Source organism: Burkholderia sp. 572 (assembly GCF_040545135.1).
Classification (GTDB): domain Bacteria; phylum Pseudomonadota; class Gammaproteobacteria; order Burkholderiales; family Burkholderiaceae; genus Burkholderia; species Burkholderia cepacia.
On record NZ_JBEPLH010000005.1, the window covers coordinates 283,245 to 340,164 of the forward strand.

General features: G+C 63.1%; 54 protein-coding genes, 1 tRNA gene and 1 riboswitch (2 of these 56 only partly in view). Of the genes, 20 read left to right on the forward strand and 35 right to left on the reverse strand.

Features of this window, described 5'->3' with window-relative positions; all coding sequences use genetic code 11:
- Both ABIC51_RS12215 and ABIC51_RS12220 read right to left on the reverse strand, forming a co-directional pair.
- Positions 1-2, reverse strand: partial view of a GFA family protein gene (locus ABIC51_RS12215; protein WP_027788255.1) — a 2-nt sliver only. 409 nt of this gene lie to the left of the window's left edge; only 2 of the gene's 411 nt are visible here; its start codon straddles the left edge of the window (only 2 of its three bases are visible, at positions 1-2); its stop codon lies off the left edge, out of view.
- Between the two features lie 155 nt (positions 3-157).
- On the reverse strand, positions 158-949 hold the full coding sequence (locus ABIC51_RS12220) for an IclR family transcriptional regulator (protein WP_027788256.1): 792 nt from the start codon (positions 947-949) through the stop codon (positions 158-160).
- 164 nt (positions 950-1,113) lie between these two features.
- Here ABIC51_RS12220 and ABIC51_RS12225 point away from each other — a divergent pair, with 164 nt between their 5' ends.
- Positions 1,114-2,301, forward strand: coding sequence for an acyl-CoA dehydrogenase (locus tag ABIC51_RS12225; RefSeq protein WP_021157157.1), 1,188 nt, complete (start codon positions 1,114-1,116; stop codon positions 2,299-2,301).
- Between the two features lie 149 nt (positions 2,302-2,450).
- Here the strand turns inward: ABIC51_RS12225 and ABIC51_RS12230 are convergent, their stop codons facing one another.
- Positions 2,451-3,089 carry a peroxiredoxin gene (locus ABIC51_RS12230; protein ID WP_021157158.1) on the reverse strand — a complete coding sequence of 213 codons (639 nt, stop codon included), beginning with the start codon at positions 3,087-3,089 and terminating at the stop codon, positions 2,451-2,453.
- A 318-nt stretch (positions 3,090-3,407) separates the two neighbouring features.
- On the opposite strand from ABIC51_RS12230, the gene ABIC51_RS12235 reads away from it, so the two are divergent.
- The 3 genes from ABIC51_RS12235 (at position 3,408) to ABIC51_RS12245 (ending at position 4,710) form a co-directional block, all read left to right on the forward strand.
- Complete coding sequence (locus tag ABIC51_RS12235) at positions 3,408-3,710, forward strand: ElaB/YgaM/YqjD family protein (protein ID WP_006494044.1); 303 nt, start codon at positions 3,408-3,410, stop codon at positions 3,708-3,710.
- Positions 3,711-3,833: 123 nt separating this feature from the next.
- Entirely contained in the window at positions 3,834-4,223 is a 390-nt protein-coding gene (locus tag ABIC51_RS12240) for a phage holin family protein (protein ID WP_021157159.1), read from the forward strand.
- Positions 4,224-4,266: 43 nt separating this feature from the next.
- Positions 4,267-4,710 (forward strand): DUF3318 domain-containing protein, encoded by a 444-nt coding sequence (locus tag ABIC51_RS12245; RefSeq protein ID WP_027788257.1) that lies wholly within the window; start codon positions 4,267-4,269, stop codon positions 4,708-4,710.
- A gap of 54 nt (positions 4,711-4,764) precedes the next feature.
- On the opposite strand, the gene ABIC51_RS12250 is transcribed toward ABIC51_RS12245, so the two are convergent.
- The 7 genes from ABIC51_RS12250 to glyA form a co-directional block, all read right to left on the reverse strand.
- Positions 4,765-5,211, reverse strand: a complete 447-nt coding sequence (locus ABIC51_RS12250) for a type IV pilin protein (protein WP_175897891.1) — start codon at positions 5,209-5,211, stop codon at positions 4,765-4,767.
- Complete coding sequence (locus ABIC51_RS12255) at positions 5,208-5,732, reverse strand: hypothetical protein (protein WP_175756261.1); 525 nt, start codon at positions 5,730-5,732, stop codon at positions 5,208-5,210. The genes ABIC51_RS12250 and ABIC51_RS12255 overlap by 4 nt, the downstream gene beginning before the upstream one ends.
- Positions 5,733-5,872: 140 nt before the next feature.
- Entirely contained in the window at positions 5,873-6,706 is an 834-nt protein-coding gene (locus tag ABIC51_RS12260) for a PilW family protein (protein ID WP_175897892.1), read from the reverse strand.
- Complete coding sequence (locus ABIC51_RS12265) at positions 6,696-7,100, reverse strand: hypothetical protein (protein ID WP_226212724.1); 405 nt, start codon at positions 7,098-7,100, stop codon at positions 6,696-6,698. The genes ABIC51_RS12260 and ABIC51_RS12265 overlap by 11 nt, the downstream gene beginning before the upstream one ends.
- A gap of 5 nt (positions 7,101-7,105) precedes the next feature.
- Entirely contained in the window at positions 7,106-7,669 is a 564-nt protein-coding gene (locus ABIC51_RS12270) for a GspH/FimT family pseudopilin (RefSeq protein ID WP_060084034.1), read from the reverse strand.
- A gap of 153 nt (positions 7,670-7,822) precedes the next feature.
- Positions 7,823-8,302, reverse strand: a complete 480-nt coding sequence (gene nrdR, locus ABIC51_RS12275; protein WP_006476792.1) for a transcriptional regulator NrdR — start codon at positions 8,300-8,302, stop codon at positions 7,823-7,825.
- Between the two features lie 6 nt (positions 8,303-8,308).
- Entirely contained in the window at positions 8,309-9,556 is a 1,248-nt protein-coding gene (gene glyA / locus ABIC51_RS12280) for a serine hydroxymethyltransferase (protein ID WP_027788263.1), read from the reverse strand.
- A 137-nt stretch (positions 9,557-9,693) separates the two neighbouring features.
- Positions 9,694-9,794: riboswitch (ZMP/ZTP riboswitch) on the reverse strand.
- 180 nt (positions 9,795-9,974) lie between these two features.
- On the opposite strand from glyA, the gene ABIC51_RS12285 reads away from it, so the two are divergent.
- The 9 genes from ABIC51_RS12285 to ABIC51_RS12325 all read left to right on the forward strand — a co-directional run bounded on the left by ABIC51_RS12285 (position 9,975) and on the right by ABIC51_RS12325 (position 16,517).
- On the forward strand, positions 9,975-10,721 hold the full coding sequence (locus ABIC51_RS12285; protein WP_027788264.1) for an SDR family NAD(P)-dependent oxidoreductase: 747 nt from the start codon (positions 9,975-9,977) through the stop codon (positions 10,719-10,721).
- A gap of 101 nt (positions 10,722-10,822) precedes the next feature.
- Positions 10,823-11,308: a tol-pal system-associated acyl-CoA thioesterase gene (gene ybgC / locus ABIC51_RS12290; RefSeq protein ID WP_027788265.1), complete on the forward strand. Its 486-nt coding sequence runs from the start codon at positions 10,823-10,825 to the stop codon at positions 11,306-11,308.
- A 130-nt stretch (positions 11,309-11,438) separates the two neighbouring features.
- Complete coding sequence (gene tolQ, locus ABIC51_RS12295) at positions 11,439-12,116, forward strand: protein TolQ (protein WP_021157170.1); 678 nt, start codon at positions 11,439-11,441, stop codon at positions 12,114-12,116.
- A gap of 10 nt (positions 12,117-12,126) precedes the next feature.
- The gene (tolR, locus tag ABIC51_RS12300; RefSeq protein WP_011351075.1) at positions 12,127-12,576 is read left to right on the forward strand and encodes a protein TolR; all 450 of its coding nucleotides are present in this window, start codon (positions 12,127-12,129) and stop codon (positions 12,574-12,576) included.
- Positions 12,573-13,628: a cell envelope integrity protein TolA gene (tolA, locus tag ABIC51_RS12305; RefSeq protein ID WP_060313680.1), complete on the forward strand. Its 1,056-nt coding sequence runs from the start codon at positions 12,573-12,575 to the stop codon at positions 13,626-13,628. The genes tolR and tolA overlap by 4 nt, the downstream gene beginning before the upstream one ends.
- Before the next feature lie 109 nt (positions 13,629-13,737).
- Entirely contained in the window at positions 13,738-15,033 is a 1,296-nt protein-coding gene (gene tolB, locus ABIC51_RS12310; protein ID WP_027788267.1) for a Tol-Pal system beta propeller repeat protein TolB, read from the forward strand.
- A 17-nt stretch (positions 15,034-15,050) separates the two neighbouring features.
- Positions 15,051-15,563, forward strand: coding sequence for a peptidoglycan-associated lipoprotein Pal (gene pal, locus ABIC51_RS12315; RefSeq protein ID WP_021157174.1), 513 nt, complete (start codon positions 15,051-15,053; stop codon positions 15,561-15,563).
- A gap of 19 nt (positions 15,564-15,582) precedes the next feature.
- Complete coding sequence (gene ybgF, locus ABIC51_RS12320; protein ID WP_021157175.1) at positions 15,583-16,332, forward strand: tol-pal system protein YbgF; 750 nt, start codon at positions 15,583-15,585, stop codon at positions 16,330-16,332.
- Positions 16,333-16,440: 108 nt separating this feature from the next.
- Positions 16,441-16,517, forward strand: a tRNA-Lys gene (locus tag ABIC51_RS12325).
- 98 nt (positions 16,518-16,615) lie between these two features.
- Here the strand turns inward: ABIC51_RS12325 and ABIC51_RS12330 are convergent.
- The 9 genes from ABIC51_RS12330 to ABIC51_RS12370 all read right to left on the reverse strand — a co-directional run bounded on the left by ABIC51_RS12330 (position 16,616) and on the right by ABIC51_RS12370 (position 24,300).
- A complete protein-coding gene (locus ABIC51_RS12330; protein WP_146253390.1) occupies positions 16,616-17,026 on the reverse strand; it encodes a DUF3592 domain-containing protein in 411 nt (136 codons plus the stop codon).
- A gap of 44 nt (positions 17,027-17,070) precedes the next feature.
- On the reverse strand, positions 17,071-18,015 hold the full coding sequence (locus ABIC51_RS12335) for a fatty acid desaturase family protein (RefSeq protein WP_226129600.1): 945 nt from the start codon (positions 18,013-18,015) through the stop codon (positions 17,071-17,073).
- Positions 18,015-18,632 carry a phosphatase PAP2 family protein gene (locus tag ABIC51_RS12340; protein WP_060084073.1) on the reverse strand — a complete coding sequence of 206 codons (618 nt, stop codon included), beginning with the start codon at positions 18,630-18,632 and terminating at the stop codon, positions 18,015-18,017. Before ABIC51_RS12340 ends, ABIC51_RS12335 begins: the two co-directional genes overlap by 1 nt.
- Complete coding sequence (locus ABIC51_RS12345; RefSeq protein WP_301760610.1) at positions 18,629-19,786, reverse strand: glycosyltransferase family protein; 1,158 nt, start codon at positions 19,784-19,786, stop codon at positions 18,629-18,631. The genes ABIC51_RS12340 and ABIC51_RS12345 overlap by 4 nt, the downstream gene beginning before the upstream one ends.
- Complete coding sequence (locus ABIC51_RS12350) at positions 19,783-20,532, reverse strand: hypothetical protein (protein WP_049096812.1); 750 nt, start codon at positions 20,530-20,532, stop codon at positions 19,783-19,785. The genes ABIC51_RS12345 and ABIC51_RS12350 overlap by 4 nt, the downstream gene beginning before the upstream one ends.
- Positions 20,529-21,545 carry a hypothetical protein gene (locus ABIC51_RS12355; RefSeq protein ID WP_175853387.1) on the reverse strand — a complete coding sequence of 339 codons (1,017 nt, stop codon included), beginning with the start codon at positions 21,543-21,545 and terminating at the stop codon, positions 20,529-20,531. Before ABIC51_RS12355 ends, ABIC51_RS12350 begins: the two co-directional genes overlap by 4 nt.
- A 64-nt stretch (positions 21,546-21,609) precedes the next feature.
- Positions 21,610-22,674 carry a glycosyltransferase family 2 protein gene (locus ABIC51_RS12360; RefSeq protein WP_124545989.1) on the reverse strand — a complete coding sequence of 355 codons (1,065 nt, stop codon included), beginning with the start codon at positions 22,672-22,674 and terminating at the stop codon, positions 21,610-21,612.
- 138 nt (positions 22,675-22,812) lie between these two features.
- Positions 22,813-23,256, reverse strand: coding sequence for an inner membrane protein YiaA (yiaA, locus tag ABIC51_RS12365; protein ID WP_027788274.1), 444 nt, complete (start codon positions 23,254-23,256; stop codon positions 22,813-22,815).
- A gap of 102 nt (positions 23,257-23,358) precedes the next feature.
- Entirely contained in the window at positions 23,359-24,300 is a 942-nt protein-coding gene (locus ABIC51_RS12370; RefSeq protein WP_175897895.1) for a cupin domain-containing protein, read from the reverse strand.
- Positions 24,301-24,430: 130 nt separating this feature from the next.
- Here ABIC51_RS12370 and ABIC51_RS12375 point away from each other — a divergent pair, with 130 nt between their 5' ends.
- The 3 genes from ABIC51_RS12375 (at position 24,431) to cysC (ending at position 27,106) form a co-directional block, all read left to right on the forward strand.
- Positions 24,431-24,760, forward strand: a complete 330-nt coding sequence (locus ABIC51_RS12375; protein WP_027788276.1) for a carboxymuconolactone decarboxylase family protein — start codon at positions 24,431-24,433, stop codon at positions 24,758-24,760.
- Between the two features lie 204 nt (positions 24,761-24,964).
- Complete coding sequence (locus ABIC51_RS12380; RefSeq protein WP_027788277.1) at positions 24,965-25,798, forward strand: class II glutamine amidotransferase; 834 nt, start codon at positions 24,965-24,967, stop codon at positions 25,796-25,798.
- Positions 25,799-26,575: 777 nt separating this feature from the next.
- A complete protein-coding gene (gene cysC, locus ABIC51_RS12385) occupies positions 26,576-27,106 on the forward strand; it encodes an adenylyl-sulfate kinase (RefSeq protein ID WP_124534014.1) in 531 nt (176 codons plus the stop codon).
- Between the two features lie 111 nt (positions 27,107-27,217).
- Here the strand turns inward: cysC and ABIC51_RS12390 are convergent, their stop codons facing one another.
- The 7 genes from ABIC51_RS12390 to ABIC51_RS12420 all read right to left on the reverse strand — a co-directional run bounded on the left by ABIC51_RS12390 (position 27,218) and on the right by ABIC51_RS12420 (position 41,358).
- Positions 27,218-27,898: a GNAT family N-acetyltransferase gene (locus tag ABIC51_RS12390; RefSeq protein ID WP_175897896.1), complete on the reverse strand. Its 681-nt coding sequence runs from the start codon at positions 27,896-27,898 to the stop codon at positions 27,218-27,220.
- On the reverse strand, positions 27,895-29,223 hold the full coding sequence (locus ABIC51_RS12395) for an aminotransferase class I/II-fold pyridoxal phosphate-dependent enzyme (protein WP_027788280.1): 1,329 nt from the start codon (positions 29,221-29,223) through the stop codon (positions 27,895-27,897). The genes ABIC51_RS12390 and ABIC51_RS12395 overlap by 4 nt, the downstream gene beginning before the upstream one ends.
- A 64-nt stretch (positions 29,224-29,287) precedes the next feature.
- Complete coding sequence (locus ABIC51_RS12400) at positions 29,288-30,205, reverse strand: UDP-3-O-acyl N-acetylglycosamine deacetylase (RefSeq protein ID WP_226129604.1); 918 nt, start codon at positions 30,203-30,205, stop codon at positions 29,288-29,290.
- Positions 30,202-37,836: a type I polyketide synthase gene (locus tag ABIC51_RS12405; RefSeq protein ID WP_226129606.1), complete on the reverse strand. Its 7,635-nt coding sequence runs from the start codon at positions 37,834-37,836 to the stop codon at positions 30,202-30,204. The genes ABIC51_RS12400 and ABIC51_RS12405 overlap by 4 nt, the downstream gene beginning before the upstream one ends.
- A gap of 3 nt (positions 37,837-37,839) precedes the next feature.
- Positions 37,840-39,309, reverse strand: a complete 1,470-nt coding sequence (locus ABIC51_RS12410; protein WP_226129620.1) for an LTA synthase family protein — start codon at positions 39,307-39,309, stop codon at positions 37,840-37,842.
- 59 nt (positions 39,310-39,368) lie between these two features.
- Positions 39,369-40,160, reverse strand: a complete 792-nt coding sequence (locus tag ABIC51_RS12415; RefSeq protein ID WP_124919048.1) for an SDR family NAD(P)-dependent oxidoreductase — start codon at positions 40,158-40,160, stop codon at positions 39,369-39,371.
- Positions 40,153-41,358 (reverse strand): capsule polysaccharide biogenesis protein, encoded by a 1,206-nt coding sequence (locus ABIC51_RS12420; protein WP_124919047.1) that lies wholly within the window; start codon positions 41,356-41,358, stop codon positions 40,153-40,155. The genes ABIC51_RS12415 and ABIC51_RS12420 overlap by 8 nt, the downstream gene beginning before the upstream one ends.
- A gap of 455 nt (positions 41,359-41,813) precedes the next feature.
- On the opposite strand from ABIC51_RS12420, the gene ABIC51_RS12425 reads away from it, so the two are divergent.
- The 4 genes from ABIC51_RS12425 (at position 41,814) to ABIC51_RS12440 (ending at position 46,039) form a co-directional block, all read left to right on the forward strand.
- On the forward strand, positions 41,814-42,962 hold the full coding sequence (locus ABIC51_RS12425; RefSeq protein WP_124919046.1) for a KpsE/RkpR family capsule polysaccharide export protein: 1,149 nt from the start codon (positions 41,814-41,816) through the stop codon (positions 42,960-42,962).
- Positions 42,963-43,237: 275 nt separating this feature from the next.
- The gene (locus ABIC51_RS12430; protein ID WP_124818140.1) at positions 43,238-44,029 is read left to right on the forward strand and encodes an ABC transporter permease; all 792 of its coding nucleotides are present in this window, start codon (positions 43,238-43,240) and stop codon (positions 44,027-44,029) included.
- Positions 44,026-44,679, forward strand: a complete 654-nt coding sequence (locus tag ABIC51_RS12435) for an ABC transporter ATP-binding protein (RefSeq protein WP_124818142.1) — start codon at positions 44,026-44,028, stop codon at positions 44,677-44,679. Before ABIC51_RS12430 ends, ABIC51_RS12435 begins: the two co-directional genes overlap by 4 nt.
- A 37-nt stretch (positions 44,680-44,716) precedes the next feature.
- On the forward strand, positions 44,717-46,039 hold the full coding sequence (locus tag ABIC51_RS12440; RefSeq protein WP_354006495.1) for a glycosyltransferase family 4 protein: 1,323 nt from the start codon (positions 44,717-44,719) through the stop codon (positions 46,037-46,039).
- Here the strand turns inward: ABIC51_RS12440 and ABIC51_RS12445 are convergent.
- The 9 genes from ABIC51_RS12445 to ABIC51_RS12485 form a co-directional block, all read right to left on the reverse strand.
- Entirely contained in the window at positions 46,036-48,294 is a 2,259-nt protein-coding gene (locus tag ABIC51_RS12445; RefSeq protein WP_226129610.1) for a glycosyltransferase, read from the reverse strand. The two genes, ABIC51_RS12440 and ABIC51_RS12445, sit on opposite strands and share 4 nt — an antisense overlap.
- A 19-nt stretch (positions 48,295-48,313) precedes the next feature.
- Positions 48,314-48,862: a DUF4214 domain-containing protein gene (locus ABIC51_RS12450; protein WP_319001572.1), complete on the reverse strand. Its 549-nt coding sequence runs from the start codon at positions 48,860-48,862 to the stop codon at positions 48,314-48,316.
- A gap of 14 nt (positions 48,863-48,876) precedes the next feature.
- The gene (locus ABIC51_RS12455) at positions 48,877-49,614 is read right to left on the reverse strand and encodes a hypothetical protein (RefSeq protein WP_124919042.1); all 738 of its coding nucleotides are present in this window, start codon (positions 49,612-49,614) and stop codon (positions 48,877-48,879) included.
- Positions 49,615-49,676: 62 nt separating this feature from the next.
- Complete coding sequence (locus ABIC51_RS12460) at positions 49,677-51,941, reverse strand: glycosyltransferase (RefSeq protein ID WP_226129612.1); 2,265 nt, start codon at positions 51,939-51,941, stop codon at positions 49,677-49,679.
- A gap of 90 nt (positions 51,942-52,031) precedes the next feature.
- Positions 52,032-52,709, reverse strand: coding sequence for a DUF4214 domain-containing protein (locus tag ABIC51_RS12465; protein ID WP_354006496.1), 678 nt, complete (start codon positions 52,707-52,709; stop codon positions 52,032-52,034).
- A 145-nt stretch (positions 52,710-52,854) separates the two neighbouring features.
- A complete protein-coding gene (locus ABIC51_RS12470; protein WP_124919039.1) occupies positions 52,855-53,964 on the reverse strand; it encodes a glycosyltransferase family 4 protein in 1,110 nt (369 codons plus the stop codon).
- A 1-nt stretch (position 53,965) separates the two neighbouring features.
- On the reverse strand, positions 53,966-54,853 hold the full coding sequence (locus ABIC51_RS12475; RefSeq protein WP_176096516.1) for a GDP-mannose 4,6-dehydratase: 888 nt from the start codon (positions 54,851-54,853) through the stop codon (positions 53,966-53,968).
- Positions 54,850-55,890: a GDP-mannose 4,6-dehydratase gene (gene gmd, locus ABIC51_RS12480; protein ID WP_124919037.1), complete on the reverse strand. Its 1,041-nt coding sequence runs from the start codon at positions 55,888-55,890 to the stop codon at positions 54,850-54,852. The genes ABIC51_RS12475 and gmd overlap by 4 nt, the downstream gene beginning before the upstream one ends.
- A gap of 154 nt (positions 55,891-56,044) precedes the next feature.
- Positions 56,045-56,920, reverse strand: partial view of a polysaccharide biosynthesis/export family protein gene (locus tag ABIC51_RS12485; RefSeq protein WP_124919036.1) — the 3' portion only. 291 nt of this gene lie beyond the right edge of the window; 876 of the gene's 1,167 nt are visible here — the last part of the coding sequence; its start codon lies off the right edge, out of view — the gene reads right to left on this strand; it ends in the stop codon at positions 56,045-56,047.

The following is a 56,920-nucleotide window of genomic DNA, read 5'->3' on the forward strand; positions in this document are numbered from 1 at the left end:
ATCGCAGACCTCGTCGTCGGGAAGCTGGCGATCGATGATGAGCGCGGTTCGGGCGCGGCACAAGAGACAGCGGCAGCCGCCATCCGCCGTCACCATCCCCCTCACCTTCACCGGCGACCACGCGGTTGCGGTGCGAGGGCAACGCGCGCCGCGTTTCTCAGGCCGTCTGCCCGAGCCGCTGCGCGAGCGCCTTCAGCTTCGGCCCGACCTGCGTGCGAAACACCTCCTCGTCCATCGACGATGCGGGGCCGCTGCAGCTCAGGATCAGCCAGCGCCCCTCGCGCGGCTCGCGAAACGGCACGGCCGCCGCATTGACGTCCATGTGCCACGCCCGGAACGAATAACAGCAACCGCCCGCCGAGAACTCGGCCACCGCATGCTGCGCGGCGGCGACGAGCGCATCGGCGTCGGCCGCACCGCCGGCCGCGCGGTGCAGCTCCGCATAGAGCGCGCGGCGCACGTCCTCCGGTTGCACAGCCAGGTACGCGCGCCCCATCGAGCTCGTCAGCATCGACAGCCGCGAGCCGGGCGCGAGCCCGAGCGTCAGCGCGGTCTCGCTGCGGATCGTCTCCAGATAGATCATGTCGAGCCCGTCGCGGCAGCCGAGCGACACGGCCGCGCCGATGTCGCGCGCGAGCGCCTGCATGTGCGGCCGCGCGAGGTCGAGCGTCCCCGAGCCGGACAGCAGCGCGTAGCCGAGCGACAGCACGCCGGCGTCGAGCGCATACTTTCCGAGCGTCTCGTCGTAGCGCAGGTAGCCGAGCACGGTCAGCGTATAGGCGAGCCGGTTCACGGTCGCCTTCGGCAGCCCGGTGCGCTCCGCGAAGTCGCGGTTGCCGAGCATCGTCTCGCCGGGCCGGAATGCGCGCAGCAGGTCGAGCCCGCGCGCGAGCGCGACGACGAACTTGCGCTCGTCAATCGTGGTTTCGTCGATGGTTGAAAGTGTCATCTGGTGCTACACTGGGTTCGATTTGCAAAACATTGTTCCGCACAGCGGAACGCCAGTCAAGCGAACTTTTGGCATGGGGCCCGGCTGGAAGACCGGACCGACCGCTAAGCATGGGGCCAGAGTAAGCGCTGAAGCGCCAACTCTGCCCGACAGGAGATGAGACGATGAGTGCTGCAACTTTTCATTGGGACGATCCGCTGCTGCTCGACCAGCAACTGACCGAAGAAGAGCGGATGGTGCGCGACGCGGCGCAGGCGTATGCGCAGGACAAGCTCGCCCCGCGCGTCACCGAGGCGTTCCGCCACGAGCGCACCGACGCCGAAATCTTCCGCGAGATGGGCGAAGTCGGCCTACTCGGCCCGACGATTCCCGAGGAATACGGCGGCCCCGGCCTCAATTACGTGAGCTACGGACTGATCGCGCGCGAAGTCGAACGCGTCGATTCGGGCTACCGGTCGATGATGTCCGTCCAGTCGTCGCTCGTGATGGTGCCGATTTACGAATTCGGCTCCGACGCGCAGAAGCAGAAATACCTGCCGAAACTCGCGACCGGTGAATGGATCGGCTGCTTCGGGCTGACCGAGCCGAACCATGGCTCCGACCCGGGCAGCATGGTCACCCGCGCGAAGAAGGTGCCCGGCGGCTACTCGCTGTCCGGCGCGAAGATGTGGATCACGAACTCGCCGATCGCCGACGTGTTCGTCGTATGGGCGAAGCTCGAGGAGAACGGCAAGGACGCGATCCGCGGCTTCATCCTCGAGAAGGGCTGGAAGGGCCTGTCGGCGCCCGCGATCCACGGCAAGGTCGGGCTGCGCGCATCGATCACCGGCGAAATCGTCCTCGACGAGGTGTTCGTACCGGAAGAGAACCTGATGCCGAACGTGAGCGGCCTGCGCGGCCCGTTCACGTGCCTGAACTCGGCCCGCTACGGGATCGCGTGGGGCGCGCTGGGCGCCGCCGAATCGTGCTGGCACACCGCGCGCCAGTACGTGCTCGACCGCCAGCAGTTCGGCCGCCCGCTCGCCGCGAACCAGCTGATCCAGAAGAAGCTCGCGGACATGCAGACCGAAATCACGCTCGGCCTGCAAGGCGTGCTGCGCCTCGGCCGGATGAAGGACGAAGGCACGGCGGCCGTCGAGATCACGTCGATCATGAAGCGCAACTCGTGCGGCAAGGCGCTCGACATCGCCCGGCTCGCGCGCGACATGCTCGGCGGCAACGGCATCTCCGACGAATTCGGCGTCGCGCGCCACCTCGTGAACCTCGAAGTGGTCAACACGTACGAAGGCACGCACGACATCCACGCGCTGATCCTCGGCCGTGCGCAGACGGGCATCCAGGCGTTCTTCTGACCGGCCGGATGCGGCGCGCCCGGCAGCCATGCCGCGCCGCGCACGCATAAACGACACGGCCCGCCCGGCATCACTGCCGGGCGGGCCGTTTTTCATCGGAAACGCACTCCGGGCCGGCGGCCCGGTACGCGTTCACGTGCCGCAGATGCTTACTTGTTCGGCTGCGGCGTGAGGCGCAGATACGGACGCACTGCTTTGAAGCCCTTCGGGAAGCGCTTCTTCAGCTCTTCCGGATCCTGCAGCGACGGCACGATCACGACATCATCGCCATCCTTCCAGTTGCCGGGCGTCGCGACCTTGTAGTTGTCGGTCAGTTGCAGCGAATCGATCACGCGCAGCACTTCGTCGAAGTTGCGCCCCGTGCTGGCCGGATACGTGATGATGAGCCGCACCTTCTTGTTCGGGTCGATCACGAACAGCGAACGCACCGTCAGCGTTTCGTTCGCGTTCGGGTGGATCATGTCGTACAGCTGCGAAACCTTGCGGTCCGCATCGGCGATGATCGGGAAGCCGACGACCGTCGACTGCGTTTCGTTGATGTCGTTGATCCAGCCCTTGTGCGATTCGACGCCGTCGACCGACAGCGCGATCACCTTCACGTTGCGCTTCTCGAATTCGCCCTTCAGCTTCGAGGTCAGCCCGAGTTCGGTCGTGCATACCGGCGTGTAGTCGGCCGGATGGGAGAACAGGACACCCCAGCCGTCACCCAGCCACTCGTGAAACTTGATCGGACCCAGGCTCGATTCCTGCTCGAAATCCGGTGCGATGTCGCCAAGACGCAGACTCATGATGTTCCCTCCTCGAACGATGCTGGTTGAAACCGCGCCCGGGTCGGCGCGGGAAAGTGTGTCAGCTTACGGGAAGCAATGGGGCATGCGAACGATTATTCCGTTTGATATTCATACTTTTTTGTCATTTTTGCCCGGTGTCGGTGCAGCGCGGGCAGCCCTGCGGGAAACTTTTCACCCCGTTTGCCGCTCTGTTGATCATTACAAGTCGTTTACCATGCGGTCTTGCACTGCCGTCGTGTGTCTTCCCGGCTCGCCAGCAGGCAGGCGTTTCGCTACGATGTGAACCTGCAGCATGACAGCATGAAGGGAGTTGCAATGTCGGAAATCAACAAGGAGAAACTGATGTCGGATATCAAAACCGTTCTCTCGGACGCCGAAGACCTGCTCAAGCAAGCTGCGAGCAGCACGGGCGACCGTGCGGCCGAGCTGCGCGAGAAAGCCATGTCGCGCCTGAAGCAGGCCAAGGAAAAGGCAGCCGACGTCCAGGTCGTCGTGGTCGAGAAAGGCAAGAAGGCCGCACGCGCGACCGACGATTACGTGCACGAGCATCCGTGGACGTCGATCGGCGTCGCCGCCGGCGTTGGCGTGCTGATCGGCCTGCTGATCAACCGCAAGTAACGCGCCCTGCGTCGTTCCGTCCCGCGGGCCGCTTCACGCGGCCTGCGGGCGTCGAAGCCAGCCGGCGGTTTCCGCCGGCCGGCTTTGTCCTAGCTGCACACTGCACGCGCACGCACCTCACCCATGACGACAGACACCACCTCGCAGCCGTCCGGCCAAGGACCGCTGCGCCGCCTCGTCGGCTCCGCGATCGGGCTTTTGCAAACGCGCCTCGAACTGGTGGGCATCGAGCTTGCCGAGGAGAAGGAGCGCCTGATGGGCGTGCTGTTCCTCGGGCTCGCCGCGATGATGCTCGCGACGATGGCACTCATCAGCCTGACCGTACTCGTCGCGATCGCGTTCTGGGATACCTACCGCTGGCAGTCGCTCGCGGCGATCACCGCGCTCTATGCCGCAGGCGGGATCGCGTGCGCACTGAAAGCCCGTTCGGGCCTGCGCGACGCGCCGACCGTATTCGAGGCGACGCTCGCCGAACTCGAGAAAGACCGCGAACTGTTCCGCGGCAAGCCGTGAACGCAGTCGCGCTCACCCCTCCCACCTACTTCGCCGACGCGCCATGAGCCAGAACGTCACGGGCAATTCCCCCCGCTCCCATTCGTCGCGATCGAACTGGAGCGCGTCGCAGCATCGCGCGCTCCGCAAGGAACTGCTGATCCTGCGATCCGAAGTCGAGCGGCTCGAACTCGCGGAAGCCGCCGGCGAAATGCGCCAGGCCGTCACGCGCTTCAGCTGGCTCAAGGTGTTCATCCCCGGCCTGTCCAGCAACAAGTTCAGCCAGTCCGCCAAGAACCTGAACGCAAGCCTCGGCCAGCTCGTCAACCAGTATCCGATGCTGAGTTCGCTCGCATCGCTCGTGCTCGCCAAACCCGTTCGCTCGCTGCTGCGCGCGAGCGCGGGGCCCGCGCTGAAGTGGGGCACCCTCGGTTTCGCTGCATGGGAGGTCTACCGGATCTGGAAGGCGTCCCGCGACGAGCGCGGGCTCGACGCGCACGACGACTGATCGTCGCCATCCTGCGCGCACGGCCATCCGCCGTGGCGCGCCTTTCATTCGAACTCAACGCACACCCCAGCACGCGGCGACCGGTTCGTCGACGGCATCACTTCGGACATTGCCCTTCGTCCCGTCCGAGCGCAGCGTGAATGCGCCGCATGCATCGCCGTGCATCGGGCCGGTGTCGAGCGGAATGGCTTCCAGCTCATAGCTCACGGGCGAATCGTCGCCGTCCGGCCGCCGGAGCGCCAGACGATAGACCGCGCGCCCGTCCGGCGGCGCTTGCGCGAGTGCTGCGGGCAATGCCGAAGGCGGCACCCCCTCCAGTGTTTCGAGATATTGGGCCGCCCGGTACAGCGCGGCGACTGCCGATGCGCGATGAGCGCGCGCCACATGCTCGCGATACGACGGGATGCCCCATCCGGCCAGCACCGCGACGATCGCGAGCACGATCATCAGCTCGATCAGCGTGAATCCCGCCGAGCGTTGCATGGATGGGCGACCGCTCATCGAAGCACCGTCGCGACGTGACGCCAGCGCAAGGCGACGATGTGTCCGTCGCGGATCGCGACCTGATGCTGCAGCCAGACGGCGCTCGATGCATGCGCACCGACACCGCGCGCGGTGACCACGTACGCACGGGCATCGGCCGGCCCGGCCCCACGCCACGCTTCGATCAGGCATCGCGGCGGTTGCACGACCGTCGGCCATCCTGCGAACGGCGCGAACGCTTCGGCCGCCGCCAGCGCCGGCGTGCGCCGCCACGCGTCGGGCTCCGCGTGCGACTCGCCTTCGCTTACGTAGGGCGCCGAGCCCCGGCGCAATCGCGCGGTGCACGCGGCAAGCGCGGCATCGGCCGCGTGAAATGCGACCAGCCGATCGGACAACGCGCGCGTGCGGCGCGATTCCGTCAGTGCAGCTTCGAACCACGTGCCTGTCAGCGCCGCAACCGCCGCGCCAACCGCGATCACCGCAGGCAATGCAAGGCCCGCTTCGCGACGCCGATCGCAGATGGTTGACCGCAAGCGCATGTGCAACGCTCGCCGTCTCGACGCCAGGGCCTCCGCACCCGCAGCCCGCCGCAGGTCTTCGCCACTTGTCGCGACACGCTCATGCGGGTTGCCTGCCGCGACGCATGCCGACCGCTGCGGCACGTGCCGCCCCGCTCCGTTCATCGCAGCACCTCGCGGTCATCCGTTGCATCGCGCGGCGTATCGTCGAATGCGCCCGCGACATTCCTCAATGCGACGATGCGATCGAGCGTCATGCGCGCGCGGCCGTCTTGTGCAACGACGGTGCGGCCATCGCAGTCGACGTGCCGCACCGGCTCGCCCGACGGTTCACCGCGCGCCCGCACGCAGACATGCACGGCCACGACCTCGTGCCAGTCGTCGACGCGCATGGCATCGGCATCGACGAACTGCGTGCCGCCGCGACGAAGATAGCGCACCCGCAACTGATCGATTCCCGACACGACCGGCTGTGGCGTGCCCGGACGGCCGTTTCCTTCGCAATACAGTTCGGGCTCGCCCGTCGACGGACTAACGTGCACATCGAAGCGGTTCTCCACCGGCGCACGTTCGCCGGCCCCGCCAATACCCTGCCCGAGGCAATCCGGCACCTGGCCGCTAACGGTGGGCCACGTCGACACGGCGTCGCCGACATACCGGATCAGCAGCGCGTCCGATGCAGCGCGCACGGGCTCGCACCGTACTTCCGCGCCACTTCCCCTCACACGCGCCATCGAACAGCCGAACACCGGCGGCAACGACGACACGCCCCCTGCATCGAGCGGCCGGAATCCTGCCATCTGGATCTGCTGGCCGATCAGCATCAGTGCGGTGCCGGCCGCATCGCGCATCCGGAACCCGTCGTCCGCACGCCGCTGGGCGATGCGCTGCGCGTGGAGCAGCGCAACGGCCGCCGCGAGCACGAGCAGACCGACGGTCATCGCAATCAATACTTCAAGCAGCGTATGCGCACGCATGCGGCGATCAGCGTTCATCGGCGTCAGTCTCCCGATACGGAATCCGGACGCAAGACGGCGGCTGCGCCGGCCTGCCCGTCGCATCGCATCGCGGTCCGCTAGCCGAATGACCGCCGCGCCAGCCGACAACCGCGTAGCTGACGCCACCCGGCCCATCGCCACGCATCATCGCGCCGCCGGGCAGCGACGCTGCGGCCCGCGCCGCGAGGCCGTCGTCAGCCTGCGCGGCTACGTGCAAGCGCTCGATACGCGCATCAGCCAGCCACAGCGCGCGCTCACGCCAGATCGTCGCGCGCTGCGCACGCGCCATCGCAAGCTGGCTGCCCGCCACGGCCAGCATTACGGCCGCGAGGAGCGCGACGGCCAGCATCGCTTCGAGCAGCGACGTGCCGCGCATTGCGTTGCGCATCATGACACTCACGCCGCGTCGCAGCGGCCGGCGACAACCCGCGCCCGGCCGCCTGCCGCAATCCGCACGCAACGCGACGCACGTGTGGCGTCAGCCTCCGATATGTCGCGTCGTGGACTCAATTCGAACCGCCGGATACCACCGATTGCCTGACCGACCGGCGGCGCAAACGCGAGATCGTGCGCCGCACCCGCGACGGCCACTTCGGCATCGCGCGGATAGCGCCTCAGCACGCGTGACTGCCCGTCGACCTGCCCGCTGACGATCCAGTCGCACGACCATTCGGCCGGATCGCACCGTTCACCCGCACGCAAACAGGCGCCGCCGCTCCCGGCCCTGCACAGCGTGACGCGCACGCCGAGGCGCATCGCCTCGGTACGTGCAAACGACAGCGCGCCGAGCAGCGCGCGCGAGCGTGCATCCACACGTTCACGCATGCGCCACTGATCGAACGCGGGCGCCGCATGGAGCGCGAGCCCGGCCGCCAGCGAGAGGGCGACCATCAGCTCGACGAGCGTGAACCCGCCCGAGCGGCGCAACACATTTTTCAGGGGTAAAGCGTGCAGTCCCATCGCAGCCGTCCTTCGCCAAGGTGATGCGACGACTGTAGCGACGCGTGCGGACGCGCGCCATTTGCCGAACGGCCGACTGGCGGCATGCGATCGCGACCGACACAATCGGCGCGAACTGATCCAACGGAGAAGACGATGAACGGACGCAGCGCGTCAGCGCTTACGCGGAGTCTTGGCGGGAGAGGCGCGACGGAACTCTTCGATCACGTCGGCAAATTCGGAAACGTCCTCGAACCGGCGATACACCGATGCGAAGCGGACATAAGCGATCGTATCGAGGCCGCGCAACTCGTTCATCACGAGTTCGCCGAGCTTCTCGCTACGCACTTCGCGCTCGCCTGTCGCGAGCAGTTGATACTCGATGCGGGCGACCGCCGCGTCGATCGCGTCGGCAGCAACCGGCCGCTTGCGCAGCGCGAGTTGCATGCTGGCGACGATCTTGCGACGGTCGAATTCCGTGCGGCTGCCGTCCTTCTTCACGACGAACGGCAGGGACAGCTCGACCCGCTCGTACGTCGTGAAGCGCTTGTCGCAAGCCGAGCAGCGACGGCGCCGCCGGATCGCGGCGCCATCTTCGGACACGCGCGAGTCCACGACCTGCGTGTCGTCATGCCGGCAGAACGGGCAGCGCATCGTCGATCAGCGATAGACCGGGAAACGCTTGGTCAGCTCGGCGACCTGCGCGCGCACGCGCTCGATCGTCGCTGCATCTTCCGGGTTTTCCAGCACGTCAGCGATCAGGTTGCCCACCTGTTCCGCTTCCGCCGGACCGAACCCGCGCGTCGTCATCGCCGGCGAGCCCAGGCGCACGCCGCTCGTCACGAACGGCTTTTCCGGATCGTTCGGGATCGCGTTCTTGTTGACCGTGATGTGCGCGGCGCCGAGCGCGGCTTCCGCTGCCTTGCCCGTGATGTTCTTCGCGCGCAGGTCGACCAGCATCACGTGGCTTTCCGTGCGGCCCGACACGATGCGAAGGCCGCGCTTCACCAGCGTTTCAGCCAGCACGCGTGCGTTCTCGACCACCTTCTCCTGGTACGCCTTGAATTCCGGCGACAGGGCTTCCTTGAACGCCACCGCCTTGCCCGCGATCACGTGCATCAGCGGGCCGCCCTGGATCCCCGGGAAGATCGCCGAATTGATCGGCTTCTCGTACTCCGCCTTCATCAGGATCACGCCGCCGCGCGGGCCGCGCAGGCTCTTGTGCGTCGTCGTCGTCACGAAGTCCGCGTGCGGCACCGGGTTCGGGTACACGCCTGCCGCGATCAGGCCGGCGTAGTGCGCCATGTCGACCATCAGGTACGCACCGACCGACTTCGCGATCTTCGCCAGACGCTCGAAATCGATCTTCAGCGAGAATGCCGACGCGCCCGCGACGATCAGCTTCGGCTTGTGTTCCTGCGCAAGCTTCTCGGCCGCTTCGTAGTCGATGTCTTCGTTCTCGTTCAGGCCGTAGCTCACCACGTTGAACCACTTGCCCGACATGTTCACCGGCGAACCGTGCGTCAGGTGGCCGCCGTGCGCGAGGCTCATGCCCATGATCGTGTCGCCCGGCTTGAGCATCGCGAAGAACACGCCCTGGTTCGCCTGCGAACCCGAGTTCGGCTGCACGTTCGCCGCTTCCGCGCCGAACAGCTGCTTCACGCGATCGATCGCCAGCTGCTCGACCACGTCCACGTATTCGCAGCCGCCGTAGTAGCGCTTGCCCGGATAGCCTTCCGCGTACTTGTTCGTGAGCTGCGAACCCTGCGCGGCCATCACCGCCGGGCTCGTGTAGTTTTCCGACGCGATCAGCTCGATGTGATCTTCCTGGCGGCGGTTTTCCTGCTCGATCGCAGCAAAGATTTCGGGATCGACGTTCGCGATGGTGCTTTGGGCTCTGTCAAACATACGGTTTCCGTTAAGTGTGTACAGGTTGACCGAAGTGGCCGAGTACGGTGCGCTGCTGGCGGGACCAGCTCGACGTGGCGGAGGAATCCGTATGACGCGAGGCAGGACAGCCACCGGCGATGCACGCGACGGCGCACAACGGCTGCCCAGGCGAACGGCAAAAACGGCGCCCCGCGCTTCACGGTGGGATGCTCCACCTTGAACCCGAAGGGTTCTATCGCCAGTCACGCAGGGGTGATGAGCGCGTTAGTGTATTGGATGCGTCATGAATAGGCAACCGCACGGCGGTGCGCCCGAGGCAATTGGGGCCAGACTCTACGCGCCCGTGCCGGAACGCTTTGCCGCCTTGCCGCGGTGCGGCATTCTCAGTAGGCTTGCGGGATATCACCCGCTATTTTGTCTTCGACCAGGAGCAGCAATGATCGTGTTCGTCACAGGCGCGTCCGCCGGCTTCGGCGCCGCCATCGCCCGTGCCTTTGTCAACGGAGGCCACCGCGTCGTCGCGACCGCGCGTCGCAAGGATCGTCTCGATGCGCTCGCCGCCGAACTCGGCGACTCCCTTCTGCCGCTCGAGCTCGACGTACGCGATCGCGCGGCCGTCGAGGCCGTACCGGCCGCCCTTCCCGCCGAATTCGCGGCGATCGACGTGCTCGTCAACAACGCCGGCCTCGCGCTCGGCGTCGAGCCGGCCCAAAAGGCCAGCCTCGACGAATGGCACACGATGATCGACACGAACTGCACGGGCCTCGTCACGGTCACGCACGCGCTGCTGCCCGGCATGATCGAGCGCGGCCGCGGCCATATCTTCAATCTTGGCTCGGTCGCGGGTTCGTACCCTTATGCTGGCGGAAACGTCTACGGGGCGACCAAGGCTTTCGTCAGACAATTCAGCCTGAACCTGCGCGCCGACCTGCTCGGCACGCCGTTGCGCGTCACCGACGTCGAGCCCGGCCTGTGCGGCGGCACCGAATTCTCGAACGTTCGTTATCGCGGCGACAACGAAAAAGCGGCGAACGTCTACAACAACGTCCAGCCGCTCATGCCCGAGGACATCGCCGACACGATCTACTGGATCGCGACGCGCCCGGCGCATGTCAACGTCAACACGATCGAGCTGATGCCGATCGCGCAAGCACCCGGCGGCCCGACCGTCCACCGCGGCTGAAGCCCCGCTGGCCGGCCCCTTCGGGCCGGCCAGCAGTGTGCTACCGCATACTACATTCCGTTACGAATCGGTTACGAATCAGGCTCCTGCCTTCCGGTAGAATGCGCGCCATGACCCAGCCTACCCGCTCCCCGGAAGCGCCCTCCGGCTTCATCTGGCCGGTGCGCGTGTACTACGAGGATACCGACGCAGGCGGCATCGTCTTCTATGCCAACTACCTGAAGTTCTTCGAACGCGCTCGCACCGAGTGGCTGCGCGCATGCGGCATCGACCAGCGTCGGCTCGCCGACGAGACCGGTGCGATCTTCGTCGTCCGCAGCACGTCGCTCGACTACCGCGCACCGGCGCGACTCGACGACACCCTCGCGATCACGAGCCGGCCCGGACGCATCGGCCGCGCATCGGTGGAGTTCACGCAGGAAGCCTGGTGTGGAGACACGCTGCTCGTGGCCGGGCACATCCGCCTCGGTTGCGTCGACCGTACCGGCATCCGGCCCGCGGCGATCCCGCCGGCCGTGCTCGACGCGCTGGAACGCGGGCCCGTCATCGACGACGGACAGACTGCACTGTCAACGAAGCTCGCATGAGCGCCGTTTAGACACAGCCTATGAACTTGCCTTTCTGATTCGATACTAAGCAAGGTTCGGCGCCAGGCATGGCCGGCGCGCCGCGCCGCACGCATACCGGGCGCCCCGAAGGGACGTTACTCAAACCTCTATGAACACTTCTCAAGACCTGTCGATCATTTCCCTCGTCCTCAACGCGAGCGTGCTGGCCCAGGCCGTGATGGGGCTGCTGCTGCTGCTGTCGCTGATGTCGTGGACCTTCATCTTCCGCAAGTGGTTCGCGATCCGCCGCGCACGCGCGCAGACCGAACGCTTCGAGAAGGACTTCTGGTCGGGCGGCGACCTGCAGGCGCTGTACCAGAGCGCAGCCAACAACCGCCACACGATCGGCGCGCTCGAGCGGATCTTCGAATCGGGCATGCGCGAGTTCCTGAAGGCGAAGGAAAAGCGCATCAGCGATCCGGGCCTCGTGCTCGACGGCGCACGCCGCGCGATGCGCGCGTCGTTCCAGCGTGAAATGGACGTGCTCGAAGCGAACCTCGCGTTCCTCGCGTCGGTCGGCTCGGTCAGCCCGTACATCGGCCTGTTCGGCACGGTCTGGGGGATCATGAATTCGTTCCGCGGCCTCGCGAACGTGCAGCAGGCCACGCTCGCGAACGTCGCGCCAGGCATCGCCGAGGCGCTCGTCGCCACCGCGATCGGCCTGTTCGCCGCGATTCCGGCAGTGGTCGCGTACAACCGCTACGCGCACGATATCGACCGCCTCGCGATCCGCTTCGAGACCTTCATCGAAGAGTTCTCGAACATCCTGCAGCGTCAGGCCCAGTAAGGAGCGCGCCATGGCAGGAAGCCCCATCCGATCCAGCATGCGCGGCGGCCGCTCGCGCCGTGCAATGGCCGACATCAACGTCGTGCCGTACATCGACGTGATGCTGGTGCTGCTCGTGATCTTCATGGTCACCGCACCACTCGTCGCCCCATCGATCATCAACCTGCCGACCGTCGGCAACGCCGCGCCGCAGGAGCAGACACCGCCCGTCGTCGTCAACATCAAGGCCGATCGCACGATGAGCGTCAAGTACAAGGGCGACTCGGGCGCGACCCAGGAAGACACGATGACGAAGGCCGAGCTCGACAGCTTCATCGTGGCCCGGCAGGCCGATCATCCCGACCAGCCGGTCGTGATCGCGGCCGACAAGACCGTGCAGTACGATGCAGTCATGACCGTGATGTCCGATCTGAAGGCGCGCGGCGTCAAGCGCGTCGGCCTCCTCGTCAAATCGCAATGAACCGGCAGCAATCCACGCGCAGCTCCGCCTACCCGCCTCAGCCTCCCCGCGAGCGCGGTACCTGGCGCGCATTCGCGCTCGCCGCGCTGATGCACGTGCTGCTCGCGCTGTTCCTCTATCACGGCGTGCAGTGGCAGAACAGCACGCCGGCCGGTGCCGAAGCCGAGCTATGGACCGAGGTGCCCGACGTGCCCGCGCCGCGGCCCGTCGTCACGCCCGCGCCGCCCGTGAAGGTCGCGCCGCCCGCTCCCCCCGTGCGCGACGAGCAGGCCGACATCGCGCTGCAACAGAAGAAGCGGCAGCAGGAAGCGGCCGCGCGTGAAGCGCTGCTCGAGCAGCAGCGCCGCGCACAGCAGTTGAAGGCGCAACAGGAAGAGGAAGCCCGGCGCGCGCAGCTTGCCGCGCAGCAGGCGGCCGCACTCGCCGCGCAAAAGGCCGCGGAACGCGACCGGCAGAAACAGGCCGACAAGCTCAAGCAACAGCAGCTTGCCGAGCAGCAGAAGCTCGAACAGCAGAAACTCCAGCAGCAGAAGCAGGCGCAGCTCGAAGCGCAGCAGGCGGCGAAGGCGAAGGCCGACGCGGCCGCGAAGGCAAAGGCGGAAGCCCAGGCCAAGGCGAAGGCCGAAGCCACGGCACGCGCGAAGGCCAATGCGGCGGCGAACGCGAAGCTCGACCGCGAGCGCAGCGCGCGCCTCGCGCAGATGCAGGGCCTGTCCGGCGCCGGTGAAGGCGGCGGCGAAGGCCTCGCGAAAAGCGGCACCGGCACGGGCTCCGGCGGCAATGCCGCGACGCCCGGCTATGCCGACAAGGTGCGCCGCCGCGTCAAGCCGAACATCGTTTGGGGCGGCGAGCGGGCAGGCCTGACCACCGTCGTCAAGATTCGGTGCACGCCGTCCGGTGACGTATTGAGCGCATCGGTCTCCCGCTCCAGCGGGAATTCGGGGTGGGATCAAGCCGTGGTCAATGCGATCCACGCATCGGTCCCGTTGCCGCCCGATTCTAACGGTCGTACCCCGTCGGACATTACGATTACCTTCAAGGCGGCGGAGTGAAACGAAATGCGCTTACACTCCGGGCGTCGCTGTCGGACGGGAACGAATCGGGTATTTTTACTGTCTCTGCCGTTGCGCAGCGATCCAAGCCATACGGGAAGCAAGAAGCATGAGTTTGATGACAAAGCTAGGTTTCAGGGCACTCGTGGCCTCGTGTCTGATTACGGCGGGCAGCGCCGCTAACGCCCAGGTCAACGTGCTGATCACCGGTGTCGGGTCGACCCAGTTCCCCATCGCCACCGCGAATTTCGCGAACGAGGCGAACCTGCCGCAGCAGGTCACGTCGATCGTCCGCGCCGACCTCGCCCGCAGCGGCAAATTCACCAACATCGACGCAGGCAGCACGCCCGTGCCGGAAACCGCATCGGTCGATCTCGGCGCATGGAAGGCCAAGGGCGCCAATGCGTTCGTCGCCGGCAGCGTGAACCGCGAAGCGAACGGCCAGTACAAGGTCAACTTCATCCTGTACGACACCGTGAAGCAGCAAAGCCTCGGCGGCCTGTCGCTGACGGCCACCGACACCACACTGCGCACGGCCGGCCACAAGATCGCCGACTACATCTACCAGAAGCTGCTCGGCGTGCGCGGCGTGTTCGCCACGCGCCTGTCGTACGTGATCAAGACCGGTAACCGCTACCAGTTGCAGATCTCGGATTCGGACGGCCAGAACGCGCGCATCGCGCTGTCGAGCACCGAGCCGATCATCTCGCCGTCGTGGTCGCCGAGCGGCACGAAGGTCGCGTACGTGTCGTTCGAGCGCAAGAAGCCGATCGTCTACATCCACGACCTGCCGACCGGCCGCCGCTACATCGTCTCCGACCAGAAGGGCAACAACAGCGCACCGGCATGGTCGCCGGACAGCAACACGCTGGCCGTCGCGCTGTCGCTGACGGGCAATACGCAAATCTATTCGGTCAATTCGACGGGCGGCGGCCTGCGCCGCCTCACGCAGAGCAGCTCGATCGACACCGAACCGTTCTACTCGCCGGACGGCCGCTGGATCTACTTCACGAGCGATCGCGGCGGTGCGCCGCAGATCTACCGGATGCCCGCACAGGGCGAAAGCGCCGGCGCCGCGCAGCGCGTGACCTTCACCGGCAGCTACAACACGAGTCCGCGTATCAGCCCGGACGGCAAGCTGCTCGCTTACATCTCCCGCACGGGCGGGGGCTTCAAGCTGTACGTTCAGGATCTGCAATCGGGCGCGGCGAACGCCATCACGAATACGAATCGCGACGAATCGCCGAGCTTCGCGGCAAACGGCCAGTACCTTCTGTACGCTACCCAGTCGGGTGGTCGCAATGTTCTGGCAGCAGTGCCCTCCGACGGCAGCGCGCCGCCGCAAATCCTGTCCGTCCAGGGCGGCTCCGTACGTGAGCCGTCGTGGGGGCCCTTCATGCAATGACCACAAGGAGAGTAACCATGATGTCGAATAAAGCTCGTCTGGCCCTGGCCGTGATGATGATCAGCGCGCTCGCAGCGTGCAAGTCGGGCGTGAAGCTCGACGACAAGGCCAACAACGCGGGTGCGGTCAGCACGCAGCCGAGCGCCGACAACGTCGCGCAAGTGAACGTCGATCCGCTGAACGACCCGAACAGCCCGCTCGCGAAGCGCAGCATCTACTTCGACTTCGACAGCTATTCGGTGAAGGACGACTACCAGTCGCTGATGCAGCAGCACGCCCAGTACCTGAAGAGCCACCCGCAGCGCCACGTGCTGATCCAGGGCAACACCGACGAACGCGGCACGAGCGAGTACAACCTCGCGCTGGGCCAGAAGCGTGCGGAAGCCGTCCGTCGTGCGATGGCACTGCTCGGCGTGAACGATTCGCAGATGGAAGCCGTGAGCCTCGGCAAGGAAAAGCCGCAGGCAACGGGTCACGACGAAGCATCGTGGGCGCAGAACCGTCGCGCCGACCTCGTCTACCAACAGTAAGTAACGGAAGAATCGCCGTATGACGCACCGTGTATCCCTGCTGCGCGTTGCCGCAGCATTCTGCGTCGCGGGCGCGGCGTGGTCGGTCGCGCCGGCGCACGCCGGCGTGTTCGACGACAACGAAGCGCGCCGCGCCGTGCTCGATCTGCGCACCAAGACCGACAACCTGGCCAGCCAGTTGTCGGCCGCCCAGCGTACGATCCTCGATCAATCCGGCCGTCTCGACCAGCTGAACCAGCAGGTCGCGACGCTGCGCGGCGAGAACGAGGATCTGACGAACCGGCTGACGACGCTCGAACGGCAGCAGAAGGAGTACTACCAGGATCTCGACACGCGGCTCAAGAAGTTCGAGCCGCAGCAGGCGACGATCGATGGTGTCGAAGGCACCGTGCAGCCGGGTGAAACGGATGCGCTCAATGCGGCGCAACAGCAGTTCCGCAACGGCAACTTCAAGGCGGCCGCGGCTTCGTTCCGCGCGTTCATCGCGAAGTATCCGCAGAGCCCCTACCAGCCGACCGCGCAGTACTGGTACGGCAATGCGCAATACGCACTGCGCGACTACCGCGGTTCGACTGCAACGTGGCAAGGGATCGTCAGCAAGTTCCCACAGCACCCGCGCGCGGCCGATGCCCTCGTGGCGATCGGCACGAACCAGCTCGAGCAAGGCCAGAAGGCGGCCGCGAAGAAGACGTTCGAGCAGGTCGTTTCGCAGTACGCCGGGTCGAATGCTGCACAGACGGCGCAAGGCAAGCTTGAAACGATCAAATAATTATCGCGGCGGGTTGTTGACAGCCTGACACCCCGTCGCTATAATCTTTTGCTCTTTGGGTCGTTGCCCAAGTTGTTCAAACAACGAACCGACAGGTTTCAAGAACGTGGGGTGGTAACTCAGTTGGTTAGAGTATCTGACTTTTAATCAGAGAGTCGAGGGTTCGAGTCCCTCCCACCCTACCAACTATCTTTGATAGTGCAAATAAAGCCTCCCAAGCGGAGGCTTTTTTGCGTCTGTCGCATCCGTGTCGATGGGGGGCATCCCCGCGATGCCTGCCGCACTACTCGGCGCCTCCCCCCGGCTTCGGCAGAAGCGACTTTCCCTTCAAGCCGGCGTAAAGAAACGCCATCGTGAACGCGATCGAGATGATCGACTCGAGCCACATGTTCGTGAACGTGTCGACTGTTGCGCTGGCTCGCGGCCTGGCCGGATCGTAGCGCACCGGCACCGTGCCGCCGAACGCCACCGTCACGAAGCTCCCCGGAAACGATACGCGTTCGCCGCTTTTCGTCACGAACTCGATCAACGGGTGATGCGCGCCGTGGGCCAACCGGACGACCGTCCCCTGCACGGCAACGGACGCTCCGATAAACGCGAGCCGTTCGTCGATCGTTTCCGCACCCCACGCCGCCAGGATCGCACCGATCGCCAGCGCCACGTAATTGAACCTCGCAGGCTTGTCGACCATCATGTTCCCGGTATCGATCCGCTCATGATTCCCGCCCCGTCCACGCGTCAACGCACGCTGACGTCGCGCAGCACCGCACCATATCCCGCATACAGATTGCCGTCAGGCAGCAACTGCCGCTGCACGAGCTGCCGATGCACGGCCGGCAGGTGATGGAACGGCATCCGCATGAACAGGTGATGCTCGATGTGAAAATGAATCGCGTGCGGGCCGAACAAGAACGTCTGCCACGAACGCCGGGCGATCGTGCGCGCGTTGCGGCTCTGGTCGGCACCTGCCGGCAGCCCCGCGTGCTCGAAGATCGCGCGCACCTGCCCGGCGAGCGGCAGCAGCGTGACGGACGGCACGATCCACAACGTGACGTACAGCAGCGGATGTCCGGCCCACGCGAGCGCACCGAACAGCACACCGTTGCCTGCAAGCATCGACACGACCTCCCACGCGGCATACGCGCGCGACTTCCCGACCTTCGGCAACGCATGGGCGAACTCGCCGCGGGCGAGCTTCACGACACTCGTCACGTAGCCGATCCCGCACGCGTACGCGAACAGGCGACCGATCAGGCGCCTGCGCGTCACCGGATAGTCATGCACGCCGAACAGCAGCGCGACGGGATCGTCCGGCTGCATCGGCGCGCGATGGTGCTTCAGATGGCCTGCACGATACGTGCGCAGCGACAGCCACAGCGGGCCGGCCGCGAACAGCTGGCCCAGCGCGTCGTTGACGCGCCGGTTCCGCGCCAGCAACCCGTGCGCGCCTTCGTGCATCATGACCGCGAGCGCCAGCTGGCTGCGCGCGATCACGAACGCGGCCAACGCGTACACGAGCGGATGCGCAAACGCGATCGCAACGGCGAACGCCGCGGCAATCATCAGCCAGTCGCCCGCCAGCGCCGCACCGACACGCGCCGCGCTCACGCGAAACAACGCGGGATCGGGCACGAACCGCGCCAGCTCGGCATTCGGCCCGGCCGGATGAACACGGGTATCCATCAAGCGAGCCTCCTGCGCAGCGAACGTCGCTCGACCCACAGCGCACTGACCATCGCGAGCGCCACGCCGCCCAGTACATCGGCGACCGTATGCTGCTTGAGCGTCAGCGTCGACGTGCAGATCAGCAGGCCGACCGTCACGGTCACGAGCCGCCGCCGGTCCGCCAGCATCCGGCAGGCCAGACACGTCACCGCGACGTGCAGGCTCGGAAAGCCGTTGGCCGCGAGATCGAGCTGCCACATGCGCGCGAGGCGGTGGCGTACGAACGCGTTGCCGATCTCCGCGACGTCGGGTCTCGGCACGGCTTCCGGAAACAGCAGAAAACACACGACACCGAGCACGAACGCGATCAGCACCGCTTCCTTGAACGCGGCGAACGCGGGCGGCCGGGCATACCCGGCAAGCGCAATCACGAACGGAAAGAAGCCGACATAGACGAACCACGACCATGCGATGAACGGAATCCGTGCATCGATCGCCGTGGCGAACACATGGCGCGGCGTGACGCCGCGCTCCAGCAGAAAGAAGATCGCGAGGCCGGCTGCCATGCCGAACGTCGCGGCCAGCATCTGCCGGATATCGGGCCGGCGATCGTCACGAAACGACAGCGAATTCATCGTGGCGCCGGCGCCTCGCATCGCGTATCCGCATCGGCCACCTGCGCACACGGACGCAGCGCGAGGAGGCGCGACGTCCACGCATCCACGCGCGCACGCGCATGCTCGCGGCCGGCGATCGTTCCAGCCTGCGTACCGGGATCGCGCATCAGCTCGGCCGCGGCCTGCCCGACTTCCCGCCGGAACGCGGCCGCATCGCCGCGCCATGTGACAACGCGGTGCATGAGTTGCAGGCGTGCGGCGCGTGCGGCGTTGCTCGCCTGCTCGGGCTGGTCGGACTGCACGAGCAGGATCGGGCGGCGATACACGCGTGCGATCGACAGTGCGGCCATGCCGGGGGCCGACACGATCAGCGGTGCGTGGGCGGCCCGCGTCACCCAGTCGGCGTCGACGCCGGTCCAGCCGTCGTGCCCCGCATAGCCCTCGCCCACACGGTGTGCGGCGAGCCCCGCGTCGCGCATGCCGGCCGACAACGCATCGGCGAGCGCGATATCGCGGAAGTGCGGATTCAGATAGACGGCTGCGGCGGCCGGCTCCGAGGCCGGCCGTTCGGCAACGATCGGCACCGGAGTCGGCAGCCGGCAATGCGCGTGGGCCTGCCGGACTTCGTCGGCGGCATCGTATGCGAAATCGTGTTCGATGCAGCACCGCGCCGAATCGATCTGCCAGTCGACGATCCGTGCGAAAGCGCGCGCCAGCACACGCGGCAGCCGCGCATCGAAATTCGCGGTCAACGCGCGGCGCAGGCTGCCGCCGTACACGTGCACGACGCGGTGCCGCCAGCTCGGCATCGCGCCCATGAACAGCAGCGCCGGATGGAACGAGTCGTTGATCACGAGATCGGCATCGCGACCGATCGCACGCAGCCGCGCGATGTCGCGCAGCATGCGCGTCGGCCGGAACACGTAATGCGCGACATTACGATCGGTCGCATCGCGCAGCATGTTCTGCCGCTCGTCGAACTGCACCGCGTAGTGACGGGACAGCACGGCTGCGTCGATGTCGAACGCGGCCAGGAACGCCTGCCCCGCATCGGACGTCGTCAGCACGTCGACCTGCGCGCCGGCCGCGCGCAACGCATGCACGAGCAGTTGTGCGCGCATCAGGTGGCCGCGCGCGTCGGCCGTCGCGAGATAGACGATCCGCGGCATCATGCGCGCGGACGAAGCGACTGGAGCCAGCCGGCCGCGTACATCGCCAGCGCGCCCGTCACGCCGAAACCGGCTTCGATCGCGCGGATCTCGTCCAGCAACGCGGCGAGCCGCGCAACCTCGGACGGCGCGACGAGACGGCGCAGCGTGTCCGCGCAGAGCCGGACGTGCCGCGTCTCGTCCGCGAGCACGCGCGAGAGCAGCGGATACAGCGGATGGGCAACGCCGATCGTCGCGCAGTGGCGCGCGAGCACGCGCATCGCCATCTGTTCCGCGCACAGCCCCGTCGCATAGGCCGGCACGAGCACGCCTTGCGCGAAATGCGGCGCATGGCGCCGCGCGAGCCGGCGCCACCGCATGATCTTGCGCCGGCTCAGCCAGTCCGGCTCGTGCGGCGCGGTCGACGGCGCGACGCCGCGTGCGCGCAGCGCATCGGCGAACGCGGCCGCGTGGCGACGCTCGTCCGCGAGATGCTGCTCGATCCGCGGCGCGAGCCAGTCCGGCGGCTGGCCGGTCCAGTCCTCGTGCAACGCGCACTCGGTCGCTTCCTCGCCGATCAGGTACATGCGCAGCACCCAGCGCTCGCCATGCGTGCTGCGATGAAGCTGCCGGATCGCCGCCCGCTTGATGCGATCGACGAGGTACGCACGCACCCGCGCCGCACCGCGCGGCGCGGGCGCATCGAGACAGTCGAAGCGCCCATCGAGCGCCGCCGGCGGCGACGCGGGCAGTTCACCTGCCGCGGTCATGCCGGCACGCCCCGTGCGGACGCGGATTTCGTCGCGGATGCCGCGGCGGCGGCCGGATCGCGACGCCATCCGAGAATCAGGCCGATGAAGCTTTCCTGCATGAACGCATGCGCGGACGCGGTCGCCCCCGCGAATGCCTCCTCGCGGCCGTTCACGCGCAGATAACCGTTGCCGTCGCGCGCGCCGAATTCGATCCGGTCGCTCTTGCGGAAACCGCGCTCGCGCACGTCTTTCAGCAGCGCACTGCCGTCGAGACCGAACAGGAACAGCTCGCGCTGCGCGACCCACACCGGAATGTGATTGCTCAGTGCGTCGAAACGGATCGACCACGTGCCCGATGCCAGTGCGCGATCGACGTCCGCATCGTGCGGCGCGCTCGACGTGAAGCTCGCGCGCGCGACCGACTTCGTCAGGCCGCCGACGCCGAGTGCGATCGTGATGTCGTCCGCGGACGGCTGCTTCGGATCGGTCGCGCGCACCTTCACGAGATGCCGTGCGAGCCGCGATGCCAGCGACGGATGCGCGAACAGCGCCAGCGTTTCGTCCGGCGTGAGCACGTCGCGTTCGCCATCGCCCTCCTTCACGCGCACGCGATACGGATCGATCCGCACATCGGTGAACGTGCCGTGCACGGGCGCATGAACGTACACGTCACGGTCCCATTTCGCGCCGTCGCGACGCAGCAGCACGTGCACGCTCAACGGCACGCGCCGGCCGTCGCGGTCGACGCCCGTGCCCTGAAGCAGCACGTCGCCGAGCACGTCCTTCGTGCGGCGCGTCGCATCGCTCGAGAAGACGATCGCGTGCGCATCGGTATCGATGCTCGCGTGAACGTCGGGCACATCGAGCGCGACGCGATTGCAGTCGGCGGCGGCCGCGCTCGCGAACGGGCAACCGCTTTGCGACGCGAAGTGGTAGATCCCGCGCCCCGCGTGATCGACCGGCGCGGCATGGGCGCCGGCGCTGGCGGCAAACAGGGCGACGCAGGCAACACGGGTGGCGAGAGAATGCATGGTCGTGGTCGGAATGAAGGCAGGGTGCGGCGTGTCGTGGCCGCGCGCGATGCGCGGCGCCGGTTCAATGACGGTGATAGGACAGCGCTTCGAGATCGCGCCGGGCCGATGCGCGCCCGACGAGACCGAAACCGCGCGCGAGCGCACCGAGCGTATCGACGGCGGACGCCGCGATCGTGACGCCGACGGCCGCGAGATAACGAAGGGCGCCGAGCCGCGGCAACTGCTGCCGATCGAGCGCGCGCAGGCTGTAGCCGAGCCGCATCGCCATCACGCAGAACGGTCCGAGCGGGCCGCTGCGTCCGAGCCACTGCCATCCGCGCGGCAGGTACGCGTTCACGAGATACGGCGTCAGCCCGACGCTGTCCTCTCCGCGCATCCAGCGCAGCTTCAGCGATTCGCGATGCGTGTCCGGCAGCCGATGTTCGGTATGCGCGGCCGGCGCGAATTCGACAGCCACGCCGGCCGCCTGCATCCGCAGCCCCATCACCTGGCAATGCGCGCGATAGACGCCGTCGAGCGGCTCGTAGCGAAATTGCGCGAACACGTCGCGCCGGAACGCGACGTTGTTCGCGTAGAAGTTGCGCGTTGCGCCGGCGCGCAGCGGGCTCGGGAAATACATGAAATCGATCGACGTCAGCGCGATGCCAAGCACGTTCGGCGCATAGCTGGTGCGCCCCGCCACCGCGACGGGTGCATCCCCGGCTTCGCGTGCAAACGGCGCGAGCAGGTGCTCGAGCCAGTCGTCAGCCGGGCGGCAATCGGCGTCGCCGAACACGACGATGTCGCAGCGATCCGCGTCGACGCGATCGAACCCGTCGTTCTTCGCATCGTAGTAGCCGGTGCTCGCACCGATCTCGACGAAGTCGATCGGGCAGCCGGCCAGCGCGACGATCTCCGCGCACGCATCGGCCGGCAGCCCGTCGTGCGTGATGATCCATTGCGCGAGTGCCGCGGGCGGCACGGTCTGCTTCGACAGCGCCGAAACGAGGCGCTTCAGGCTATCGACGGCCTGCGCGAGGCCGGCACCGCCGCGCAGGTTGTTCGTTTCCAGCACGAGCGCGGCCTTCGCCGCCACGGCGTGAGCCGCCGTGCGCGTGCGCGGCGAGGTTTCCGTGATGTCCGGCATCCTGAATGTCTCCATCGTCATGCGCGACGGCATGGATGAAACGAATGGGCGGCGAGCCCGCGCGCATTGGCGGGTGCGGGTCGCCCGCGACCGTCGTCGCAGAACGGGCGGCCCGGAAGGCGCCCGCTTCGCGCGTGGTCACTCCTGGACGGACGGCGCCGATTCGGCGTCGGTATAGCGCGGCTTCGCGTTCTGCAGGTCGCGCGTGTTCTTCTGCACGGCCACCGAGCCGAACAGCGCGAGCACGAACGACATCGCGTAGAAGCCTTTCTCGCTCAGTTGCAGCGTCGCATTGAAGAGGCCGACGATCAGCAGCGCGATCGACAGCAGCAGCGCGATCCAGCTGAGGCCGTAGTAGATGCCGGTGACGGGAATGCCTTCCGCGCGGTCGCGCACGCTCTTCTGCAGCGAGATCGCCGCGTAGAGGCCGAACACCAGCACGGTGAAGTAGTAGCCCTTCTCGTTGAGCTGCATGCCGGCGTTCCAGAGACCGATCAGGAATGCCGCGAAACCGGCGAGCAGCGCGGCCCACGACGCGGCCACGAACGCGAACGACGGTTGCTGGATGGTGGTCTGGTTCATTGCTTTGCCCTCTCATTCTTCTTGTTCGAAATCGTTTTCGTTGAACTGCGTTTCGCGCATGGTAGCAGCTTTGGCACGCGGCAAGACGGCTTGCTTGCAGTCTTACGATTCGCGCCGCGCGCGTCGCCAGCGCCCCGGCGTCGTGCCGAGCACCGCGCGAAACGCCTTGCCGAACGCGGCTTCCGACTGGTAACCGACCGCCTGCCCGATCTCCGCCTGCCCGCGCTGCGTGTCCTGCAGCAGCGCGCACGCATGCATCATCCGGATCTGCGCGACGAACGCGCCGACGCTCATTCCGGCCCGCTCGCGGAAATGCCGGGCGTACGTCGCACGCGACATCGCGGATGTGTCGCCGAGCGACTCGACTGTCCACGGCTTCTCCGGTGCCTGCAGGACGGCCTGTACCGACGGGCCGAGCCGCGCATCGGCAGCGAGCGCAAGCCAGCCGGACGGCACGCGCGCGCCACGACCGTATGCGCGCAACGCATACGCGAGCAGCGCCTGGCCGAGTGCGTTCACGATCGCGCCGGCGCCCGGCTGCCCATTCGACGCCTCGGTACGCAGCACGCTCGTGAGCAGTTGCAGCGGTGCGAACCCCGATGCCTCGCGCAGCCCGACATGCAGCACGTGCGGCAGCGTCCGCATCAGCAGTTCGCCCGCGCCGCGCGCATAGACGAACCGTCCGCACAGCAGATCCACGCTCGCACCGCCCGGTTCGGCCGGATCGAGATTCGTCTTGACCGGCAGCACCGCGCCGCCGCCGGCACCGTGTTCGCGCAGCGCCGGCCGCGACCGGCCCGCGCCTGCGTCGAGCAGCTCGTGCGCGCCGCCCGCGGGCAGCAGCACGAAATCGCCGTCGGCGAGCTGCAGCGTGCGCCCTTCCGCGGTACGCAGCCGGCACGTTCCCGCCAGCACCAGGTGAAACGCCGCCTCGCCCGACGGCAGCGGGTCGTGCGGCATCGCGAACGGCCCGCCGAGCAGGCAGCGCACGTCGAGCTCGACATGGCTGCGGCCCAGCGACAGCAGTTGACTCAGGGCATCCATGAGACGATTGCGCTAAAAATTGACACTCTAGCGTATCGAAACCCTCAGCGTGAACGATCAGAATAACCCTGCATCGCCCGAGATCGCGGCGGCCGCCGCCTTCCTCACCTCTTCTCGAAAAGGACGCATCATGCTGAACTGGAACGAATACCGGAAGGAACTCTCGACGCGCATCGGCGACATCGCCAAGCTGTCGCCGGACACGCTGGCCGGCTACCAGGCGCTGGCCGGCGCCGGTGCCAAGACGGGCCATCTCGACGCAAAGACGCGCGAGCTGATCGCGCTCGCGGTGGCGGTCACGACACGCTGCGACGGTTGTATCGCCGTGCACACCGCCGAAGCGGCCAAGCATGGCGCGACGAAGGAGGAAGTAGCGGAAGCGCTCGGCGTCGCGATTGCGCTGAACGCGGGTGCGGCACTCGTCTATTCGGCGCGCGTGATGGACGCGCTCGGCGACTGAACCTGACGGCCGCGGCGCTGCCGTCGCGTGGGCGCCCGGCTGCATGGCTGCATGTCTGCCCGGTTGCGCACCGCGCATCCGGGCAAATGATGTATGACGATTGGCCAGCGTACCCGCCCGAATGGCGGGCCGGGCGCCCGCGGGCGAGGATGCGCCGCGAAGTCGGCTACCATGCGCGAACGATCCATCGTGAAGGAGCGCTTCATGTGCCGCTGGCTCGCCTATACGGGTAATCCGATCCATCTGGAAACCGTGCTGTTCCGCGCGAAGCATTCGCTGATCGACCAGAGCCTGCATTCGGAGCTGGGGGCGACGACCACCAACGGCGACGGCTTCGGCATCGGCTGGTACGGGCGCCCCGACGAACTCCCGTTCCGCTACCGCTCCGTGCATCCCGCGTGGAACGACCGCAACCTGCGCGAAGCCGCACGCGCGATCCGCTCGCGGATGTTCATCGCGCATATCCGCGCGGCTACCGACACGCCGGTACAGGAAACCAACTGCCACCCGTTCCGCCACGGCCGCTGGCTGTTCGCGCACAACGGGCTGATCCGCGACTTCCACAAGCTGCGCCGCGACCTGACGATGAAGGTCGATCCCGCGCTGTTCCCGACGCTCGAAGGCTCGACCGACTCCGAACTGATGTTCCGCCTCGCGCTGACCTACGGCCTCGAGCAGATGCCGCTGCCCGCGCTCGAGCGGATGGTCGGCATGGTCGAGGAAACGGCCGCGCGGCACCGCGTGGCCGAACCGCTCAACATGACGATCTGCGCGACCGACGGCGAGCGGATCATCGCGGTGCGTTATTCGAGCGAACGGCAGTCGCGTTCGCTGTTCCACAGCACGTCGTTCAAGCACCTCCATGAGCTGTATCCGCACAACCCGCGCATCGCCGAAGCCGGCGACGACGCGTTCATGGTCGTGTCCGAGCCGCTCGTCGACCTGCGCGGCGCGTGGGAGGAAGTGCCGGAGAGCATGGCGATCGTCGCGCAGGGTGCTGATGTGCAGCAGCGGCCGTTCGCGCCGCGGCGAAAGTGACGCACTGCAGTCCTGACGAAATGAAGCGCATTCCGGTATCGAGCACGTCGGCGCGTCATGGTAATCGCGGCCGTCCCGTTTTCAGAAGCGGCACTCGCTACCGCGACGGTAACGGGAAGGGATGCGCACCCGCGCCCGAAAAAAAATAATAGAGCAGAACTCCGCCAATAATGCCCCAATTCAATAACTCAGCGACGGAGTAGAGCTACGGAAGCAAACCGCGAGGACGCTTCTGCAGAATCCCCCGAATAAAAAATTAATACTCTTGCAATTTCATGCCAGCCAGGAATCGAGTGACATAATCAGCTGACGATCGGGGATGTTTGCAGGAATTCTGCGGCACCTCTCCTGGAAATCGTCGTCATTCTTCTAACAAATACGGCACCAGTCGTTTGCTCTCCCGGCGCCCCCCGTGGCACAGGCCCCCACCGGGACTTGCGGCAAGCGCGACTGGAAGGCGAAAGGGGCAGAGATTCTACGCGCCTTTACACCTTCTCGGCCACGCGCGTTTATTTCGAGCCGTTACGAAGAACCGGAAATCATTACCGAGCAGATACTGCGTGCAAGCCGTCGCACCACACATGGACAAAGCCTTATTCCTGATTAAAATATTCAAGTTACAAAAATTCAGAAGGCACGTTACAATTCGCCTACGGACGAATCCGAACCACAATAAAGTAGCGACGCAGTTTCCGGCACAACGAATCCGAGATGACTCAAGATCTCCAGACCTCTCTTCCTGTCACGCTGACGGGTAATCAATCCGTGCTTTCCAGCATGAAACAGGATCATGCCTTCGTGGTATGGCTCACCGGGGTTTCCGGTGCCGGGAAATCGACGCTATCGAATCTCCTGAAGGAACAACTCGATGCTCGAGGCCTTCGTTCCTTTCTGCTGGATGGCGACCAGCTCCGTGAAGGATTGAATCAGGATCTGGGGTTCAGTGACGCGGACCGCCACGAGAATATTCGTCGGACGGCCGAGGTCGCACGCCTGATGGTGAATGCAGGGCTTGTCGTTATCGTCGCCCTGATCTCGCCGTTTCAGGAAGCGCGCTCCAGGGCGCGCGCGCGCTTTGCGCCCGGGGAGTTTTTCGAAGTCTTTGTCGACGTTGAGCTGGATGTCGCGGAAGCGCGCGACCCAAAGGGGCTGTATGCGTTGGCAAGGCAAGGGGCCATTCGGCAGTTTACCGGCATCGAATCGACCTATGAAAAACCGGTATCGCCCGACGTGCATGTGCGCACGGGTAAAGCAAGCCCGCTGGAATGCGTGCACGCAATCATTCAGAAACTGCCATTGAACGGCTGATACCGGCACGACCGCCGGCTCATCTGCTCGCCTACTACCCTCACCTTTTTCGCCGCGCCATTTTGGCGGGCGACGGTTGAACCGCCTGCTGTAAGCCTCGCCGACCAACTGTCATGGTTGGCCGCGACGATCGAACCGCATCCGCACCGAATCAAGTCCGGCGGGCAGCCGGCGCGAACGGGCGCGCGGCCGCGGCAGTGCGGTGAACCCGAGCCGTTCGTACAGCGCGCGGGCCCTCGCGTTGCGGGTCAGCACGTCGAGGACGACATCGCGGCTACCGTCGGCTGGCAATGCCCCCGTGTCCAGCGCGTCACGGAACAACGCGCTGAAGATCCCCGTGCCGCGCTGTCGCTCGTCGGTTGCGCAATGCGCGACGAGAATCTGCGAACGCTTCGGCGCCGGAATTTCCGTTTCGAGAATCAGCCCGCGCAACAACTGCCCCATCGTGCGGCGCACGCCGAAGAAGCGCGCCAGTGCCCACACGACATGCACGTCGTCGAACATCGTCCGTTGCCCGTCGTGAATCGCCATCACGGCGAGCACGGTGCCGTCTTCAGCGACCGCGACGCGATGCCGGCGCCACGAAAAGCGCCCATGACGCGACCGAAATGCCTGCTGCAGGAAAGCGACGCAGCGCGCATCGCTTTCGCCGAGAAAAAATCCGAATTCCGCCACACCGGACGCAAACACGAGCGGCCCGCACGACGCCGCGTCGTCCGCCTCGGCCGCACGAAACCGCACGCGCTCGCCGGCACGCGGAGCCGCTTGCGCGAACGCACCGGCCAGCGTCATCCGCTGCGCCCCGCGAGTCGCGACAACACGGCGACCGTCCGGCTGATCTGTTCCGGCTCGTGCGTCGAGCAGATGAAGAAGCGCAGGCGCGCAGCCTTTTCCTCGACGGCCGGATAGAAGATCGGCTGCACGTTGATCCCTTCGTCGAACATCGCATTGGCCCATTGCGCGGCCTTCAGCGAGCTCCCCGTGATCACCGGCACGACCGCGAACCCGGCACTCGTGCCGGTATTCAGCCCGGCGGCGCGCGCTTCGTTCAGGAACTGCCGCCCGCGCGCCTGCAGTCGCGCGACGCGCTCCGGCTCGGCCTGCAGGCGCTCGAGCGCGGCCAGCGACGCTTCGGCGAGCGTCGGCGCCAGCCCGACGCTGTACAGGAAGCCCGGCGCCAGATGGCGCAGCATGTCGACGAGCGGCTGGCAGCCGGCGATGAAGCCGCCGCAGCCGGCCAGCGTCTTGCTCATCGTGCCCATCCACATGTCGACCTGGTCGGGCGCGACGCCGCAATGCTCGCGGATGCCCTTGCCGGTCGCGCCGAGCACGCCGAGCGAATGCGCCTCGTCGACCAGCAGGAATGCACCGTGGCGCGTTTTCACGTCGACGAAGCGCTGCAGGTCGGGGAAATCGCCGTCCATGCTGTACAGCCCTTCGATCGCGATCAGCACGTGCCGGTATTCTCGGCGTACGCGCGCGAGCAGCTCGTCGAGCGCCTGCCAGTCGTTGTGCGCGAAGCTCAGCCGCTTCGCGCCGCTCAGCTGCGCGCCCTGCACGATGCTGTTGTGCGCGAGCGCATCGTGGACGATCAGGTCGCCCGGGCCGAACAGTGCGCCGATCACGGTCACGTTCGTCGCGTGGCCGCTCACGAACGCGACGCAGTCGTCGGTCTCGTAGAACGTGGCCAACGCACGTTCGAGATCGCGCTGCACCGGGCGTTCGCCCGCGACCATCCGGCTCGCCGATGCCGACGTGCCGTACCGGTCGATCGCGGCCTTCGCGCGCGCGGACACGTCCGGATCGCCAGCCAGGCCGAGGTAGTTGTAGTTCGCGAAGTTCAGGTATTCGCGCCCGCCGATCTGCGTCGTCGCACCGGCGACGCCGTCGTGCACGCGGAAAAACGGCGAGTCGACGCGCAGCTTCTCGCCCATCTCGCGCATGATCCTGACCTGCTGATACTGCGGCATCGATTCGAAGCGGCTGCGCGCCGATGCGGTCTGCGCTGCCTGCGTGCCGGGCACGCCCGGTGCCGCGGCAGCATCCGTCGCGCGCTCCAGCTGCCGTTTCAGCGCTTTCGCCGCCAGTTGCTGGCGAAGATGCTCTCCCAGTGCCATTGCTTCCTTCGCTTAATCTCGAAAAGACGCTATGTTACGCCGCGCGTCATGAAAAGACGTGGTGTCACGCGTCGGAAAACTCGGCCCACTGCCACGCGTCGGGTGCGGCCAGCAGCGCGTCGACCAGCCGGAAATTCATCTCGTGGCTCGGCCGCAACGCGCTCACGCGCGCCAGCAGCGGCGCGCCGGCCAGCGCGAGATCGCCGACCAGGTCGAGCACGCGGTGCCGGACGAATTCATCCGGCAAGCGCATCCCGCCCAGCACGCGGCTGCCGACGATGGACGCGGTGCACGACGGCCGCGCGCCGCGCAGGATCGGCACGCCGCGCAGATAGCCGGCGACGATCGCCGGCACGGCCCATTTCACGCGCCCGTACGAGCGCGACGGCGCGATTTCGGTTTCGAATGCGGCCGGCGTCAGCGCGCCGTCCCAATGCATGTCGCCGAAGCCGCGCAGGTCGTTGCGCACGCTCAGTTCGTAACGCGGCGCCGGCTCGACCCGCATTTCGCGCCGCGGGTCGCCTTCGCCATCCGTGACGACGACGGGCCGCAGCACGCGGATGAAGCGTTTCGGCGCATCGAGCGCGACCCGGCCGCACGCGCGGATGGCGTCCACCCACGGCGTGGCGCTGCCGTCGAGAATCGGCACTTCCTCGGCGTCGATCTCGACGATCGCGTGATCGATCTCGCATGCGAGCAGCGACGCGAGCAGATGCTCGATCGTGCGAACGCCGACGCCGTCGGCATTGCGCAGCATCGTGCAGAGCGGCTGGGCGCGGCGCAGCGCGGGATCGACCGGCAGCGTCGCGAGCGTGCGCCCCTGCGCGACGCGACGGAACACGACTCCCGTCACGCCGTCTTCCGGCCGCGCGGGCAGGATCCGTACACCCACCCGGCGCCCCGTGTGCAGCCCGTGACCGTCGATCGCCAGCGGACCTGCCAGCGTGCCCTGGCGCGTCGCCCAGCCGGACGGCGCGCTCATCGCGCGACCTCCAGCGTCGGGGACACCTGGCCCGCCACGGGCGCCGGCCGCGTATCGAGCATCGCGCGCGCTTCGCCTTCGATCGCGTGCTTCGCGGCAAGCGCCGCGACCGCCTCCTGAGCGGCATCGGTCGCCGCCCCGGCGTCGGACGCATCGGCCGACGCGCCGATCGAATCGACGATGCGTCCGGCCAGCGTTGTCACCGACGCGCCCTCGGCAATCGCCATCACCGACAGCTTGACCTCGAACGCTTCCTCGACCGCCAGGCCGAGTTCCATCCCCATCAGCGAATCCATGCCCATGTCGAGCACCGACTTGTCGAGCGCGATGCGATCCGGCGTCATGTGCAGGATCCGCGCGATCTGCGCCTGCAGCGTCCGGGCAACCAGCGCGATCGCTTCGTCGCGCGGCAAGGCCAGCACTTCTTCCCGCAACTGCGTGCCGCCGTCGCGCGCATCGCCGCCCTTCGCATGCGATTGCAGCAGCGAATACCGGCGTGCCTTCGCGGCGGGCATCCCGCGCGCCACGGCATGCCAGTCGAGCCGGACCACGGCTTCGCCGGCCGCGCCCGCGACCAGCGCGCGCTCGAGCGCGGCCATCGCCTCGTCGGACGTGATCGATGCACCGCCGATCCGCGACTGCAACGCCTCGCGCGTATCCGCGTGGCGCGCGAGGAAGCCGACGTCCTCGAGCGGGCCCCACGCCATGAACGTGCCGGGCAGCCCGGCCGCGCGACGATGTTCGACGAGCGCCTCGAGGAAGGTGTTGGCCGCGACGTAGTTCGACTGCCCGGGGTTGCCGAGATAGGTCGTCGCCGATGAATAGACGACGAACAGGTCGAGCGGCAGCGCGCGTGTCGCGCGATGCAGGTTCCATGCGCCGGCCACCTTCGGGGCGAGCACCGCGGCCATGCGCGCATCGTCGAGATTGCGCACGAGGCCGTCGTCGATCGACATCGCGGAATGCAGCACGCCCTTGAGCGGGCTGCCGCGCCGCGCGATCGCGGCAATCATCGCATCGACCGCCGCGGCATCGGTCACATCGCACGAGACGACATCGACCGTGACGCCGAGCGTCGCGCGCCAGCGTTCGACCTCCTCGCGGGCCGCACCGGCAAGCTCGCCGGAACGGCTCGCCAGCGTCAGCCGGCGAGCACCGCGCTCGACCATCCAGCGCGCGCTCGCAAACCCGAGCCCGCCCGTGCCGCCGACCACCAGGTACGTGCCATGCGGATCGAGCGCGAGCGAGCCCGCGCGCGTGACGCCGCGCGTCGGGGCCGGCGTGCCGGACGGATAGGTCACGAGTACCTTGCCGATCTGGCGCGCCTGCTGCATGTAGCGGAATGCATCTTCGGCCCGTTCAGCGGGGAACGCGCGATACGGCAGCGGATGCAGCACACCTGCCGCGAACAGCGCCATCACTTCGCCGAACAGACGTTCGGTCAGCTCCGGCAACGCACCCATCAACTGGTCGGCATCGATGCCGAAATAGCTGATGTTGTTGCGGAACGGCCGCAGCCCGATATGGCTGTTTTCGTAGAAATCGCGCTTGCCGAGCTCGAGGAATCGACCGAACGGACGCAGCGTGTCGATGCTGCGCACCATGGCTTCGCCGGCGAGCGAATTCAGCACGATGTCGATGCCCTGCCCGCCCGTCAGCACGCGAATGTCGTCGGCGAACGCAAGGCTGCGCGAATCGAGCACGTGGTCGGCACCGAGCAGGCGCACGAACTCGCGCTTCTCGTCGCTGCCGGCCGTCGCGAACACTTCCGCGCCGAAGTGGCGCGCAAGCTGGATCGCGGCGATCCCGACGCCGCCCGCGCCGCCGTGCACGAGCACGCGCTCGCCGCGGCGCAGCCGCGCGAGTTCGACGAGTGCGTAATACGCGGTGAAGAACGTGGTCGGCACGGTCGCCGCTTCCTCGAACGTCAGACGCTCGGGTTTCAGCGCGATCGCTTGCGCGCGCGTCCTGACGCGCGTCGCGAACGAGGCCGGCGCAAAGCCGAGAATCGCATCGCCCGGCGCGAATGCCGTCACGGCGCCGCCCACCCGGACGACGCGGCCGGACAGTTCCATGCCGATCGTCGCGCCCGCGAAGCCGGTCTCGACCGCTTCATCGGACAAGAGCCCCATCGCATACATCACGTCGCGGAAATTGAGGCCGGTCGCAACCGGCTCGATCTCCACTTCATCCGCGCCCAGCGCGCTTTCCGGCAACGCGAACCATTCGAGATTGCGCAACGAGCCCGGTGCATCGAACGCGAGCACGGCCGCGCGCGCAATCGCGCCATCGCTGCGGGCCGCGGCCTGCGCGGCCGTCAGCATGCGCGGCACCAGACGCCCGTGTGCGCCCAGGACGACTTCTTCCTCGACCGCCGAGCCGGTCAGCTCGCGAATCAGTGCGTCGGGAATCCCGTCCACCGCCCGATCGACGTCGATCAGGCGGCACGCGAGTTCGGGATGCTCGTTCGCCAGCACCCGACCGAGGCCCCACAGCGTTGCCTGTTCCGGATGCGCATTCGCAGCCCCGGCGAACGGCGCGCCGCCGCGCGTGACGACGGTCAAGCGCGTGGCCGCGTTCGGCTGCCCGCCGAGCGCGCGGACGAGCGCGGCCAGCGCGATCGCGCCGTGACGCTGCGCAGCCATCAGGCCGTCGCCCGTCGCCGATTCGGCCAGCGGCGTTTCCGGTGCGCAGAACACGACGTGCGCCGGCTGCCCGGCCGGCAACGACGCGATCGCGTCGGCCGCATGCGTGATGTCCACGATGTCGGCCGGATAACCCGCGCGCGCCAGCGCGTCGGCCAGCTGCCCGCCGAAACCGCCGGCGGCACCCGGCGCGTGCATCACGAGCCATTGTTCGTTGCGTGCGAGCGTGTCGAGATCGCTCGCGTCGCTGCCGCGCTGCGTGGCCGCGGTGCTCCTCGGGTTGCGCGCGATGACGAACGTCGGCGTACCGTCCAGATCGAGCGATTGCTCGACGTGCCGCACGACGTCGACGTAACCCGCGCGTGCGAGCGCTGCCTCGAGATCCGCTGGCGCCAGCGGCGCGGGGGCAGCGGCTTCCGTCGACGTTGCCTGCGAGGCGAACACGATGTCGGAGAAGCGGCCGTGGCGCGACTCGGCCAGCAGCAGCAGTCCGCCCGGCGCCAGCCACGACCGCATCGCATTCAGTGCATCGACCACATCATGACGATCGCTCAGCGCGCGGTTCGCGACGATCAGGTCGTAAGGCCCGGTGTCATCGGCCGACAGCGACAGCCGCTCGCCCGACTGCAGTGCCACCGTGCGCACCGCCGCTTCCGCATCCGTGTCGAAGCCGGCCAGCTGGCCGGCCGTCGCCGCGATCGTGTGGTCGCAGCGCGCGGCAGCGAGATGCATGCCGAGCGTCTGCAGCACGTCGCCGTCCGTCGCGCCCAGTTCGAGCACGCGTAGCCGGCGTGCCGGCTGCCATGCATCGACCGCCTGCTCGACGCTTGCGGTCAGCAACGCGTGCACGTGCTGCCACGTCGGCGACGCGGCAAGGAGCTGCTCGACCAGGCTGTGCCCGGTCGGCGACAGCAAGCGCGCGCCATCCTTCGCGCCGCCCAGCACGTCGGGCAATGCCGCGCCGCAATGCGCGAGCAGCGTCAGTTCGGCCACGTGCCCCGGCGATTCGGCCAGCAGCCCGCGCCACAGCTCGTCGAGCGGCGGCAACGCCGCACACGCTGCGTCATCGCGCACGAGCAGCGCGCCGTCGCGATGAGCGAGACCATCCTCGACCAGCATGTCGGCAAGACGCGCGGCCAGCGCCGCACGCCCGGCCGCCGGCTGCCAAGTGCCGGCGAATGCGCCGAGCGCATCGAACGCACGGAGCGCGTAGAGGCTCGCCAGCACGTCGAGCAGCGGCAGGATTTCGGTCAGATGCTGCGTCCGGCGGACGTCGTTACCGGTTGCGTCCAGCCGCGCGACGGCCTGCGCGAGCAACGCGTCGGGGGCTGGCAAACCGGCTGCATCGACGTTGCCCGGCAGCGGCATGTCTTCAAGGCGATAGACGAAGCGTGCAGGCAGGTTCTGCCGACGGCCGACGAGATCGACGCGCCGGAACCGGCAACCGCCGAGCCGCGCGACGATCGCGCCCCGCGCGTCGAGGAATTCGAAATGCGCGACGATCGAATGCGGGCTGTGCCGGTCGATCTGCACGCGCACCCGCTCGACCGTGTCGCCGCGCAGATAGTCGACCCGGCCGATCTGCACCGGCACGTAAGCCGGATGCTCGCCTTCGCGTGCGTGCGCCGCCAGCAAGGCGAACAGCGGATGAAACCCGCTGTCCATCAGCGCCGGATGCAGCAGATACGCGGACAAGGCCTGCGCATCGCCGCATGCGGCCGGCGCGGCGACGTCCGCCAGCGCCGCGCCGTCACTCGCGGCAACCCGCACGGTGCGAACCCAGCGGAACGCCGGCCCGTACCCAAGGCCGATGGCCGCGGTGTTTGCGTACAACGTGTCGCCGCCGGCCGCGGGCAGCGCGAGCAGACGATCAAGCGCGGCGGACGGCACGACGCTCGTATCGCCGAGCGTGTTGCCGCTTTCCAGCATCCGCCCGGTCACGTTCAGCGTCCACGCGCTGTCGGACATCCGGTCGCGCGTCTCGATCGTGAAGGTCGCGGTGCGCGGCTCGATCACGAGCCGGAACAGTTTCGCCTGCTGCGGCTGGAATACGACCGGCGTGCGGATCTCGACGTTTTCGAGCGCTGCATCCGGTGTATCGAAGAAGGTCCGTGCCGCGGCGAGGGCCATTTCCACGTAACCCGCGCCCGGGAACGCCACGCCGCCGTCGACGACGTGATCGGCCAGCATCGGCAGCTTCGCCGGATCGAGCTGGTTTTCCCACGCGAATGCGTGCTCATGCAGGCGATAACCGAGCAGCGGATGCTCGCGGCGGCGATTGACGAGGCCGTAGCCTTCGACGGTCGGCGTCAGCCAGAAGCGGTCGCGCTGCCACGGATAGGACGGCAACGCGGCGCGCGATTCGCCCGGCGCGAAGCGGGCGGGATCGACGCTCGCGCCGTGCGCGATCGCCGCGAGAATCGCCTGCCGCAGCGTCGCCGCGCTGCCGTGACCGCGCTTGAGCGTCGGCAGCGCCATGCCGGTTGCACCGGCGGCCGTGAGCACCTGCTTCACGTACGTACGCAGGATCGAATGCGGCGAAACCTCGACGAACAGGCGCACGCCCTGCTCGATCAGATGCGCGATGCCGTCGCCGAAGCGCACCGGCTCACGGATATTGCGCCACCAGTAGCGCGCGTCGAGCTCGGTGCCGGCAAGCGCGCCGCCGGTCACGGTCGACACGTACGTGCCGTTGCCCAACTGCGGCCGCAGGCTCGCCAGTTCGGCCAGCACGACCGGTTCGATGCGATCCATGTGGCTGCTGTGGAACGCGTAGTCGAGATCCAGCATCTGGAAGAACTTGCCGCTGCCGCGCAGCGCCGCCTCCAATGCCTGCAGACCCTGCAGCTCGCCCGCGAGCGTCACCGCGTCGGGGCTGTTGATGCCGGCGATCTCGACACGGCGCGCAAGCCCGTGGCGCGCGATCAGTTCGCGCGCCGCTGCATCGCCGATGCCGACGGCCGCCATCCGGCCGCTGCCGCGCGTCATCGCCTGCGCGCGGCTGCGGATCTTGATCACGCGCACCGCATCGGCGAGCGACAGCGCGCCCGTCACCCACGCAGCCGCAATCTCGCCGACGCTATGGCCGATCGCCGCGTCGTAACGCATCCCGCTCGCATCGATCACGCGAATCATGCCGACCTGGATCGCGAACAGCAGCGGCTGCGCGTTCTCCGTCGCGGCGAGCCATTCGGCGCCCTGGCCGGCCAGCCATTCCGCGCTCGGGCCACCGCGCATCACGTCGACCAGCGACGGGCTGCCGTCGGCGCACCACAGCGCGTCGACTTCGTCGAGCGCCGCGCGGAAGACGGCGTTCTCGGCATAAAGCTCGTTGCCCATCCCGACCCACTGGCAGCCGTTGCCCGAGAAGACGAGCGCGGTGCGTGGCGTGTCGGCCGGGGCCTGGCCGGTCGCCACGCAGGCGGGCAACCCTTCCGGTGCCGGCTGGGCCAGCGCCGCGAGTGCCGCACGGCCTTCGGCCACGTCGGCCGGCGCGACGATCGCGCGATGCTCGAGCCATTGGCGACGACGTGCGGCCGCGGCGGCAAGCGCCTGCCAGTCGCCGCCGTTGTCGAGCATCGACAGATAGCGGCCCGCGAGCGCACCGAGTGCATTCGCGCTGCGCGCGGTCAGGACGAGCGGAGACAACTGCGCGTGAGTCGGCTCGGGCGCAGCCGCCGACGCCTCGTTTGCAGCCGGCGCCTCGGTCAGCACGACGTGTGCGTTCGTCCCGCCGAAGCCGAACGAGTTGACGCCGACCGTCAACGGCGCGTCGCCCGCGTCGAGCGGCATGAAGCGATCGACGACACGCAGACGCCCGCCGTCGAAATCGATGCCCGGATTGGGCGTGACGAAATGCAGCGAGCGCGGTACCGCGCGATGCTTCAGGCACAGCACGGCCTTCAGCAGCCCGGCCATGCCGGACGCCGTTTCGAGGTGGCCGATGTTGGTTTTCACCGAACCGATGAGCAGCGGACGATCGGCCGGGCGCTCACCCGACACGACGTCGATCAGCGCACGCGCCTCGATCGGATCGCCGACCGCCGTGCCGGTGCCGTGTGCCTCGAGATACGCCAGGGACTGCGGATCGATGCCCGCGCGCGCGTAGACGCTGCGCAGCAGCGATGCTTGCGCGGCCGCGCCCGGCACGCTGATACCACCCGGCGAGTGGCCGACCGAGTTCACGCCGGAGCCGGCGATCACCGCATGGATCGTGTCGCCGTCGGCGAGCGCGCGATCGAGCGGCTTGAGCAGCACGAACGCGCCGCCTTCCGAGCGGACATAACCGTCGCCGGTTGCATCGAACGCGCGGCAACGGCCGCGCGGCGACAACATCGATGCCTTGGAGAAGCTGACGAAACCGAACGGGTGAAGCAGCAGGTTGACGCCGCCCGCGAGCGCCACGTCGGCTTCGCCGGACTGCAGCGCCTTGACGGCCTGGTGGAGCGCGACGAGCGACGACGAGCAGGCCGTATCGACGGACATGCTCGGGCCGCGCAGGTCGAACAGGTAGGACACGCGGTTCGACGCGATACTCAGGGTGTTGCCGGTCGCCGAATACGGATCGATCACGTTCAGATCGTCCATGTTGCGGTTGCCGTAATCCATGCTGGCGGCGCCGACGAAGACGCCGCAGTTGCTGCCGCGCATGTCGGCCGGGCGCACGCCCGCGTCCTCGAACGCTTCCCATGCGAGTTCGAGCAGCAGGCGCTGCTGGGGATCCATCTGGGCCGCTTCGCGCGGGGAAATGCCGAAGAACGCGGCATCGAAGCCGGCGACGTTGTCGACGACGCCGGCCGAGAACGTGTAGCTCTTGCCCGGTTCGCGCTTGGACGGGTGCTGGTAGAAATCGGTGCCGAAGCGATCGGCGGGGATTTCGGTCACTGCGTCGCGTTCGTCGCGCAGCAGTTGCCAGAAGTCGCCAAGATCGTTAGCGCCCCCGGGAAACCGACAAGCCACCCCAATTATTGCAATCTTACTTTTCATCTTTTATGTCGCTTTCTCGGATGCGCACGGTTGTTGCGTGCGGTTTCCGTCATCTTGTACCACATGCAGCAGTGCCGATCCGAGTTCCTCGGCCGCCAGATTTCGGCATTCGGGGGTATCTGCGCCGTAATTCCGCCAAATGAAGTAGTCGCTGCGTTGCGGATTAACGCCGAGCTTCTCGAATACGTGAGGCAGTGCGGGAACGTGGTCGCCGTAAAAGCAAACGACTGTTTCACGATCGCTGGTACGCAAATAATCGAGCAAGCGCCCGATCATTGCGTCTGCATTTTCAATGTGCCGTAAATATGCCGTCAGGTCGCGCCAGGATGCATCTTCGCCAAGAGTATGTCGCGAAGTCGACTCACCGGGCAAAACTTGCTCAAGGTGTAGCGGGCCGTGGTTTTCCATCGTCATCGCGAAGATGAAGCACGGGAGCTCGCCACCCGCCGCCTCGAGCTCCGCGACAATCGCGTCAGACACTGCCGTATCCGTCACATAGGCCCCTGCCCGGAACGCCGACGAAAAGTGACGGATGTCGAGAAAACGCGCAAAGCCGAGCAACGGAAATACTCTATCCCGCCCGAAAAAATCAGCGTAATAGGGATGAATCGCGACTGTATCGTAGCCGCAACGGTCGAACCAGGATGCGAGCGAGGCAATTTTATTCCTTACAAATGCATAAGGATAAAAGCGCGCATACCCGAGCGAATAGGACTCCGTGCCGGTCAACACCGCAAACTCCGTTCGCATGGTGTTTGCCCCCCACGCAGGCACATTCATCTTGCCACGGCAGGTTGCCTCGCGACGCGCCTCATCGAAACGCCTGAAGAGACTCGGCTCGACCACCTCTCCGAGCCGACGCGCATCGAAGAACGATTCGCTCTGGATCATGATCACGTCAGGGCGTCGCGTCGGCTTGCCCGTTGCGAATGGCCCTGCCGCCACGACCTCGCGGAACCGCCGGAACGTCGCAGGACGCAAGCCGTTAAGCAGATAGGCGACGAATACGGCAAAAAAACCGTGGCGACGCTGGTCGGCATCGGGATCGAGTGTAAGCGGCACGCTCGCTGCGATGGGCACGGCGAGCGCGAACGCCAAGGTCACCACTAACCACGCCACCGCGACGGAACCCCAGTGCACCGGTCGCTCGACGACGAAGCCCGTAATCACAAGCAGGATGCCGGCACCAATCGCGACGACCTTGCCGAGGCTCAGGAACGGCAAATAAAGACGGGGATGCGAAAACAACTGGCTGAACAGGCTCAGATCGGTAAATACGAACGGCTCGCGCAGCGATTCATATTTCGCATTGCTAACCGAGACAATCAGGCCGAGGAGCGCCAATGCGACAAGCGACGAGAAAATTGGGCGCGACGTAACGGCCAACGCCAAGCCTGCAATCCACACTACCGAAAGAATGTGAAGTGATAACGACGCCATAGATCGACGCTGCAGCGTGCGCGGCTTCGTCATGCCATCCAGAACGAACGACAGCACGATTGCGATGGCAATAGCCAGCCCGAACGTGCCGTTCAATTAGAATCTACCTCGCGGGGGACATAAGACAGGCGATCGAGAATTGCATCCGCAATCGCTGCTGGCAATAGCGGCAATAGGCGCATGCCAAGCACCAGCGGCTCGGGAAACGCAATTTCCGTGCGCCCTGCATCCAGCTTGCGGCGAATGTACGCTGCTGCTCGTTCCGCACTCCACATGAACCGCCTGTCCCCGGGAAACACATCGCTCATCGCGGTTTCGACGAAGCCTGGAAGTATGATCGAGACGCCAATACCGTCACGGCCGAGCAATGGGCGAACAGAATCGCCGTACGCCTTGATTGCCGCCTTGCTCGCGCAGTATGCCGGAGAAATGGCCATTCCACGCAATGCGGCGATCGAACTCATCATCGCAATGCGGCCGCGCTTGCGTTCGCGCATTCGGTCAATCACTGGCAGAACGGTGTTTATCGCACCATAGAAATTCGTGTCGACGATAGACGCAATTCGCTCGCGTCTCTCCCAATCCGAAGCGGAGGCAATCGTACTTGCGACGCCCGCGTTGGCAATGAGCAATTCGATAGGGTGATCGCGATCGAATTGGCCCAGCCAATCTTCCATCGCCCCGGCATCGCGCACATCAAGAGAGCCCGTCGCGACCTCCGCGCCTCTCGCACGACATGCAACAGCACTCTCTTCCAGCCGCCGCGCATCCCGCCCAACAAGTCCAAGCACGACTCCCGGACTGGCATAGGTCAGCGCAAGCGCACGCCCGAGCCCAGCGCTCGCCCCGGTAACCACGATTGAACGAAGAGCATCACTAGCCATGCTCCGCCTCGAGACGCACGACCGCCCCTGCCGTCGCCATCGCAATGCCGCTCCGAGTATAGAAGTCACCGTTGATTTGCGTGTGATGCATCACGTAGTCGAGAAATGACTGGTACAACTGCATGTCAGGGGGGGATGCGTCCGACCAGAAGTCGTCCAAGCTGCCTTGCCACGTCAACCCCGGCATGCAATATATGGCTGTACCAAGCGCCTTCAATGGGCGACGATGGTGCAGAGCCGACAGCCCGACCGTACTATTGACCACTACGACGCCCTCCGCATGCTCGAGCAGGGTGGGCAGATGACCAGCATCGGTAAAGCGCAGTCGATCACGCATATCCAATGCGTCGGCAAGTTGCGCGGCGTAGCCCCGATAGTCGATCAGCCCCGTGTCAAGCGGATGATTCTTGATCACGAGCACAGCGTCTCCTGGCGCACGACTTGCAAATGATTGCATCACGCGGCAAATGGCGTCCCGAATGCCGTCGAACGGCGAGTGAACGATGATCTGCGCATCGGAATTCAACTGGAGCGGAAAGAGGTAATAAGGGCGGCGCGAATTGAGCAAATCACGCGTTATCCGCTCCGCATCGCTGTGGTGGCGACGCTGTACAAGCGCGCGTGCCGCGAGCCCTGAATATTCGACGAATCCGTTCCTGGGCCGATGACTACGATAATGGGGGAAGCGTTTTGCATACAGCATGTTCGCACCACGATAGCAGATGTCATGAAACGCACGCTCGTACAGATTGTAGCCGGTGGGCCAGCCTGGCCGACTGGGCGGCGTTACCCGCCGTTGGTCGAGGTACCACGCGGGATCGCGCGGCAGCAGCGATCTGCCATTGACGCCATGGCGCTCCAGCGTCACCCAATGCGGACGCACATACCCTTCCTCGAACACATGCACTCGCACTCCGTTTGCAGATGAAACGGGATGCATATGCTGATGCACTTCGCGGCAGTCGCCGAACATGACAACGTCCGTTATCGATTCCGACTGAACCGCCTGGAGGTACCAAGCCGACAGACTATCGAGCCTGCCTTGATAATTCCAAGCCGTGCCGGATCCGCCATAGAGCAGATCGCCGCCACAGAAGTTGACTCTGCGTACCGAATGCCCTCGCGTGCGCAAGGCGTGCGCCAAGGAACTGAAAAATGATGAGGCTGTGCCTTGCAGCACAAGAAATGAGCGAGGCATTAAACGTATCGACCGGCGAACGGCCCTCGCCGGAAAGCGCCTCAGACACCCCCGTTGGACGAGCCTTCTATAAAATCGGCGGCTGCGATGACCGCTCTATGGAGGCGTGAATATAGCATCGCGGGGAAAAGAAATACAGACGATCCTGTAAAATGGCACCATCATGGCGAAAATGTGACGCAAAATTCGTGGAGATAGCGCAATTCACATCGCCTAGATATAATCTGCCCCCCTAGACAGGGCGTCGTGCGCCTGCTTCGGACGCACCCGCCTTTTGCGGCACTTACTGCAGGCATCGGGGCCGCGTACAAGTACATGCTTGACGGTATAGTGCGGCATTCACGTTGCGACGCGGGTGCGCCGTTTGCCCAACATCAGCTCTTTCGCCCATGCCGTCGCCTCAACGCGTCGGCGAGGCAGTCTAGAGGGAGCCAATCAGCCGAGATGGGAAGAAGTTGGAAAACGTATCTGCCAACAATACACCGTTAGAAAAGCGTAAGAAAAGCCTCATCGACAAAGTTCGAGGCATCAACCGCCTGTTCGCATTGACGGTAGTTCTACCAACGACGATCAGCGTTCTCTACTACGGCGTATTTGCCTCGGATATCTATGTTTCCGAGTCTCGCTTTGTCGTGAGAAGTCCACAGAAACAGACGCAGACCAGTGTCGTTGGTGCACTACTTCAAAGCACCGGGTTCTCACGCGCGCAAGACGACACGTACCCTGTAATCGATTTCATTGAGTCGCGCGATGCTCTGCGCGCATTAAATCAGGGCAACTACATCTTCGATACATACTCCGAACACGGAGATGTGCTGAGCCGGTTCAATGCCAGCTTGGATAGCAGCTTCGAAGCGCTGTGGAAATATTACGGAAAGCACATCGTCTCCGCGAATCTTGATGCCACATCGGCAATCACAACGCTTCAGGTTCGCGCATTTTCTGCAAAAGACGCGGCGAAGATCAATGAAGATCTCCTCGAGATGAGCGAGCGCCTCATCAACAGGATGAACGAACGCGCATCGGCGGACACCGTACGGTTCGCGCAACACGAGGTCGATACAGCCGCAACGAAGGCAAAAGATGCAGCAGCAGCTCTGGCCGCATATCGACAATCGTACACCGTGTTCGACCCGGACAAACAGTCAGCCCTGCAGTTGCAACAAGTCACCACGCTTCAGACGCAATTGTTCGCGGCGCAAACGCAATTGACCCAACTGCAGGCATTGGCTCCGCAGAACCCTCAGATTCCCGCACTGAAAACAAGCATTGCCACGCTGGAGAAACAGATCAGCACCACCACTGGCGATGTAACAGGTGGCCGTGGCTCACTCTCGCAGAAGGCGGCCGGTTATGCGCGACTCCAACTGGACTCAGAGTTTGCCGACAAGCAACTTGCATCGGCGATGACGGCACTCGAGAATGCCCGCGCCGAGGCGCAACGCAAGCAGCTATACCTGGAACGGTTGGTACAACCCAACACCCCTGACGTAGCCATCGAACCAAAGCGGCTAAAATCCGTTTTTGAAACATTTGCACTGGGAATGATGGTCTGGGGCGTCCTGAGCCTGCTGTTGAGCGGTGTTCGCGAACACCATGACTGAGCGTTTACAACCATTCCCGGCGGAGACATCGCTTGCCGTATCAATTTGCGCGGACGTGCCTCAACAACAATTAGTTGCACTCGCCCGCAGAGGGGACCTCAGATCTGTACCCGGCTCCGGCAGGTGATCGACGATCCGGCAAAAGAAGTCGATTGCCATCGCCGCGCCAGCGGCGGGCATCGGGATGTAGACGTATGCCGGCTGCTTGCAGCATCGCAGGCAGCCGGGCCAAGCGAAAAATTCACGCCGAGCAATCAGCGAACTAGGATTTTGCTGTGGAACACACCACCCCCCTTCTGCGATCGCTACGCATTCAGTTACGCGTAATCGGCGCACTGCTGATGCGTGAGATTCTCACTCGTTATGGTCGTCATAACGTTGGCTTCCTTTGGGTGTTCTTCGAACCGATGATGTTCACGCTCGGCATTACCGGGTTGTGGACCGCAACGAAAGCAACCCACGGTTCGAACGTTCCGATTACTGCATTCGCTGTCACCGGCTATTCTTCCGTGCTGCTCTGGCGCAATGCCGTCGGTCGATGCGCACTCGCGATCGTTCCCAATCAAAGCCTGCTTTACCATCGCAACGTCCGAGTTCTCGATTTGTTCACGTCTCGCGTCCTGCTTGAAGTTGCAGGCGCAAGCGTCTCCTTTTTCTTCCTGAGCCTTCTGTTCATCTCAATCGGGATGATGAAGCCTCCGGTCGATATTACGTTGATTATTTTCGGCTGGATCTATCTCGCTCTTTTAGGCACGGGCCTGGGCTTCGCGGTCGGCGCCCTTTCCGAGCGCAGCGAAACTGTCGAGCGCGTCTGGCATACCATTGCATACCTGATGTTTCCCCTTTCGGGCGCCGTGTTCATGGTTGAGTGGCTACCACCGGCCTTTCAAAAAATCGTGCTGTACATTCCGATGGTGCATGGGGTAGAGATGCTACGCTCAGGATACTTTGGCCCAGTCGTCAAAGCGCACTACAGCATTCCCTATATGATCGTTTCCGATCTCGTCCTGCTCCTGGTCGGCTTGACCTTGGTTCGTGATGCAAGCATGAGGGTGGAACCTGAATGATCGAACTGCGCAATCTCAGTAAGGTTTATCACACGCGGCAAGGCCGAAAAACGGTCCTCGACAAGGTAAACCTGCGAGTCCGCAAGGGCCAGAGAATCGGGATACTTGGCCGCAACGGCGCAGGAAAGTCGACCATGATCCGGATGATCAGCGGAGCGGAACTACCCACATCCGGCGCCATCGAGCGAAAGATGAGCGTGTCGTGGCCACTTGCCTTCGGAGGTGCTTTCCAAGGCAGCCTGACCGGCATGGACAATCTTCGGTTCATCTGCAGGGTCTACGGCACCGATCCCAAGTTGTCGGAACCGTTCGTCCAGGAATTTTCCGAACTAGGCTACTACCTCAGAGAACCCGTCAAGAGCTATTCCGCGGGCATGCGCGCGCGTCTTGCGTTCGCAATCTCGATGGCCATCGAATTCGACTGCTTTCTAATTGACGAAATCATTGCCGTCGGCGACAGCCGCTTCCACGCCAAGTGTCACCATGAACTGTTCGAGCGTCGCAAGGATCGCTCGCTGATTATTGTCAGTCACGACGCGGGCTACATCCGCGAGCACTGCGACACTGCAGCAGTGCTGACGAACGGCAAACTACACAGCTTCGACAACGTAGAAGACGCCTATATCTTCTATCAGGAAAACGGCGCCTGATTCGCCGCGCGCAAAGCCGAAAACTGATCGCACAGACATGCATCTCCTGGGACGTGATCTCACCGCGAGAATTTTGCTCAGCTTGGCAAGTACTTGGCCCCGTCACTTCGTCCGGCCGGCTCGCCGCATTCTGTTGACCGGCTTGACGCATGACGTCGGTCACGGCACCAGCACCACTCCGCGGTTGCTGGTCGACGTTTCGATCATTGCGCAGCATGATGGAAAAAGTGGCATTCAGCGCGCCGTTTCTGCTCTTCTTTCCAATCTGTTACGAACGCCGCCGCCCGGCTGGGATGTCCGGGCCATCGAAGCAACCAGAAGGCGTTCGTATCGATACGCAGATACCTATCTGATCAGCCACGGCGTGCCCCCCCCTGATCGCCCCGACGAATTCGTCGAGGTCCGCCCTGGCGACCTATTCCTCGGCCTCGATCTGACGAGCCGCATTCTTCCATCGCGTCAGTACGATCTGCTGCGCTGGCGACGGCAGGGCGTTCGGTTCGCATTCGTTGTCTACGATCTGCTACCCGCACATCATCCCCAATGGTTCACGCCCCGTGGCACAAAGTCATTTGCCCGTTGGCTGCCCACCATTGCCGCGCACGGCGATGCATTGTTTTGCATTTCCCGGTCCGTCGCAAGAGATGTGCGCCAGTGGACAACAGAGCACTACGGCCTCCGGAAAGATGAATTGCAAATCGACTGGTTTCACTTGGGAGCGGACCTCTCGCAAATTCCCGATGTGTCACCGAAATTGCGCAAACCGAAATCGTCCGGACACGACATCACCATCCTGATGGTGGGAACGATTGAGCCGCGCAAAGGCCACGATCAGGCACTCGACGCGTTCGAAATTCTCTGGAAACAGGGATTCGATGTGAACCTAGTGATCGTCGGCAAGCCGGGATGGAATACGGCTCGGTTGATAGCTCGATTGGAAACGCATTCGGAGGTCGGACGAAAATTGCATTGGTTGCGAGACGCCACTGACGCCATGCTCACAGAATGCTACGAAACGTCCGATGGGATGTTGATGGCGTCTCTTGGTGAAGGATTTGGACTCCCAATCGTAGAAGCAGCAGCACGGAATTTGCACGTTCTCGCTCGTGACCTGCCCGTTTTCCGTGAAATTGGCGGTGATCACATCACGTATTTTTCGGGAACCTCTGCCGATGATCTGTCTTGTGCCCTGCGGGATTGGGTAACGCGACTAGCAGCCGGTACCGCGCCCGATGTCAGCCGTGCAACATGGAAGACGTGGGCCGAGAGCGCCGCGGAACTTGGTCATCTGCTTGAGCAGATGGGCAACCGCACACAATCGCTCCCGACGATTGGCCTCGCGCCAGAATCGACTGCCTAACCCCGTTTCTCGCGCTCCGTCACCAATAACGCACGATACATCAAGACCAGTTCGGCAGCCATCCGATCGGGGGTGAAGCGCTGCACATAAGTCTGCCTAGCCAGTTCCGCCCTAGCTTCGAGCATCTGCTTGTCGCGGAGCGCATCGATGATGGCCGTAGCCAACTCCTCCGGAGCATCAGGCGAGACGAGCACACCACAGTTGCTGTCGCCGAACACCTCCGGTATGCCTCCCACTTTGCAACCGATACTTGGCAAACCAAACATCATCGCTTCTACATACACCAGACCGAACGACTCGAAGCGCGATGGCGCAACGAAGAGTGTCGCCTGACAAAAGTACTTATCCACCTCCGAATCCGGCAGTTTTCCCTTGAATGATACGGATTCGCTCAAATGCGGAAATGACTTTTCAAATGTGAGCCGGAATGTCTCATCAGACGCGCCGTTAGGAAGCGAATCGTCCCCAACGACGATGAATCGAGCCTCTGGAAATAGAGCCAGAACTCTCGGGATCGCAGCGAGCAATATATCGATGCCTTTCCTGAGTTCGAGTCGACCGACAAACAATATCTGCGGATACTTGCATTGCGATATTCGCGCAGACGTAGCGCGATCCTCGAGCGCTAGTGGACAGATCACGATCCGCTGATGATTCATCACGATCTCGTTTCGCTTCTCTATCTCATTCACGATTGCCTTACTGATCGCGCGAATCCTATGGCAATTCGCCAGCACATAATTTTCACCTTCAATCGTGGGCCGGACGACCTCCGACATAAACTTGACATCAGCTTGCCACTCCGGGTGACTGTCAAGCGCTATCGCCTGAGAGGTTTGCAAACTCACCACGACGGGGATCTCCTGGGAAGCAATCGCAGCGATCGCCTCATTGCCCCAGAGCGGCGCCTCTATCACGTCGATCTGATGCCGTTTGTTAATCCTCCGTATCTCATCAAGCGCGGATCGAGCGAAACACCATTGATCGAGATGAATTCGAATCGGTAAATATGCAGCTTGGTCATCGTACCAACCCAGCAGCACACGGTGGATCCATACCCCCTCTTCCCAGTCGACGGACGGATGCGCTTGCGCCTCGGCGACGACGTGAACGATATGCCCCAATGCAGCGAGCGCGCGAGCCTGAACCCGAATGAATCGCGCAATACCGGAATCAACAACGTCGTAGTACCGACAAATCAAAGCAATACATAGTTGACCCTTGCTGTCAGATTCACCCGGCGATGCAGAAAGGAACGGCAATCGCGGCGAGACGAACGTCGAGGCCGGGCGTGTGCGCGGCCCTCTCTCAAAATGATCGAGCGCATCCTGGCGCGCGCGCTGATATGCCGCCGGTAACCGATCATAGACTTCATGCGATATCCTTCCGTCTCGTGCAGCTAACTCCGCATCCCTGAGGTGAACTGCGAAAATTTCTTCGGCACACTGGTATACCGCCTCTCGACCTACGAAAACGGATGCATGCCGCAACCCGAAATAGATCGTATTTTTTAGAATTGGGTAGTGGTGCACCGTCGCCTTTGCGGCAGTGCGCATGTGACTGGGCAGAAATTTATGATGGACGAATGCGTCTGAGATCTGCAAGATTTTATACCCACGATCGATCAACCGAACACAAACATCTGTCTCATCGAGAAAGTATTCGTATTCCTCATCAAATCCTCCAAGCTTGACCAAGAGATCGCGTCGGAACGAACAGTTTGTTCCAATCAGAGCACTATATCGAAAAGCACCAGGAAACGAATAAAGCCCGGAGGGATTCGCATCAATGCGAGTCCATGATTTCCCGTAACGATCACAAACAATATACGTAGCCTGATAATCAGTTCCCGTATGATCGAAAACAAAGCCACCTACTGCACCAATGTCTTCATCGTTATACGCCGCCAGGATGCGTTCGGCCCAGAATGGTTCGGGAAGCGCATCGTCATCTATGAACGCAATGACATCGCCGGCTGCCGCTTTGATACCGATATTTCGCGAAACCGAAAGATTGAGTTCGGCGCATTGAACTACTTTTACCCGCCCTCTGTACTTGTCAATAATTTCTGGGGTACGATCTGTCGACGGTCCGTTTACAACAACAATCTCCATATCGCGAAATGATTGTTGCAATAGTGATGCAAGAGTCGCATCCAGGCTTGTCGCCCGATTACAGGTATTGACGACAACAGAAATACTACGTGGCGCAACCCATTCGGCCCGGTTCGAAACTGAGGAAACGAAATCCTTCATGAATCTTAATTAACTCACGCTATTCATTCGGAGAAGCGCCCTTGTGCGCGCCATCCGCATGATCCTTTTCCCGTAATTCGGAAAGCTCATTTTGAATCGCATCAATCTGACGCTGCATTTCTCGCAATCTGTGATTACTGGACTCCACCGCATTCAACATAGCATCAAGCTCATCAGGAGAAAATTCGCCGCGAACTTCCCGCCCCTTCGATGCTATCCCGCCTCCATGTTCGAGAGAATTCAAAAGCTGCAACACTGCCCGAGAATTCCATAATAAGCGAGCGCCGTAGTATAAATGACTGACTATAGGAAGCCGCGCCAGCAATCCATCCAGTCTCAAAAGCCAGAGCAGGGAAAGCCGTCGCCCTGTGGCTTTTGCCTCAGGGCTCAGCGCGATGCATCGAATTATTTCGGCCTTGCTGCTACCAGTACCAAGCATGCGCTGATAATGCGTACGCCCCTGGACGTCCGATTTTCGATTCAAGATGATCTTGTAACAAGCCTCAACGAATTCCTCCCCACTCAAGGTTGTCAATTGCAGCGCTGACGGCTCCCGCTTCGATTTCAAAATAGCCTCAAATGTTAGCCGATCGCGACGGCACCGGCATTGCGAGTCTTGACGGCGGCACCATAGCCTGTAACGTAGCCGACCAGAAGATCGTAAAGTACTCCTTCTTCGCGAAGCTTCACGGACACGGCGTGGTTATCGTATGGGTGAATGTTGAGCGTGACTTTGTCGAGATGCCGGAAGTCGTCAAGTTGTTTGATGTCGTTCCACTGAAAATCATTCTGATGATCACGCTCAGAACGACTCACATTGACAATTGTCCGCGGCCTTTCCGTCGAATTCCTGTATAGTTCATAGAGATCGTGAATTCTGACATGCGGCGACATACGACATTGACCATCGAATTGATTTCTAATTTGCGGCGAAAAGACGATACAGAGATCAACCAGGCACGCAAGTCCGTAAAACAGCGCGGCATAGCCACCCGAACTCTGGCCACCGAAGCAGACACATCGGTAGTTTGGCATGATCACGTTGCGCATGATCGATATGAACGCATTACTGTCCTGCGTCAGCCCGAACACGCCATTCACATACCAATCTGAATTTGAATCCCGGAAATATAAGCAATCGTAACCAGATCGACCAGGAAATGACGAACTGAAGAAGGGCTCGTTAATTCCACCAAACCAAACGAAAAGCGTATCAGATCCTTGTTTTACATATTGATAGTATTCAGAATATCCAGCATTGATTTGCGGCGTATCCGGAACCATCGCACTCACATGTAAACGCTCTTCCTCGTTATGCATATATTTGTCTTTGCCTGCAGAAATCAAAGTGCCGACAACCCGTCGGCACTTTGTATTCGTGATTAGACTACAAGTTCATCATCCACTCCCTTGTCCTCGAGAGCTTGAGAGGATGCCTCCCTCGCCTGTGCCTGGTAGAACTTGGTCAGCGCAGTGCACATGACCTCGGTCGAGAATTTCTGTAAGAACGATCGACGTGCAGCATCGCCCAAGCGCACCCGAAGCGACGGATCGCCGACCGCTCGATCAATCACGTTCAGCAGATCTTCCTCGTTATCCGGCTCGAACAGCAAGCCGTCCGCTCCGTCAACGATGACCTCCTGCATTCCACCAATCCGAGAGCCTACACAGGTCTTGCCGAATCGCATAGCCTCGATGAGGATCAATCCGAATGACTCGTACCGGCTTGGAGCAACGAACACGTCGCACTCTTCATAGCTGGACAAAAGTTCCGCCTTTGAAACCACTCCGGCAAAAGTGACGCGCTCGAGGACGCTTGCTCCAATATTTTCCGATTGGAAATGTTCGACATACGTCTTCCCGTCCGGACCAGGCAAGCCGTTTTCCCCGACAAACTTGACGTTCAGATTCGGATACTTGCGCAGCAAACGCGGCAACACGTTGAGCAGCAGATCGATGCCCTTTCGACGTTCAAAACGACCGACGAACAACATGTTCACCGACTTTTGAGTTCCAGCACGAGGAACTTTCCCGGTGTGCACGACATCTTCGATTCCATGCGGGACAATCGTCGCCTTGCTCCGATCGATCCGCAGCCCATACTCTCGCTCGATATCCTGGATGATCGCCTTGGAATTGGCGAGGATATGTTGGGCGTTCTTCAGCAGCCACTCCTCACCACGCATGATCTTTTCGACGTGCAGTGAATAGTAGTCCTCATCCGCCTTCCATTCGGGCTTGAACGGCAACGCCAGCCGGAATGTCGTATGCAAGCTCACCATGGTCGGTATCGTACCGTCTGCCACACAGGCGATGCCTTCCAGATCCCAGATAGGAGTAGATACGATATCGAGCCCCCGGCGCGCTCGAATACGTTTGACCTCGTCGAACGCCGTATACGCATAGTCTCGAATAACCGGTGGAATATCCGGCAAAGGCGGCTCGTTACGTTCCGGCCACCAGACCGGTACGATCCGATGCACCCAAACACCGTTTTCGAAGTCAACGGTGGAGTGTCCATGGCCTCTCGTGACCACGCTGACCTCATGGCCCATGGCAGCCAGGCCGGTGGCCACCTCGTGCGTCCATACGCCGATGCCACCGCAATTCGCGGGCGGGTAGTCCTGGCTCAAAAGGCAGATCTTCAATCGCTTATCCGCGGCAAGCAGCGGCACGACCGGCTTGAACGCCTGAACGCGATCTTCCCAGTATTTGTCGGACATGATGCGGCGATTTGGAAAACGATGGGCATCCGCGATCCCGTCATAGATGCCTTCATCGATTTCCCGAAGCAACCGATGGTAATGCTCCGTATCGATCAGACCTTCGTTGAAATACCACTTCTTGTCTTTCTTGAGGCCTGCCGCATACCGTTGCAGAAACGCGAATATTTCGGTATACGAGGTACCTGGCAATGCATTCTGGATGCAAAAATATGCCTTGCTGCGCACCGGCAGATAAATTGACTTCGGCAGCTTCGACGTTGTCCTCAGATGGCTCGCAGCGTATTTATGGTGAATTTCTGCGTCCGGCGTATATTTCACTTCATATCCGCAATCGATCATCCGGACGATGACATCCGTTTCGTCCAGAAAATACGCATACTCTTCGTCGAACCCTCCAATTTCGACTAGCACCTTCCGCCGGAACGACGAATTCGTCCCCGTGAGTGCAAGATAGCGCTTTGCCGTTACTCCGATATCCGGATTGGCGTCCTCGACCGACTCGAAGCTTTGACCGTCCCCAAAACGATCGCAAGCCGTGACCTTGCATTGAAACTCGACACCAGTATGATTCCGAATGTAGCCGCCTACTGCCGCAACTTTCGGATCGGCATATCCTTTTTCGAGCTGATCCAACCAGTCAGGCTCAGGAACCGCATCATCATCGATAAAGCAAACAATATCGCCGCTCGCCATGGCGATACCCACATTGCGAGACTTCGAGAGATTGGCTTCCGGACAATTTCCAACTTTATATACATCTGCATATTCGGCGATGACGCTTTCTGTTTCGTCAGTCGACGGGCCGTTGACGACGATCACTTCAAAGCTTGGATGCCTAATATAGGCCATTGAAGCAAGCGTATTTCTCAGCGTTGCCGCTCGATTGTAGGTATTGATGACAACAGAGAAACGAAGTGACATTCTAATCCCCTTCAATATCGAAATTCTACGAACCGGATACTCCTACACCGGTCCTGAAATTCAAATAAATACTAATCCGACAAATATGTCTTATCGTGACACGCACTTTCCGCTCTGCAAATCGCTCACCCGCTCGACAGCGGCGATTGCCGATTCAAGCCGTTCAAGACGCTCAATCACTTGTCGTTGTAGGTTGTGCGCACCGTTCAGCGACGCATTGATTGCAAGGAACTGAAATCGCATCTGCTCCTGCAGTGACCGGATTGAATCTACTGTCCCATGTAGCGACGCAGAAAAGTGACGATTCATCGAATGAAGCGTCAAATCAAGTTCCCAGTGCATCGTCTCCAGTTTGTCAAGCGCGGCCCTCAGCTCGGACAGGCCAGTGCCGTGTTTTTCCATTTCAGCATCTGGATCATTCCCGGTTTGCGCGTCACTCGTTTCTTCGACGGCCTCCGACATGACTGTTTTCGTTGGATTCGACCGGCGTGATGGGGACAGCATACGTCCTAGCAAGGGAATACCACACAGTCGCCTATGCCAGAGTTCCCGATTTGTATCGGACAGCACGATACCGCGTTGTCGAGCCTCGCCACTAGCAGCAATGTTCTTTGCGATCTGGGTTTTGCTTTGACCGCTCGAAAGCTGCTCGGAATAGAATTTATGTCCCTGAGGATCTGGCGAGCGCCCCAGCAACTTCCGATAGCAGTGTTCAACGAACTGATTATCGCCGACTTCAATCAATTCGTAAATCGATACGATTTCCATTAGACACCCATTGATTGCATGATATTTCCCTCGGTCCGTTATTGGTTTGATTTTTTTTAAATTCCCGACATCACCGGGCAAGCATTACAGCAGCCCCCTACGCCAGCCCTCCATCTCGTCAATGCCAGTGATGCAAACTCGCAGCCTAAAGTGACTGCGCGGCTAGCGCCCGACGATAGACACTTATAGTCTCCTCGGCGCAATTACTCCAGGTCCTGCGTCGTGCAACATCCAATCCAGCGGCAATGGCATTCGCTCGCCACGTCTCGTCGCACAACACACTTTCAATATTGACCCGCAATTCGTCAAGGTTGTCAGGTTCTACCAGGCGGGCTGCCCCACCTGCGGCTTCCGGCAAAGATGAGCAGTTCGAAGTCAATGTAGGGATCCCACTAGCCAAAGCCTCTCGAACAGGAAGTCCGAATCCTTCGTATACCGATGGATACAGGAAGGCGCGCGCTCCGGCGTATAACTGGGGCAGAATCGCCTCGTCGACGTAACCCAGATACCGCAACCACCCCTGCGACTCTCCTTTTTCAATTTCCGAAAGCAGTGTGTCGTTCAACCACCCCTTGCTACCGGCAAGCACGAGAGGATACCTAGCACGCAATGATGACGGAAGTGTCGCATACGCAATCAGCAGCCCTTCCACGCGCTTGCGCGGCTCCAGGGTGGAAACACAGAGCGCATAGCGTCCGATATCGAGACCCAGCGAACGAACCGCAAAAAGCTCCTCGGCGGCGCGAGGAAAGAACCGATCGCTGACACCCAATTCGACTGCAGTGACTCTCTCAGGCGACCATCCGAAAAATGTGATTACCTCCTGGCGCACTGCCTCCGAATCGGTAATCAAATGCACTGCGCGATCCAGAGTTGACGAAAAGTTGCGCTCGAAATGCCGAATCCGCTCTATAGGATGCGTTTCAGGGAACTTGAATACTGACAGATCATGTACCGTAGCGATGCCACCCTCCACGCCTCTTGGAAGGAAATAATTTGGTGAATGGCACAAATGATCCCTCAGCACACTTGTTATCTGGCGTCGCGCCCACCATTTTGCCACGAACATGGATCTTTCACGCACCGGCGCACTCAGAAGACCTTCCACGCTACGCATCAAGACATTTCCGGCCAGGAAGCGCAACGATTCAAATTCGGCCGAGGCAGATTGCAGCCAACGCGCGAGCTCCCACGCGTACCGTCCAATGCCAGTGAGGGGAGGTGAAATCGCATCAACCGTTAAGACCAGCTTCATCCTACCCCTCTAGCATCCAGGCAAGTGTTTCCTCGAACTCGATATCTCTGAGTGCTCCCAAGACCCTCTTGATTTTTCCTCGATCGCCGATCAAAACAGGCAGATCATTCGCCCGAAAGAGTTTTGGATTCGTTCTCACCTCGATTGAATGCCCGGAAATTCTTTCGAGGGATCGGATTATTTGCTGCAGCGAATATCCAACACCCGAACACAAATTGAATGTTTCGCCTGCACACTGCGACTCCAGCAACTTCCGGTACACGTCAACGATGGTGCGCACATCGGAAAAATCCCGGACCACGTTTACCGCGCCCAACTCGATCGACTGCGAACGCCTCCTGAAACAATCGACGATTTTCGGTACAACAAATCCGGTTCCCTGTCCAACACCAGTGTAGTTGAACGGCCGAACGATCGAAATCGGCAACCGCCCCTGCCAAAGGCGAGCGAGGTGCTCCATTGCGAGCTTGGTGACCCCGTAGTCATTGACGGGCAGCGCTGGCTCGCGTTCGTCGACAATTACCTTGCGAGGATGGCCGTAGACGCTGGCACTACTTGCCAGCAAGACCGCATAAGGACGGCTCCGCGATTCGACCAAAGCAGCCAGCAGACTTCGCGTACCAAGAATATTCGCTTGGTAAATCCGGTCCACGTCCTCGTGTACCGGCGAAGAAATTGCAGCAAGATGCACGACAGCGTCCGGTCGCTCGACGGACAAAATGTCGACGAGCCTCTTCCGATCCAGCAAATCGCACGCATGCGAAGAGAACGAAGCTCCTTCGTCAAAATCGGCCACCAGCCCGCAAACGTCGTAGCCATGCTCTAACAGCTCGCGAGTCAGATAACGCCCAGTAAATCCAGACGCACCGGTCACCAGTACCTTGGTCACGATTGGGACGCAGGCTCAACAGCATGTCGCTTAAGGTCCGCCATGACCATCATCCGGCTCAATTGCTCCACTGTCGTGGATGGACACCACCCCAATTTCTCTCTTGCTTTCGACGGGTCACCAACAAGCATGTCGACTTCTGCCGGACGGAAGTATTTGGGATTGGCTCTAACCAGAACATCTCCCGTCGCATCGTTCACACCGACCTCGTCGACCCCCGATCCTGACCAGACGAGGTTGATACCAGCATGCCTAGCCGACATTTGCACAAAGTCACGTACGGTCGTAGTTCTGTTTGTCGCCAAAACGTAAGTATCAGGAACCTCACATTGCAGCATTCGCCACATGCCCTCGACGTACTCTCCGGCGAAGCCCCAGTCGCGCGACGCATTGAGATTGCCAAGTTCCAGCACCGACGCCTTTCCGGCCCGTATTCGCGCAATACCGTCAGTGATCTTGCGAGTTACAAACTCGAGTCCGCGCAGCGGAGATTCATGATTAAACAGAATACCGCTGCAACCAAAAATGTCGTAACTTTCTCGATAATTTACTGTCGACCAGTGCGCAAAGAGCTTCGCGCAACCATACGGACTGCGAGGATAAAAACTGGTCTCTTCTACTTGCGGAATAGACTGGACCTCGCCGAACATCTCGGAGGTGCTCGCTTGATAAAACCGAATCTTCCTGTTGACTACACGGATGGCCTCAAGCAAATGCAACGGACCGATACCTGTAATCTCGGCTGTCGTGACGGGCTGCTCAAACGACGAAGCGACAAAGCTCTGGGCGGCAAGGTTATATATTTCGTTCGGCTCGTATCGATCAATCAGACGTATCGCAGAGCCCGGATCAGTGACATCATATTCGACCAAAGCCAGATTCTCGTGATTCAGGATGCCGAGTTCCTCGATCCTCCAAAAATTGGGCGCACTGCTCCGACGATGCGTTCCAATGACCTTATAACCCTTGGTCAGCAGCAATTTCGCCAGATATCCACCATCCTGACCGGTTATCCCAGTAACTAACGCTGCCTTCATCGCTGATTCGTTATTTTTATCGCTCGTAGCCACCAGCAAGCCAAAGCAAAAAACGGCTGACCAGCAATGCCACACGCGAATACATCAAAGATTGCGCGCAAATCGACCGAACACCTACGTCGATCGATTTCACCCCATTTTCCCTTCACCCAAATTATCTAAATGTCTGCACCCCAGTCACGACGGGGTAAGCAACCGAGAACACCAAATTCAAAACCTTCTGAATATCTGTTACCGGAGCATTCGAGACATACAGAAGGTCCTTGTTGTCCATCATGAAACTTTGCGCCACGAAAAAGGAATTCGCATCACGAAGATTAACCCGATAAATCACCGGCACCTTCCCGTCCGCAGTCGTCCGCACTGGTTGGCTTGGCCAATTTAGTGCCCGGACATCCTCAAGCCGGAAAATGAATACACCTTGAGCGTCCGACCGGGAGTCCTGCAATCCGCCTGCCCGGGCAAGCGCCTGCGCCAACGTAATGCCCTGCGCTTCGAAGTTGACCTCCTCGTTCTTACCTGTCGCCCCCAGGGCCATAAAGCTATAAGGTTGAAACAGCGCGGTCACGACGTCGCCCGCCCGGAGCGGCACATTCTGCCGAGGATCCCGGATAATCGTTTCAAGAGGTAGCGACACCACCTGTGAGCCACGCGTCAGTTGAATTGTGATCTTGTCGACCGGCTGTCGCACCCCACCCGCAGTTGCCAATGCATCCAACAGGCGCTCGCCACGCGCAGTGAGCGGCATCCGATTGCTGCTTGCAACGTCGCCCACGACTGTGACATAGGACGTCACATTTCGCGACAACTTGACCAGTACTTGCGGATCGTGCGCGATGTTCTTCAAGCGCTGGGCGATATCCCGTTGCAACTGAACCGGCGTTCGCCCTGCCGCTCGCACTGCCCCGACGAACGGAATATCAACGTTTCCGCTGCCATCGATTGCCTGGTCCGGCAAAACGGTCACACGAGCGTTGCTGGGACTGCTCCTCGCATCAAGCGGCGTTGTGCCAAACAGGGTGGCCGGCGG

Excerpts from the sequence above, each read along its gene's own strand:
- ABIC51_RS12380 (WP_027788277.1), top strand. The coding sequence starts at position 24,965 with ATGTGCCGCTGGCTCGCCTATACGGGTAATCCGATCCATCTGGAAACC.
- ABIC51_RS12405 (WP_226129606.1), bottom strand. The coding sequence starts at position 37,836 with ATGAAAAGTAAGATTGCAATAATTGGGGTGGCTTGTCGGTTTCCCGGG.
- ABIC51_RS12460 (WP_226129612.1), bottom strand. The coding sequence starts at position 51,941 with ATGTCACTTCGTTTCTCTGTTGTCATCAATACCTACAATCGAGCGGCA.
- ABIC51_RS12465 (WP_354006496.1), bottom strand. The coding sequence starts at position 52,709 with ATGGAAATCGTATCGATTTACGAATTGATTGAAGTCGGCGATAATCAG.
- ABIC51_RS12455 (WP_124919042.1), bottom strand. The coding sequence starts at position 49,614 with ATGCATAACGAGGAAGAGCGTTTACATGTGAGTGCGATGGTTCCGGAT.
- pal (WP_021157174.1), top strand. The coding sequence starts at position 15,051 with ATGATGTCGAATAAAGCTCGTCTGGCCCTGGCCGTGATGATGATCAGC.
- ABIC51_RS12360 (WP_124545989.1), bottom strand. The coding sequence starts at position 22,674 with ATGCCGGACATCACGGAAACCTCGCCGCGCACGCGCACGGCGGCTCAC.
- tolQ (WP_021157170.1), top strand. The coding sequence starts at position 11,439 with ATGAACACTTCTCAAGACCTGTCGATCATTTCCCTCGTCCTCAACGCG.
- ABIC51_RS12235 (WP_006494044.1), top strand. The coding sequence starts at position 3,408 with ATGTCGGAAATCAACAAGGAGAAACTGATGTCGGATATCAAAACCGTT.
- ABIC51_RS12285 (WP_027788264.1), top strand. The coding sequence starts at position 9,975 with ATGATCGTGTTCGTCACAGGCGCGTCCGCCGGCTTCGGCGCCGCCATC.
- ABIC51_RS12350 (WP_049096812.1), bottom strand. The coding sequence starts at position 20,532 with ATGACCGCGGCAGGTGAACTGCCCGCGTCGCCGCCGGCGGCGCTCGAT.
- ABIC51_RS12250 (WP_175897891.1), bottom strand. The coding sequence starts at position 5,211 with ATGAGCGGTCGCCCATCCATGCAACGCTCGGCGGGATTCACGCTGATC.
- ABIC51_RS12230 (WP_021157158.1), bottom strand. The coding sequence starts at position 3,089 with ATGAGTCTGCGTCTTGGCGACATCGCACCGGATTTCGAGCAGGAATCG.
- gmd (WP_124919037.1), bottom strand. The coding sequence starts at position 55,890 with ATGAAGGCAGCGTTAGTTACTGGGATAACCGGTCAGGATGGTGGATAT.
- ABIC51_RS12270 (WP_060084034.1), bottom strand. The coding sequence starts at position 7,669 with ATGGGACTGCACGCTTTACCCCTGAAAAATGTGTTGCGCCGCTCGGGC.
- ABIC51_RS12355 (WP_175853387.1), bottom strand. The coding sequence starts at position 21,545 with ATGCATTCTCTCGCCACCCGTGTTGCCTGCGTCGCCCTGTTTGCCGCC.
- cysC (WP_124534014.1), top strand. The coding sequence starts at position 26,576 with ATGAAACAGGATCATGCCTTCGTGGTATGGCTCACCGGGGTTTCCGGT.
- tolR (WP_011351075.1), top strand. The coding sequence starts at position 12,127 with ATGGCAGGAAGCCCCATCCGATCCAGCATGCGCGGCGGCCGCTCGCGC.
- ABIC51_RS12265 (WP_226212724.1), bottom strand. The coding sequence starts at position 7,100 with ATGATGCGCAACGCAATGCGCGGCACGTCGCTGCTCGAAGCGATGCTG.
- ABIC51_RS12255 (WP_175756261.1), bottom strand. The coding sequence starts at position 5,732 with ATGCGCTTGCGGTCAACCATCTGCGATCGGCGTCGCGAAGCGGGCCTT.
- ABIC51_RS12410 (WP_226129620.1), bottom strand. The coding sequence starts at position 39,309 with ATGACGAAGCCGCGCACGCTGCAGCGTCGATCTATGGCGTCGTTATCA.
- yiaA (WP_027788274.1), bottom strand. The coding sequence starts at position 23,256 with ATGAACCAGACCACCATCCAGCAACCGTCGTTCGCGTTCGTGGCCGCG.
- ABIC51_RS12470 (WP_124919039.1), bottom strand. The coding sequence starts at position 53,964 with ATGAAGCTGGTCTTAACGGTTGATGCGATTTCACCTCCCCTCACTGGC.
- ABIC51_RS12240 (WP_021157159.1), top strand. The coding sequence starts at position 3,834 with ATGACGACAGACACCACCTCGCAGCCGTCCGGCCAAGGACCGCTGCGC.
- ABIC51_RS12225 (WP_021157157.1), top strand. The coding sequence starts at position 1,114 with ATGAGTGCTGCAACTTTTCATTGGGACGATCCGCTGCTGCTCGACCAG.
- ABIC51_RS12435 (WP_124818142.1), top strand. The coding sequence starts at position 44,026 with ATGATCGAACTGCGCAATCTCAGTAAGGTTTATCACACGCGGCAAGGC.
- ABIC51_RS12415 (WP_124919048.1), bottom strand. The coding sequence starts at position 40,160 with ATGGCTAGTGATGCTCTTCGTTCAATCGTGGTTACCGGGGCGAGCGCT.
- ABIC51_RS12340 (WP_060084073.1), bottom strand. The coding sequence starts at position 18,632 with ATGAATTCGCTGTCGTTTCGTGACGATCGCCGGCCCGATATCCGGCAG.
- ABIC51_RS12245 (WP_027788257.1), top strand. The coding sequence starts at position 4,267 with ATGAGCCAGAACGTCACGGGCAATTCCCCCCGCTCCCATTCGTCGCGA.
- ABIC51_RS12420 (WP_124919047.1), bottom strand. The coding sequence starts at position 41,358 with ATGCCTCGCTCATTTCTTGTGCTGCAAGGCACAGCCTCATCATTTTTC.
- ABIC51_RS12375 (WP_027788276.1), top strand. The coding sequence starts at position 24,431 with ATGCTGAACTGGAACGAATACCGGAAGGAACTCTCGACGCGCATCGGC.
- ABIC51_RS12330 (WP_146253390.1), bottom strand. The coding sequence starts at position 17,026 with ATGATGGTCGACAAGCCTGCGAGGTTCAATTACGTGGCGCTGGCGATC.
- ABIC51_RS12220 (WP_027788256.1), bottom strand. The coding sequence starts at position 949 with ATGACACTTTCAACCATCGACGAAACCACGATTGACGAGCGCAAGTTC.
- tolA (WP_060313680.1), top strand. The coding sequence starts at position 12,573 with ATGAACCGGCAGCAATCCACGCGCAGCTCCGCCTACCCGCCTCAGCCT.
- ABIC51_RS12440 (WP_354006495.1), top strand. The coding sequence starts at position 44,717 with ATGCATCTCCTGGGACGTGATCTCACCGCGAGAATTTTGCTCAGCTTG.
- ABIC51_RS12335 (WP_226129600.1), bottom strand. The coding sequence starts at position 18,015 with ATGGATACCCGTGTTCATCCGGCCGGGCCGAATGCCGAGCTGGCGCGG.
- ybgF (WP_021157175.1), top strand. The coding sequence starts at position 15,583 with ATGACGCACCGTGTATCCCTGCTGCGCGTTGCCGCAGCATTCTGCGTC.
- ABIC51_RS12260 (WP_175897892.1), bottom strand. The coding sequence starts at position 6,706 with ATGAACGCTGATCGCCGCATGCGTGCGCATACGCTGCTTGAAGTATTG.
- ybgC (WP_027788265.1), top strand. The coding sequence starts at position 10,823 with ATGCGCGCCATGACCCAGCCTACCCGCTCCCCGGAAGCGCCCTCCGGC.
- ABIC51_RS12345 (WP_301760610.1), bottom strand. The coding sequence starts at position 19,786 with ATGATGCCGCGGATCGTCTATCTCGCGACGGCCGACGCGCGCGGCCAC.
- tolB (WP_027788267.1), top strand. The coding sequence starts at position 13,738 with ATGAGTTTGATGACAAAGCTAGGTTTCAGGGCACTCGTGGCCTCGTGT.
- nrdR (WP_006476792.1), bottom strand. The coding sequence starts at position 8,302 with ATGCGCTGCCCGTTCTGCCGGCATGACGACACGCAGGTCGTGGACTCG.
- ABIC51_RS12390 (WP_175897896.1), bottom strand. The coding sequence starts at position 27,898 with ATGACGCTGGCCGGTGCGTTCGCGCAAGCGGCTCCGCGTGCCGGCGAG.
- ABIC51_RS12400 (WP_226129604.1), bottom strand. The coding sequence starts at position 30,205 with ATGAGCGCGCCGTCCGGCTGGGCGACGCGCCAGGGCACGCTGGCAGGT.
- ABIC51_RS12395 (WP_027788280.1), bottom strand. The coding sequence starts at position 29,223 with ATGGCACTGGGAGAGCATCTTCGCCAGCAACTGGCGGCGAAAGCGCTG.
- glyA (WP_027788263.1), bottom strand. The coding sequence starts at position 9,556 with ATGTTTGACAGAGCCCAAAGCACCATCGCGAACGTCGATCCCGAAATC.
- ABIC51_RS12445 (WP_226129610.1), bottom strand. The coding sequence starts at position 48,294 with ATGAAGGATTTCGTTTCCTCAGTTTCGAACCGGGCCGAATGGGTTGCG.
- ABIC51_RS12370 (WP_175897895.1), bottom strand. The coding sequence starts at position 24,300 with ATGGATGCCCTGAGTCAACTGCTGTCGCTGGGCCGCAGCCATGTCGAG.